At 65.7% G+C, this 57,047-nt stretch carries 51 protein-coding genes and 1 tRNA gene (2 of these 52 running past the window's edge); 22 read left to right on the top strand and 30 right to left on the bottom strand.

What is annotated here, in order from left to right; translation table 11 throughout:
* On the top strand, positions 1–852 hold the 3' portion of the coding sequence (locus tag U9J33_RS16225) for a PLP-dependent aminotransferase family protein (RefSeq protein ID WP_324696718.1). The gene continues 543 nt to the left of window position 1, outside the view; the window shows 852 of its 1,395 coding nt (coding positions 544–1,395); its start codon lies beyond the left edge, outside the window; it ends in the stop codon at positions 850–852.
* Between the two features lie 49 nt (positions 853–901).
* On the opposite strand, the gene U9J33_RS16220 is transcribed toward U9J33_RS16225, so the two are convergent.
* The 3 genes from U9J33_RS16220 to U9J33_RS16210 form a co-directional block, all read right to left on the bottom strand.
* Positions 902–1,906 carry a class 1 fructose-bisphosphatase gene (locus U9J33_RS16220; protein WP_132469723.1) on the bottom strand — a complete coding sequence of 335 codons (1,005 nt, stop codon included), beginning with the start codon at positions 1,904–1,906 and terminating at the stop codon, positions 902–904.
* Positions 1,907–1,978: 72 nt separating this feature from the next.
* On the bottom strand, positions 1,979–2,845 hold the full coding sequence (locus U9J33_RS16215; RefSeq protein WP_324696716.1) for a shikimate 5-dehydrogenase: 867 nt from the start codon (positions 2,843–2,845) through the stop codon (positions 1,979–1,981).
* Positions 2,846–2,847: 2 nt separating this feature from the next.
* Entirely contained in the window at positions 2,848–3,858 is a 1,011-nt protein-coding gene (locus U9J33_RS16210; protein WP_324696714.1) for a LacI family DNA-binding transcriptional regulator, read from the bottom strand.
* Positions 3,859–4,036: 178 nt separating this feature from the next.
* Here U9J33_RS16210 and ptsP point away from each other — a divergent pair, with 178 nt between their 5' ends.
* From ptsP to U9J33_RS16180, 6 genes are all read left to right on the top strand, one after another.
* Positions 4,037–6,559 carry a phosphoenolpyruvate--protein phosphotransferase gene (gene ptsP / locus U9J33_RS16205; RefSeq protein ID WP_324696712.1) on the top strand — a complete coding sequence of 841 codons (2,523 nt, stop codon included), beginning with the start codon at positions 4,037–4,039 and terminating at the stop codon, positions 6,557–6,559.
* Entirely contained in the window at positions 6,559–7,539 is a 981-nt protein-coding gene (gene pfkB, locus U9J33_RS16200) for a 1-phosphofructokinase (protein WP_054438381.1), read from the top strand. The genes ptsP and pfkB overlap by 1 nt, the downstream gene beginning before the upstream one ends.
* Positions 7,539–9,233 carry a fructose-specific PTS transporter subunit EIIC gene (locus tag U9J33_RS16195; protein ID WP_324699074.1) on the top strand — a complete coding sequence of 565 codons (1,695 nt, stop codon included), beginning with the start codon at positions 7,539–7,541 and terminating at the stop codon, positions 9,231–9,233. Before pfkB ends, U9J33_RS16195 begins: the two co-directional genes overlap by 1 nt.
* A gap of 53 nt (positions 9,234–9,286) precedes the next feature.
* Entirely contained in the window at positions 9,287–10,657 is a 1,371-nt protein-coding gene (locus U9J33_RS16190) for a carbohydrate porin (protein ID WP_324696708.1), read from the top strand.
* Positions 10,658–10,704: 47 nt separating this feature from the next.
* A complete protein-coding gene (locus U9J33_RS16185) occupies positions 10,705–11,379 on the top strand; it encodes a hypothetical protein (RefSeq protein ID WP_324696706.1) in 675 nt (224 codons plus the stop codon).
* A 366-nt stretch (positions 11,380–11,745) separates the two neighbouring features.
* On the top strand, positions 11,746–12,087 hold the full coding sequence (locus U9J33_RS16180) for a hypothetical protein (protein WP_324696704.1): 342 nt from the start codon (positions 11,746–11,748) through the stop codon (positions 12,085–12,087).
* A 41-nt stretch (positions 12,088–12,128) separates the two neighbouring features.
* Here U9J33_RS16180 and U9J33_RS16175 read toward each other — a convergent pair whose 3' ends face one another.
* Positions 12,129–13,214: an acyltransferase gene (locus U9J33_RS16175; protein ID WP_324696703.1), complete on the bottom strand. Its 1,086-nt coding sequence runs from the start codon at positions 13,212–13,214 to the stop codon at positions 12,129–12,131.
* Complete coding sequence (locus U9J33_RS16170; protein WP_185996744.1) at positions 13,189–14,706, bottom strand: hypothetical protein; 1,518 nt, start codon at positions 14,704–14,706, stop codon at positions 13,189–13,191. The genes U9J33_RS16175 and U9J33_RS16170 overlap by 26 nt, the downstream gene beginning before the upstream one ends.
* 506 nt (positions 14,707–15,212) lie before the next feature.
* Here U9J33_RS16170 and U9J33_RS16165 point away from each other — a divergent pair.
* Positions 15,213–17,726, top strand: coding sequence for a calcium-binding protein (locus U9J33_RS16165; protein ID WP_324696700.1), 2,514 nt, complete (start codon positions 15,213–15,215; stop codon positions 17,724–17,726).
* 408 nt (positions 17,727–18,134) lie between these two features.
* Here U9J33_RS16165 and U9J33_RS16160 read toward each other — a convergent pair whose 3' ends face one another.
* The 12 genes from U9J33_RS16160 to U9J33_RS16105 all read right to left on the bottom strand — a co-directional run bounded on the left by U9J33_RS16160 (position 18,135) and on the right by U9J33_RS16105 (position 33,832).
* On the bottom strand, positions 18,135–18,680 hold the full coding sequence (locus U9J33_RS16160) for a calcium-binding protein (protein WP_132469728.1): 546 nt from the start codon (positions 18,678–18,680) through the stop codon (positions 18,135–18,137).
* Positions 18,681–19,230: 550 nt separating this feature from the next.
* Positions 19,231–21,936: a S8 family serine peptidase gene (locus U9J33_RS16155; protein ID WP_054438399.1), complete on the bottom strand. Its 2,706-nt coding sequence runs from the start codon at positions 21,934–21,936 to the stop codon at positions 19,231–19,233.
* A gap of 503 nt (positions 21,937–22,439) precedes the next feature.
* The gene (locus U9J33_RS16150) at positions 22,440–24,215 is read right to left on the bottom strand and encodes a hypothetical protein (protein WP_324696698.1); all 1,776 of its coding nucleotides are present in this window, start codon (positions 24,213–24,215) and stop codon (positions 22,440–22,442) included.
* Between the two features lie 19 nt (positions 24,216–24,234).
* Positions 24,235–25,488 (bottom strand): polysaccharide pyruvyl transferase family protein, encoded by a 1,254-nt coding sequence (locus U9J33_RS16145; RefSeq protein ID WP_324699073.1) that lies wholly within the window; start codon positions 25,486–25,488, stop codon positions 24,235–24,237.
* A gap of 17 nt (positions 25,489–25,505) precedes the next feature.
* The gene (locus tag U9J33_RS16140; protein ID WP_324696696.1) at positions 25,506–26,918 is read right to left on the bottom strand and encodes an FAD-dependent oxidoreductase; all 1,413 of its coding nucleotides are present in this window, start codon (positions 26,916–26,918) and stop codon (positions 25,506–25,508) included.
* A gap of 360 nt (positions 26,919–27,278) precedes the next feature.
* Positions 27,279–28,127 (bottom strand): TorF family putative porin, encoded by an 849-nt coding sequence (locus tag U9J33_RS16135; RefSeq protein WP_324696694.1) that lies wholly within the window; start codon positions 28,125–28,127, stop codon positions 27,279–27,281.
* 314 nt (positions 28,128–28,441) lie between these two features.
* Positions 28,442–29,998 carry a SulP family inorganic anion transporter gene (locus U9J33_RS16130; RefSeq protein WP_132469730.1) on the bottom strand — a complete coding sequence of 519 codons (1,557 nt, stop codon included), beginning with the start codon at positions 29,996–29,998 and terminating at the stop codon, positions 28,442–28,444.
* Positions 29,995–30,684: a carbonic anhydrase gene (locus U9J33_RS16125; protein WP_054438406.1), complete on the bottom strand. Its 690-nt coding sequence runs from the start codon at positions 30,682–30,684 to the stop codon at positions 29,995–29,997. Before U9J33_RS16125 ends, U9J33_RS16130 begins: the two co-directional genes overlap by 4 nt.
* A 278-nt stretch (positions 30,685–30,962) precedes the next feature.
* A complete protein-coding gene (locus U9J33_RS16120; RefSeq protein WP_054438408.1) occupies positions 30,963–32,285 on the bottom strand; it encodes an ATP-binding protein in 1,323 nt (440 codons plus the stop codon).
* Positions 32,285–33,025: a response regulator transcription factor gene (locus tag U9J33_RS16115; RefSeq protein ID WP_054438532.1), complete on the bottom strand. Its 741-nt coding sequence runs from the start codon at positions 33,023–33,025 to the stop codon at positions 32,285–32,287. Before U9J33_RS16115 ends, U9J33_RS16120 begins: the two co-directional genes overlap by 1 nt.
* A gap of 240 nt (positions 33,026–33,265) precedes the next feature.
* Complete coding sequence (locus U9J33_RS16110) at positions 33,266–33,529, bottom strand: hypothetical protein (protein ID WP_324696690.1); 264 nt, start codon at positions 33,527–33,529, stop codon at positions 33,266–33,268.
* A gap of 211 nt (positions 33,530–33,740) precedes the next feature.
* Positions 33,741–33,832, bottom strand: a tRNA-Ser gene (locus U9J33_RS16105).
* Between the two features lie 257 nt (positions 33,833–34,089).
* Here U9J33_RS16105 and U9J33_RS16100 point away from each other — a divergent pair.
* The 3 genes from U9J33_RS16100 (at position 34,090) to U9J33_RS16090 (ending at position 36,877) form a co-directional block, all read left to right on the top strand.
* The gene (locus U9J33_RS16100) at positions 34,090–34,917 is read left to right on the top strand and encodes a DUF1134 domain-containing protein (protein ID WP_324696688.1); all 828 of its coding nucleotides are present in this window, start codon (positions 34,090–34,092) and stop codon (positions 34,915–34,917) included.
* 239 nt (positions 34,918–35,156) lie between these two features.
* Entirely contained in the window at positions 35,157–36,335 is a 1,179-nt protein-coding gene (locus U9J33_RS16095; RefSeq protein WP_132469738.1) for an aromatic amino acid transaminase, read from the top strand.
* A 2-nt stretch (positions 36,336–36,337) separates the two neighbouring features.
* A complete protein-coding gene (locus tag U9J33_RS16090; RefSeq protein WP_324696685.1) occupies positions 36,338–36,877 on the top strand; it encodes a GNAT family N-acetyltransferase in 540 nt (179 codons plus the stop codon).
* 193 nt (positions 36,878–37,070) lie between these two features.
* Here U9J33_RS16090 and U9J33_RS16085 read toward each other — a convergent pair whose 3' ends face one another.
* From U9J33_RS16085 to U9J33_RS16060, 6 genes are read right to left on the bottom strand one after another with little or no spacing between them, the layout of a single operon-like run.
* A complete protein-coding gene (locus tag U9J33_RS16085; RefSeq protein WP_054438501.1) occupies positions 37,071–37,688 on the bottom strand; it encodes a riboflavin synthase in 618 nt (205 codons plus the stop codon).
* Between the two features lie 2 nt (positions 37,689–37,690).
* Positions 37,691–38,677: a bifunctional diaminohydroxyphosphoribosylaminopyrimidine deaminase/5-amino-6-(5-phosphoribosylamino)uracil reductase RibD gene (gene ribD / locus U9J33_RS16080; protein ID WP_324696682.1), complete on the bottom strand. Its 987-nt coding sequence runs from the start codon at positions 38,675–38,677 to the stop codon at positions 37,691–37,693.
* Entirely contained in the window at positions 38,674–39,177 is a 504-nt protein-coding gene (locus U9J33_RS16075; protein ID WP_054438506.1) for a hypothetical protein, read from the bottom strand. Before U9J33_RS16075 ends, ribD begins: the two co-directional genes overlap by 4 nt.
* A 33-nt stretch (positions 39,178–39,210) precedes the next feature.
* Entirely contained in the window at positions 39,211–39,936 is a 726-nt protein-coding gene (locus U9J33_RS16070; protein ID WP_324696679.1) for a SprT family zinc-dependent metalloprotease, read from the bottom strand.
* A 4-nt stretch (positions 39,937–39,940) separates the two neighbouring features.
* Positions 39,941–40,447, bottom strand: coding sequence for a YcgN family cysteine cluster protein (locus U9J33_RS16065; RefSeq protein ID WP_324696677.1), 507 nt, complete (start codon positions 40,445–40,447; stop codon positions 39,941–39,943).
* Positions 40,435–41,034 (bottom strand): SCO family protein, encoded by a 600-nt coding sequence (locus U9J33_RS16060; RefSeq protein ID WP_324696675.1) that lies wholly within the window; start codon positions 41,032–41,034, stop codon positions 40,435–40,437. The genes U9J33_RS16065 and U9J33_RS16060 overlap by 13 nt, the downstream gene beginning before the upstream one ends.
* Positions 41,035–41,149: 115 nt before the next feature.
* Here U9J33_RS16060 and U9J33_RS16055 point away from each other — a divergent pair, with 115 nt between their 5' ends.
* The 5 genes from U9J33_RS16055 to ssb all read left to right on the top strand — a co-directional run bounded on the left by U9J33_RS16055 (position 41,150) and on the right by ssb (position 45,440).
* Positions 41,150–41,794, top strand: a complete 645-nt coding sequence (locus U9J33_RS16055; protein WP_082370398.1) for an ankyrin repeat domain-containing protein — start codon at positions 41,150–41,152, stop codon at positions 41,792–41,794.
* Positions 41,795–41,802: 8 nt separating this feature from the next.
* Positions 41,803–42,456: a COQ9 family protein gene (locus U9J33_RS16050; RefSeq protein WP_054438541.1), complete on the top strand. Its 654-nt coding sequence runs from the start codon at positions 41,803–41,805 to the stop codon at positions 42,454–42,456.
* Between the two features lie 209 nt (positions 42,457–42,665).
* Positions 42,666–42,905, top strand: coding sequence for a FeoA family protein (locus U9J33_RS16045; protein ID WP_185996756.1), 240 nt, complete (start codon positions 42,666–42,668; stop codon positions 42,903–42,905).
* Positions 42,902–44,746 (top strand): ferrous iron transporter B, encoded by a 1,845-nt coding sequence (gene feoB, locus U9J33_RS16040; protein WP_054438513.1) that lies wholly within the window; start codon positions 42,902–42,904, stop codon positions 44,744–44,746. The genes U9J33_RS16045 and feoB overlap by 4 nt, the downstream gene beginning before the upstream one ends.
* 82 nt (positions 44,747–44,828) lie before the next feature.
* A complete protein-coding gene (gene ssb / locus U9J33_RS16035) occupies positions 44,829–45,440 on the top strand; it encodes a single-stranded DNA-binding protein (protein ID WP_054438515.1) in 612 nt (203 codons plus the stop codon).
* An 88-nt stretch (positions 45,441–45,528) separates the two neighbouring features.
* On the opposite strand, the gene U9J33_RS16030 is transcribed toward ssb, so the two are convergent.
* Positions 45,529–46,059 (bottom strand): YceD family protein, encoded by a 531-nt coding sequence (locus U9J33_RS16030; RefSeq protein WP_082370393.1) that lies wholly within the window; start codon positions 46,057–46,059, stop codon positions 45,529–45,531.
* Complete coding sequence (locus U9J33_RS16025; RefSeq protein WP_185996758.1) at positions 46,056–46,571, bottom strand: ubiquinol-cytochrome C chaperone family protein; 516 nt, start codon at positions 46,569–46,571, stop codon at positions 46,056–46,058. The genes U9J33_RS16030 and U9J33_RS16025 overlap by 4 nt, the downstream gene beginning before the upstream one ends.
* 187 nt (positions 46,572–46,758) lie before the next feature.
* On the opposite strand from U9J33_RS16025, the gene U9J33_RS16020 reads away from it, so the two are divergent.
* The 6 genes from U9J33_RS16020 to U9J33_RS15995 all read left to right on the top strand — a co-directional run bounded on the left by U9J33_RS16020 (position 46,759) and on the right by U9J33_RS15995 (position 50,732).
* A complete protein-coding gene (locus tag U9J33_RS16020; protein ID WP_243692742.1) occupies positions 46,759–47,235 on the top strand; it encodes an outer membrane protein assembly factor BamE in 477 nt (158 codons plus the stop codon).
* Positions 47,236–47,404: 169 nt separating this feature from the next.
* Positions 47,405–47,962, top strand: a complete 558-nt coding sequence (hslV, locus tag U9J33_RS16015; RefSeq protein WP_054438519.1) for an ATP-dependent protease subunit HslV — start codon at positions 47,405–47,407, stop codon at positions 47,960–47,962.
* 13 nt (positions 47,963–47,975) lie between these two features.
* Positions 47,976–49,274 (top strand): ATP-dependent protease ATPase subunit HslU, encoded by a 1,299-nt coding sequence (gene hslU / locus U9J33_RS16010; RefSeq protein WP_054438521.1) that lies wholly within the window; start codon positions 47,976–47,978, stop codon positions 49,272–49,274.
* Positions 49,275–49,404: 130 nt separating this feature from the next.
* Positions 49,405–49,803, top strand: coding sequence for a GFA family protein (locus U9J33_RS16005; protein WP_054438523.1), 399 nt, complete (start codon positions 49,405–49,407; stop codon positions 49,801–49,803).
* Positions 49,800–50,507, top strand: coding sequence for a phytanoyl-CoA dioxygenase family protein (locus tag U9J33_RS16000; RefSeq protein WP_324696666.1), 708 nt, complete (start codon positions 49,800–49,802; stop codon positions 50,505–50,507). Before U9J33_RS16005 ends, U9J33_RS16000 begins: the two co-directional genes overlap by 4 nt.
* Before the next feature lie 24 nt (positions 50,508–50,531).
* A complete protein-coding gene (locus tag U9J33_RS15995) occupies positions 50,532–50,732 on the top strand; it encodes a DUF1737 domain-containing protein (protein ID WP_021235064.1) in 201 nt (66 codons plus the stop codon).
* Between the two features lie 218 nt (positions 50,733–50,950).
* Here U9J33_RS15995 and U9J33_RS15990 read toward each other — a convergent pair whose 3' ends face one another.
* The 5 genes from U9J33_RS15990 to U9J33_RS15970 form a co-directional block, all read right to left on the bottom strand.
* Complete coding sequence (locus U9J33_RS15990; protein ID WP_132469742.1) at positions 50,951–52,771, bottom strand: ABCB family ABC transporter ATP-binding protein/permease; 1,821 nt, start codon at positions 52,769–52,771, stop codon at positions 50,951–50,953.
* Between the two features lie 110 nt (positions 52,772–52,881).
* On the bottom strand, positions 52,882–53,841 hold the full coding sequence (locus U9J33_RS15985; RefSeq protein WP_324696660.1) for an aspartyl protease family protein: 960 nt from the start codon (positions 53,839–53,841) through the stop codon (positions 52,882–52,884).
* A gap of 191 nt (positions 53,842–54,032) precedes the next feature.
* A complete protein-coding gene (locus U9J33_RS15980) occupies positions 54,033–55,199 on the bottom strand; it encodes a hypothetical protein (protein WP_324696658.1) in 1,167 nt (388 codons plus the stop codon).
* Positions 55,200–55,225: 26 nt separating this feature from the next.
* On the bottom strand, positions 55,226–56,740 hold the full coding sequence (locus U9J33_RS15975; RefSeq protein WP_324696656.1) for an oligosaccharide flippase family protein: 1,515 nt from the start codon (positions 56,738–56,740) through the stop codon (positions 55,226–55,228).
* Position 56,741: 1 nt separating this feature from the next.
* On the bottom strand, positions 56,742–57,047 hold the end of the coding sequence (locus U9J33_RS15970; RefSeq protein WP_324696654.1) for a glycosyltransferase family 2 protein. It continues 660 nt past the right edge of the window; only the last 306 of its 966 coding nucleotides appear in the window; the start codon falls outside the window, past its right edge — the gene reads right to left on this strand; the stop codon is at positions 56,742–56,744.

Here is a 57,047-nt window from a genome sequence, read left to right as displayed (position 1 = left end):
GATGTCGTGTGCACGGGGCCTTTCGTCTATCCGGGCTGGAGCGCGATTTGCCGCCGGCACGGCGTGGCGATCGTGCCGCTCGGCGCGGATCGGCACGGCATCGATCCCGATGCTTTCGCGCGGGCCTGCGAAACCGGGGCGGTTCAATCCACCCCGGTCAGGGCGATCTATCTCGTGCCCGACAACGACAATCCGACGACCGCGACGCTCAGCGAGGAACGGCGCCGCCGCATTGCCGAGATCGCGCGGCGGCACGATGTTCTCATCATCGAGGACGATCCCTATTCCCGTCTCGGCAGCGGCGAGATCCCGTCGCTGGCAGCGCTCGCGCCGGAGCGGACGTGGCATGTCGCAAGCCTTTCAAAGCTCGTCTCGCCATCGCTGCGCGTTGCGTACTTGCGCGCGCCGCAGCTTCGGGATGCGCTGCGGCTGGCGACGGATACCTATGAGACCACGATCATGGCGCCTCCGCTCAACCTGGCCGTCTGTACCCAGTGGCTGAACACCGGGAAATGGGCCTCGCTGGTGGCGGAGGTGCGGGACGAGTGCCTTGCGCGGCAGGCTATCGCGGCAGGCATCCTGCCGCATGGGAGCTATGAGGCGGCCCGCGCGGGCTATCACTTGTGGATTGCGCTGGAGCGGGAAGGGCAGTCCGCCGATCTCGTGCGGGCGCTGCGGCCGCTCGGCATCTCGGTCGTGTCGGGAGAGCAGTTCCGCATCGACCCCGAGGCCCGTCATGCGGTGCGTATCTCGATCGGCGGCAGCGCCGATCGGCAATGCATCGAACGGGCGCTGAAGATGGTGGATGCGATGATCCACCATCAGGATGGCCGTTTCAGCCCGATGGTCTAGCCTCAACGGCCCGGAACTTCACCCGAAGCTCCGGGTCGTCGAGCCTCGGTCAGGCCGTTTCCGTTTCCATGAGGGCGGCGACCTGTTCGGGATCGCCCAGGATCAGGCCGATGCGCTGGTGAAGTCCGACCGGGGTCACGTCGAGCACGCGGTTCCAGCCGTCGGTCGAGGCGCCGCCCGCCTGTTCGACCAGGAAGCTCATCGGATTGGCTTCGTAAAGCAGGCGCAGGCGCGCCTTGCCCGGCGTGCGGTGATCGGCGGGATAGAGGAACACGCCGCCGCGCTTCAGGATGCGATGCACGTCGGCAACCATCGAGGCCGTCCAGCGCATGTTGTAGTCCCGGCCGCAGGGGCCCTTGCCGTCAGTCAGGCGCTCGTCGATGTAGCGCACCACGGTTGGCGACCACTGCGGGCGGCGCGCCATGTTGATGGCGATTTCGCAATTGCCCGAAGGAATCTGCATGGGGCCGTCGGTCATGATCCAGGCGCCCAGTTCGCGATCCAGCGTAAACTCGTAGACACCGGAGCCCAGGGTCAGCACCAGCAGCGTCTGCGGGCCGTAGATCGCATAGCCGGCAGCGACCTGCGCGGTCCCGGGCTGGAGGAAATCTTCCTCTCGTACTTCGCGGCCCGCGCATTCGTCAGGCGCGCGCAGCACGGAGAAGATCGTGCCGACCGAGAGGTTTACGTCGACATTGCTGGAACCGTCGATCGGATCGTAGACCAGCAGGTATTCGCCCTTGGGATAGCGGTTGGGGATGGGATGGATCGTTTCCATCTCTTCCGAGGCCATTCCGGCGAGGTGGCCGCCCCACTCGTTGGCATCCAGCAGCAGTTCGTTGGCGAGCACGTCGAGCTTTTTCTGAACTTCGCCCTGCACGTTCTCGCTGTCGAGGCTGCCCAGAACGTCGCCCAGCGCGCCCTTGGCGATGGCGTGGTTCACCGTCTTGCAGGCGCGCGCCACGGTTTCGATCAGCAGGCGCAGTTCGGGCGGGCAGGTCGAGTTCGGCTCGCGCTGCTTTTCGAGCAGGAAGCGGGTGAGTGTCGGTTTCATATCAGCTTCCTTACCCCATGTTCCGGACAAATCCATGGCACTGCGAGCACATCCTGCCCCTTCGGGCCGGCATTACGCCGCGTCTTGCAGCCGCCGGGCTACTTGCGGGCCATGCGCGAAGGCGGTGGCCTTGGCAATGGCCTCATCGTCGGGGCGGATGCCGGTATAGAGCACGAATTGCTCGATGGCCTGGAGCACGATCACTTCCGCGCCGGAGATCGCCGTCTTTCCTGCGGCGAGGGCGGCCTTGATAAAGGGCGTTTCGGCGGGCTGCGCCACCACGTCGAAGGCGACGTCGCAGGCGGCGATCTGCGCGGGCGTGAAGGCGAGTTCGCCGGCCTGCGCGCCTTCCATGCCGAGCGGCGTGACGTTGACAAGCATCGCCGCCCCCTGTTCGGGAAGCTCGGGGAGCCAGCGGAAACCGTACTGTTCGGCAAGGGCGGGGCCGGCTTCGGCATTGCGGGCGATAATCGTGCCCTGGCGGAAGCCGAGATCGCGAAGCGCGGCCATGACCGCCTTGGCCATGCCGCCGCTGCCGCGCAGCAGGAACGGCGTGGCCGGATCGATGCCGCGCCGGGCAACGAGATCGCGCACGGCGGTATAGTCGGTATTGTAGCCGGTCAGCACGCCTTCGTCGTTGACGATGGTGTTCACGCTGTCGATGGCGCGGGCCGAATCCTCAAGCCCGTCGAGCAGGGGGATCACCGCTTCCTTGAACGGCATCGAGATCGCGCAGCCACGAATGCCCAGCGCCCGCAGGCCGCCGATGGCCGCTGGCAGGTCCGTGGTGGAGAAGGACTTGTAGACATAGTCCAGCCCCAGCAGCCCGTAGAGCGTGTTGTGCAGACGCGACCCGGCGTTGCCGGGGCGGGCGGAAAGCGACATGCACAGGCGCGTGTCCCGGCCGATCGATTGTTTTGCGCTGAAGTCGGTCATCATGGTCAGGCTCCGATGGGCTGGTTGGCGCGGGCGTGAGGGCCGCTCGATCCGCGCGTGATGAGGCGTCCCGCCAGCACGACCTTGCGGGCAGGCGCTTCGGGATGGTCCAGCCGGTCCAGCAGCATGGTCATCGCGGTGCGGCCGATCTCCTCGACCGGCTGTTCGATCACCGAGAGCCCGTCGCCGACGAATTCCATCCAGTCGTTGTTGTCGAACCCGGCAAGGGCAATGTCGCCGGGCACAGCGAGATCGAGGTCGCGCAGCGCACGCAGCACGGTGAGCAGCATGACGCCGTTGCTGGCGACGAGCGCGTCCGGGCGAACCGGGCCGCAGAGCAGTTCCCTGACCGTGCGTGCCGCGGCCTCGGCGGCGTGCGGCATCTCGACCGTGACGGCCTCCATGCCGAACTTGCGGGCCGCTTGCTCGAACCCGGCGCGGCGCTCGATCCCGGTGCTGCTGGCGGCGCCGAACAGCCCGGCCACGCGGCGGTGGCCCTGGGCGTGGAGGTGCGCCACCAATTCGGCGGCCATGGTTTCGTTGTCTAGCAATACCGTGTCGAGACCGGCGCTGGGCAGGCTGCGGTCGATCAGGACGACGGGGAAGCCCGGTTCCAGCCGCTCGGCCTTTTCGACCCATTGGCGGCAGGGCGCGAAGATCACCCCGGTTACGCGTTCCTCGTGCATCAGTTCGAGATAGCCGGCCTCCTTGGCCGGGTCTTCGTCGGTGTTGCACAGGATCACCCGCATCCCGCGTGCGGTGGCGAGGCTTTCGATGGCGCGCGAGACCGCGGTGAAGAAGGGGTTGCGGATATCGGCGACGATCAGGCCGATGGTGTTGGTGTGCTGGGAGCGCAGGCGCCGCGCCGCAAGGTTGGGGCGGTAGCCGGTGGACTTCACGGCCGCCAGCACCCGCTCGTGCATCGCGGGATCGACGCTGCGGCCTGACAGCACCCGCGAAACGGTGGCGGGGGACACTTCGGCAACCCGGGCTACGTCCTTGATTCCAACTGTCATCCGCAATGCGCCATTCGAGAAATCGTTCTCACTTGTTAGGGCGTTTTGCCCCTCTCCTGCGGGAGACTATGCATCACGTTCTCTCAAGATCGCAAGCATTCTCTTGACAAGCGCTTTGAGAAAACGTTTTCTAAGTACATCACAGACCCGTCGTCAAAACGGTCAGGAGAGGCCTGAAATGCTCGCAGATGCGCCCGCCTCGGGGGTAGAGGATCTCGTTCGAATCGATGCCAGCGCGGCAGACAAGGTCGATGCGATTCGCCAGGTCGGCCAGCTTCTGGTCGCCGCCGGCTGCGTTGCGCCCGGATACGAGGAAAGCATGGTCCGCCGGGAGGGCGTGGCGAACACGTTCCTGGGCGCGGGCGTGGCGATCCCGCATGGCCTGGGCGAGGACAAGGGCCTGGTCCGCCGCGACGGCGTGGCGATCCTCCAGTTGCGCGAAGGGGTCGAATGGAACCCCGGCCAGCGCGCCCATCTGGTGGTGGGCATCGCCGCCAATTCGGACAGCCACATCGCCATCCTGCGCCGCCTGACCCGCCTCATCCAGGACGAGCCGCGCCTTGCCGCGCTGGTCGCCACCGACGATCCGGCCGCCTTTTCCCGCGCGCTGTGGGAAGACGGCGCGGCTGCCGCCCCGTCCGAACCGGCGGCAGACTATGCTGAAACCACAGAATGGACGGTCGACTACCCAACCGGCCTCCATGCCCGCCCCGCCTCGGCCTGGGTCGAAGCGGCGCGTGCCTCTGGCGTGCGCCTGCGCGTGCGCCACGGCGGAGAGAGCGCCGATCCCCGCAGCCTCGTTTCCCTCCTCCAACTGGGGCTGCGTGCTGGTGATCGGGTGACTCTCTCCGCCGAAGGGGCAGGCGCGCGGGCGGCGCTGGACAGCTTTGCCGCCGTGGTCCGCCGCCTGACCGTGCGCGAGAAGGAAGACGCCGCGCGTGCCGCCGAAAAGGCCGCCGCGCCGATCCGCGGCTGGAAGCCCGTGGGCGAGGCGCGGATGATCGCGGGCGTCGCCGCCAGTCCGGGCCTCGCCATCGGCAAGGTCCATGTGCTTTCTGCGCAGGAACTCGACGTGCCCGACCGGCCGACCGATCTGGCCAGCGGTGGCACCCAGCTGAACGATGCGCTCACCCGCACCCGCGCGCAGATGAAGGCGCTGATCGACGATACCACCCGGCGTCTGGGTGCGGGCGATGCCGCGATCTTCAAGGCGCAGGCCGAACTGCTCGACGATACCGATCTCATCACGCTCACCTGCCAGCTCATGGTCGAGGGGCACGGGGTGGCATGGTCGTGGCATCAGGCGGTGGACCGTATCGCCGGGCAGCTTTCGGCGCTGGGCAATCCGGTGCTCGCCGCGCGCGCGGCGGATCTGCACGATATCGGCCGCCGCGTTCTGGCCGAGATCGATCCTGCGCTTGCGGCCGGATCACTGACCGATCTGCCCGAGGAGCCCTGCGTGCTGGTCGCGGCGGACTTGTCACCTTCGGATACCGCCACGCTCGATACCGCGCGGGTTGCGGGCATTGCCACGGCGCTGGGCGGGCCGACTTCGCACAGCGCGATCCTGGCCCGCACGCTCGGCTTGCCTTCGGTCGTGGCGGGCGGCGCGGACCTGATGGGGCTTGCCGCCGGGGCCACCGCGATCGTCGATGGCGACAGCGGCCGCGTCTGGCTGAACCCGTCGGAGGCCGATCTCGCCTCTGCCCGCGCGTGGATCGCGGCGCTCGCCGAAAAGCGCGCCGCCGAAGAAGCCGAGCGCGGCAAGCCTGCCGAAACCCGCGACGGCCACCGCGTGGAGATCGCCGCCAACGTCAATCGCCCCGATCAGGTCGCTTTCGCGCTGGCGCAGGGCGGCGAGGGCGTCGGCCTGATGCGCACCGAATTCCTGTTTCTCGAACGCGGCGACAGTCCGGGCGAGGACGAGCAGGCCGAAATCTACCGCGCCATGACCGAGGCGCTGGAAGGGCGCCCGCTGGTGGTGCGTGCGCTCGATATCGGCGGCGACAAGCAGGTGCCGCATCTTGACCTCCCGCGCGAGGAGAACCCTTTCCTTGGCGTACGCGGCGCGCGACTCTTGCTGCGCCGCCCGGACCTGCTGGAGCCGCAGCTTCGCGCGCTGTACCGCGCCGCCAAGTCCGGCGGCGATCTTTCGATCATGTTCCCGATGATTACCTCCGTCCACGAACTGATCGCGCTGCGTGCCCGCTGCGAGGAGATCCGCGTCGAGCTGGACGCGCCGACGATTCCCGTGGGCATCATGATCGAGGTTCCCGCCGCCGCCATCCAGGCGCGCTCGCTGGCGGCCCATGCCGATTTCTTCTCGATCGGCACGAACGACCTTACCCAATATGTCCTCGCCATCGACCGGCAGAACCCGGAACTGGCGGGCGATGCCGAAAGCCTGCACCCCGCCGTGCTGCGCATGATCGCGGCGACGGTGGAGGGCGCGAAGGCGCATGGCCGCTGGGTCGGCGTCTGCGGCGGCATTGCCGGCGATCCCTTCGGCGCGGCGCTGCTGGTGGGGCTGGGCGTCAGCGAACTGTCGATGACCCCGCGCGACATTCCGGCGGTGAAGGCCCGCATTCGCGGCGCCAGCCTCGAAAGCCTGCGCACGCTTGCCGCCAGGGCGCTCGACATGGAAAGCGCCGGCGAAATCCGCGCGCTGGACGGGCCGAAAATCGAAGAGGGGGAAGGCTGATGCGCACTCTTACGGTCACCTTCAACCCGGCCATCGACCAGACCGTCATGCTTGACCGGCTGGTCGTGGGCGAAGTCCACCGCGCCCGTTCGGTGCGTCAGAACGCGGGCGGCAAGGGCGTGAACGTCGCCAGTTGCCTGGCCGACTGGGGCATGCCGGTGTCCGCCTACGGCCTGCTCGGCAGCGACAATGCCGCCGCGTTCGATGCGCTGTTCGCCGCCAAGGCCATCGAGGACCGCTTCATCCGCATCGCCGGGGCCACGCGGGTCAACCTCAAGCTGGTGGACGCGACGGGCACGACCGATATCAATCTCGACGGGATCGCCGTGGATGCGGGGCGCGCCGAAATGGTGGCGGCAACCATCTGCGAAGCCGCGCGTGAGGGCGATCTGGTGGTCCTGGCCGGAAGCCTGCCGCCGGGCTGCCCGCCCGACAGCTACGTCACGCTCACCGCACGCCTGCGCGCGGCCGGGTGCCGGGTGGTGCTCGACACCAGCGGCCTGCCGCTCAAGTGCGCGCTTACCGCCGATGTTCTGCCCGATGTGGTGAAGCCCAACCGCGACGAACTGGCGCAATGGCTCGGCCGTCCCCTGTCCGATCTGGCCGCGCTTTCCGAAGCGGCGGCGCAGCTGCACGGGCGCGGCGTTTCGTTGGTCGTCGTGTCGATGGGCGAGGAAGGGGCGCTGTTCCTGTCCTCGGAAGGCGCCGTTACCGCGCGTCTCGCCATCGGACAGGTCGCCAGCACGGTGGGCGCGGGTGATGCGATGGTCGCGGGTATCGTGGCGGCTCTGGGCGAAGGCGCGGATCTTGAACGCACCGCCCGCCTCGCCACCGCGTTCGCGGTCGCCAAGCTCGGCATGGCGGGGCCGAACCTGCCCGCCCTGCCCACGGTGCATGCACTGGCCGATGAAGTGGCCGTCACGCCGTCGATGCTGCCGGGCTGTACCCGCCCGCAAACGATCAAGGCCGGAGAGGAATGATGGGCAAGCTCTACGCAGTTATCGATGCGGCCGATTCCGCCGTACAGGGCGTGCTCGCAGGGGAAGCGCTGCGCAAGGCGGCGCGGGCCAAGGGCCGCGATATCGAGATCGAGGTGCGCACCGGGCAAGGCGTGCTCAATCCGCTTCCGCCGGAATTGCAGGCGGGCGATACCCTGCTGCTGGTCGCCGCCCATGACGAGGCCGCAGCCGCACTCCCGCTCACGCCGCTTCGCCGTGTCACGCTGGAGGCGGTGCTGGCCGATCCCGAAGCTGCCCTGGCGCAGGAGCCGCAGGTTTCCGCCGATTTGCCGCGCGTAGTGGCGATCACCTCATGCCCCACCGGCATCGCCCATACCTTCATGGCCGCCGAAGGCCTTGAGGAAGGCGCCAAGCAGCTGGGCTATCCGATCCGCGTGGAAACGCAGGGCTCGGTCGGCGCCGGTTCGCCGCTGACGGCGGAAGAGATCGCGGCGGCCGACGTGGTCATCATCGCCGCCGACCGCGAGGTCGACCGTGCGCGCTTCGGCGGAAAGCGGGTCTTCGCATCGAGTACCAAGCCCGCCATCTCCGGCGGCAAGGCCCTGATCGAGCGTGCTCTCACCGAGGCGAAAGTGCAGGGCGGCGCGGCCTCTGCCGAGACTTCCGGCGGCGCTGCCGAACGTGCCGGTCCCTACAAGCACCTGATGACCGGCGTTTCCTTCATGCTGCCCTTCGTGGTCGCGGGCGGCCTGCTGATCGCCATGGCTTTTGCGCTGGGCGGTATCGATGCCAACAGCGCAGGCGCCGAGGGAACACTTGCGGGTGCCCTGTTCCGCATCGGCGCGCAGGGCGGTTTCGCGCTGATCGTGCCGGCGCTGGCGGGCTATATCGCCTATTCGGTGGCGGATCGGCCCGGCATCGCGCCGGGGATGATCGGCGGGATGCTGGCCGCCAATCTGGGCGCGGGTTTCCTGGGCGGCATCGTGGCGGGCTTCATCGCCGGTTACGGCGTCGAATGGCTCAACCGGCTTATCAAGCTGCCCAAGAACCTTGCGGGCCTGAAGCCGGTGCTGATCCTGCCGCTGCTGGGCACGCTGCTGACCGGGCTGCTGATGATCTATGCGGTCGGCACCCCGGTCGCCGCCGCGCTGGCGTTCCTGACTGAGTGGCTGCGCTCGATGCAGGGATCGAGCGCGATCCTGCTGGGCGTGATCCTGGGCGCGATGTCGGCCTTCGACATGGGCGGGCCGGTCAACAAGGCGGGCTATGCCTTCTCGGTCGGGCTGATTTCCAGCCAGGTCTATACGCCGATGGCCGCGACGATGGCGGCGGGCATGGTGCCGCCGCTTGCCGTGGGCCTTGCCACCCGCCTGTTCCGCGACCGGTTCTCGGTGGAAGAGCGCGAGGCAGGAGGCGCCGCCGCCGTGCTGGGCCTTGCCTTCATCACCGAGGGCGCGATCCCCTTTGCCGCGCGCGATCCGTTCCGGGTGATCCCGGCGCTGATGGCGGGATCGGCGATTGCCGGGGCCATTTCGATGGCGGCGGGCGCCGAGCTCAAGGTGCCGCATGGCGGCGTGTTCGTCCTGCCGATCCCCGGCGCGGTCACGCATCTGGCGGTCTACGGGCTGGCCATTCTGGCGGGCGTGCTGGTGAGCGGGGTCCTCGTTGGCCTGCTCAAGCCGCGCATGGCCCCGGCGGAAATCGCCGCCGCCTGAATTGATTCCGGGCCGGCGGAAGACCGGGCCGATCCTAGAGAGGATATGTTTCGATGCGGTTCGCACTGCTCAAGGGCGCCTGCTGTGCAGGTGCCGCCGCCCTTTCCTTGCCCTGTTTGACGGCATCCGCCGCCATGGCGCAGGAGGTCGCTTCCGACGAGGCCCCGGTCGCCGACAGGCAGGCCGATGTCCCGAAGCCCTGGCAGCCGCTGGCCGACGACGGCATTACCCTCGCGCTCAGCTACACGGGCGAGGCGGCAACGAACGTCACCGGCGGCCTGCGCCGCGATGCCGCTTATGCCGGGCAGATCTATGTCGGCGCGGACCTCGACATGGACCGCATCGCCGGCATCGGCGGCGGCACGATCCATGCCGCGATCACCAATCGCCACGGGGAAAGCCTCTCGGCGCTGGCGCTGGGCAACAACACCTCGGTTCAGGAAATCTGGGGCACCCAGAACACCCACCTCGCGATCCTGACCTGGGAGCAGAAGCTATTCAACGATCGCCTGATGATCGAGGCGGGGCGCAGCCAGGCCAACATCCATTTCCTGAATTCGCCGATCTACTGCAATTTTCAGGGCAATTCGGGCTGCGGCAACCCGACGTTCGTCTTCAAGAACAGCAACTTCACCTACTTCCCGGCATCCAGCTGGATGATCCGCGCCAAGGCCGAAGTGCTGCCGCATGTGACCGTCCACGTCGGCGCTTACGAGGTCAACCCGGACCGCAAGCGCGCCAGCGACCACGGCTTCAACTTCAGCACGAAGAATGCAACCGGCGTGATCGTGCCGTGGGAACTGGGCTATTCGAACGAAGGCAAGGGCGTGCGCCTGCCCGGCCACTATATCGTCGGCGGCTGGTTCGACCGGGGCGACTATGCCGATCCGCTGCGCGACGATCAGGGCGGCATCGCCATCCTCACCGGGCGTGATCCGCAGACCCGCAAGGGCCGCTCGGGCCTCTATTTCCGCTTCGACCAGCGCCTGACCCGGCCCGATCCCCGTTCGGAGCGCGGCCTCAGCGTGTTCGGCGTGGCGATGACCAACTTGTCCGGCCGGGTGGAGGAAAGCCGCTTCCTCGACTTCGGCGTGGTGCAGACCGGCACTCTTGCCGGACGCGATGCCGATACGATCGGCTTCATGATCAGCGACCAGCGCTTCAGTAACCTCGCGATGGAGCGCATGCGCGCGGCGCGGGTTTCGGCGGGCGGGGATGCCGCCGTCAGCCGCCACCAGTACATGATGGAACTGGCCTACGGCGCGCAGCTCGGCCCGGCGATCCGCATCTCGCCCAATGTGCAGTACATTCTCCACCCCGACCAGACCGGCGCCCCGTTCCGCACGCGCGACATCAAGGATGCGCTGATCTTCGGCTTCAAGTTCACGATAGACGCGCCAACGCTGCTGTCCGGAGGTCGATAAAGGCGGGAGCGCTTGACCGCCGCCGCCGAAGATGATGGAACGGACGCGTGAGCGACGATCTTCCCCGCCCCGAAACTCCATCTCCATCCAGGGCAGAGGCAAAAGCCGAAGTGCGCGCGGCCGAGGCCGCCGCCATCCGCCGGCGATGGATCACGCTGGGCGAAGTGCTGGCCGTGGTCGCAGTCGTCATTTCCGGGCTGACACTCTGGAATAACTGGACCGCGCGCAGCGACGGCGAGGCCGTGAAGCAGGCCGATGCGCAGCGCGCTTCCACCCGCGCCGCAACACTGGTGCTGGTGGCGACAAGTTCCGGCGAACAGGTGCTCACCCTGAAACCTGCTTCGCCCGAACAGTCCGTACAGAGCCAGACCATCCTGTTCCCGACAGCCTTGGGTGTGGCGCCTGCCGAAACCACCGGAGAACCGCGGATCGAGGCCAGGTGGTTCGAGCGGGAACTGGAAAAGGCACGGAACGAGGCCAAGCTCCCCGATAACAGCCGCGGCGACGAGCGGCTGCCGGTTGCGATCAGGACACGGTTCCTGGTCGATGGCGAACCGTACGAAGATGTCGCGCTATACGATATCGGTTACAGCGTTTCCGGTCGCTTCCTGTCCGGCCACAGCGTTGCCCTTCGCGGCGTATCGCTGATTTCCCATGTAAGGAGCGGCGCCGCTCAATCGAAACTCGACGCCCGTTGGGAACGTCTGCGCGCTCGCCCCTGAAGGTCGTCATCTGAACGGGTGGCAAATGCCCGGAAGGTGCACGGGCAATCCGGCCCTTCCGGTCACGCGGAACCGCTGCTCGCTGGCAAGGGGCGGCGAGGCGATTCCCAGCTTGTTGCAGAGTGAGTTTTACGCCGTCTTTTCGGCGTGAACATCTCGATGGCGAGGGGGCATTCCTGCGTGGGTCTGGCCGCTGCTTCTGTCACGCTCTGTCGGTCTCAGTGGCCGTTAGGTGCTCTTCAATGCGTGTGTCCGATCTTAATTCTGTGTCCGGCGAGACCGAAAACCGAGACTGCGATCCTATAAGAAGTTCACGCTGAGCCGGGATCGGCAAAGGTTTGTAGCAGCGGTCGCAGGAGTTGGGTCTTGTTTGGTTTCTTCGTTTCCGGTTTCTGGTTTGCAGGCAGCGTTTTCCTGGCATCCGCAGCCATTCAACTCCTGATCCGGCATCCGGGATTCCGTGGCCCTGCGGCCATCGCCTTTGCGGTCGTCGTGGCATGGGATATGCCGAGCATCAACGCCGCCCTCATCGATATTGCCAGTGCAAGCGGGTCGGCGCCTTCACTTGTCAATGATGTAGATGGGAAAATGATGGAGTTCCTGTACTTCCTGCCCATTCTACCTCTCGGATACGGCCTGTTTGCGGTCATGACCTGGCTGCGCGAGAACTCCCTGGGAACTCACGCGGCGACGAGAATCCAAGCTTGAATACTGTTCTTGTGGCTATGAATATTTTCGCCGGCATGTGATTATGCTCCGGTCACGGGTTGGGCGCGCGTCCTGCGGGCAATGTGTTCCTGAAGAATATTCCTTGCGGCCCCTTCATATCTGGTCGTGATCAGCCAGGCGAAGCCGACGATGACGGGGATCAGAAGATAGGCTTCCCATCCGGTACGCTCCAGGCCTGTGAACCTCTCGAAAGCGCCGGAATAGAGCGCGAGGATCGGCACATGAAGGCCGTAGACCGGATAGGAAACGACCCCCAGAAAGCGGCCGCCGGGGATCACTGTGCGATGGCCTGCGATAACCGCAAGAACGAGCGTGCATGGCAGGATGACAGCGGTGACGAATAGCGTCCATCTGACGTCATTTATCGGTAGGCAAAGCGACAGGATCAGAAGCAGGGCTGCGACGTACGAAGCCCAGGCTCCGGCTTTCGGCAGGGCTTGGCGGAATGCGTGTATCAGCAGGCCGATCAGGAAACCGAAGGATACGCGTGCGAGGCCGCCGGTAAATGTCGGCAGGTTCCAGCCCATGTCCATTGTTCCGTGAATTCCGGCAAGACGGGTCAGAGCGATCAGGCTGATCGCGGCGAGAACCAGGAGCGTCCCGCGTCTCCTGGCGACCAGAAACCCGGCCCATGCGAAGTTCACAAGGATTTCGAAGAACAGTGACCAGAGGGGGCCGTCCGCCGGGAAGAGTTCCCAACCGGTTGCCGATGCTTGCCACCATTTGGGCAGCAGCAGGAGGTTGAGCGCAGCGCTGGCGAGGATATCTTGCAGGCTGTCAGACCTCGCGGGTACGGCGATCCAGCGAGCAAGGAGGTAGGCTGCACCCATCAAGACGCCCAACACGATGATTGGCGCCACTCTGATGATGCGTTTCGTCGCAAAATCCCCGAATGTCATGCCGTTCAGAAGTCGCGCGCGGTAGGCTTCCGCGATGACAAAGCCACTCAGCATGAAGAAGAAATCGACAGCGAGATACCCGTTCGCGGCCAGCGGCGGGGCGCCCGTTCGGGTTCCGATGTGAAAGATCAGGACCGCCATCGCGGCGATGCCGCGCATTTCATCCAGAAACCCGTAGCGATCATGTGTGGAATTCGCGGACTGCATCGGCAGTAATCCCTGGGCGTGCATTTCGGGAACCGGCTTGCGCCGAAGTTCGGACGACATCGTTGGCTGCCGTCATGGGCTCGCGGATGAAATAGGGGGAAGATGCGGCTCTCACCGGGCGGTCCGGCTGGAAGGAAAGCGCTGTCGCAAGGCCGAAGCCGAAAGCCGCGACAAAGTCGAAATTGGCATCCGCGATCATCAGCGACACGGTGAACATCGGTATGTAGGCAAAGCGGAAACCCGAAGCGAGAATCCGCAGTTCCGGGCTGCTCGCCGAGCGAAGGCAGCTTTGAGCGATGAATGCGCAGAAAAAGACGCCTCCGAGGATACCCGTGGCGCTGAATATGGCGACGATGCTGCTCGACGCCCGTGTGCTTCCCAGACCAATGCCGAAGCCATGGCTTTCGAAAACGCTGGCGAGCGCAATCGAACGCCACATTCCGCGTTCCTCGTAGGAGTGCGATGAGCCTTTCTGCAGGACCATACGGTCGATCATGGCATAGATCGGATCAAGCAGGTCCGGCTTGAGAAGCAGGGTCATGGTCACGCCGGTCAGGATGGCGATCGGCACGGATAGTTCGCCGAGAAGGCCTTGCCGGTAGATCAGCCCCGTGTGCTGCGGCTTGTTCGCCCTGAGCAGCCATTCGGCACATGCCATCGCCACGAAGAGGCCCATGCCCACGTAAGCAGCAGAGGATTTCGACTGCCAGCAGAGCAGGAGCAACGCGATCAGAATGGGCGGACAAACCCTGGTTCGCAGCGCAATGTTGGTGATTGCGCGCCTGTAGAAGTAAAGGCTGCACAGGAAGCCGAGGCAATAAGTGCCGAACGCGGAAGCTTCCGGCATCAGGCCGACGACGCGTTTGGAGCCCATGACCTCCACTTCCGTGGCCAGTGCATAGGATGCAGTCCTGAACGGCTGCAGCAAGGGAGCCAGCGGCAGGAACTGGCTCGCATAGTCAAGCAGGCCGGTGACGATCAGCATGGCTGCGCCGAGGCAGAGCGCCTGAAGGGCATGCTGCCGCATGTCCGGCGATCGCAGGTGCCTGGCAAGCGCGAAGACCGTGAACACCGATATCGTCATGTAGACCCATTGGGAGAGATTCTGCGTCGATGGGGCCAAGGGTGCCGTGGTGCGGAGTACGCCGCGTACAGGAACGACGAGCAGGTCGCCGGCAAGCAGGCGGGGCATGAAAAAGGTCGTGACCGTGGCGATCGTCCAGAAGGCGAACAGGAACAGAAGCCGGTTCGGCATGATCGCCATCGACAGCAGGGCCGATGGGCCTTGCCTGTTGAGGAAGGCTTTTGCGATGACCACTATCGCAGCGATGGGCGTGGCGATGAACGTCAGCCCTCCGGTGAGTTGGGTGGGGATCACCGCGAAAGCGCCGAACGGCATGGTTGCGAAGAAAAGATAGAGCGCAACCGGCCGCCGGCTTGCGGCTGCCCAGATGACGAGCAGCCAGAACAAGGCGATGGGAATCGCATTCATTGCCGGTTCTTCCCGTGCTGCCGGGATGCGGTGCGGAGGTTAGAGGGTATCAGGCTGACCTCCGTGGGTTGGCGATCTGGACGTGGCTGGAGACTAGCCCGGAGTGGTCTGCAGGCGCAGTCGGGTCATCTCCGTTCCGGTGTCAGTTTTGATCGCTGACCAGTGTGGGCGCGGCTCATCTCTTCCATACCTGGCATTTGCTGTAGTCGCGGCTGATGGCTGGGACGGGGGTTATGGAGGGGCCGCGTGAATTTCGACGGCATACCGGTTGCATCGCGAATGCCTGGGGAGTTGTATCGGATACGGATGAGTTCGACTTGAAGGAGAGAAAATACTGGCGCACCGTTTGATTGAGGCGGGTTTTGCATGGTGATGGATAGGTGTTTACACATAATCTATCTGTGCAATTGCATTATTGGTTGTGTCTGTGATGGTAACCATCGCTGTAAGTCTGTCGTAGTGATATGATCCGTTACTTCCGGGGAAATTCTTCTTCGGGGAACGTTATGACTATCCGGTTAGATGCCCAGACCCACTTCAGCCAGGGGTGGAACACATCGCTTCTTGATGCCGCTGCAAACCTTGGCGTGGATGGCATCCGCGACAGCGTGCCATGGGGGGCGATCGAGAAAGCTGCGGGCAAGTATGACTTTTCGGTTCCGCAGGCTGCCTGGCTCGATCAGGCGCTGCAGAAGGGCCTTGCAGTTACGCTGACGTTTGCGAATGCCAATGCGCTCTACGACCGCGGATACACGGTTTACAGCGATGCGGGGCGCGAGGCTTTCGCCAATTTCGTCGTGGCGACATTGCAGCGCTATCCCAATGTGAGCGCCGTCGAGATCGGCAACGAATACAACTCCAATTCTTTCGTGACCGGCCCTGTGGCGACATCGTCGGCGGCCAACCGCGATGATTATTATGCCAAGCTGGTTGCCGCGGTGGACAGTGCGCTGAACAGGGCGGGACTGGACGTGGAACTTGTAGGAGGCGCCACGCACTCCATCCCGGTGGACTACTTCGCGGACCTCAAGGCACTCGGAACACTGGGCCTCCTCGATGCGGTTTCCATCCATCCCTATACCACGCCGCCCGAGCAGTTTGCCGACCAGATCGAGGTGCTGCGCGGCGTGATCGGCAAGGACATGGCGATCAAGGTTACCGAGTTCGGTGCGAATTTCGCCTCGCTCGACGATGCGCCGGCCTATCTTGCGAAAATGCTCAGCGTCATGGGGGATGCCGGTATCGAGAGCGCGAGTTGGTATGCACTGGCGCGCCAGTCCTACTTCCCGAACATGGAGCTCTGGAATACCCAGGGCGCCAGCGCGACGCCGGCGGGAGAGGCTTTTCGGGTATTCGACAGCCTGCTGGCTGATGCCGACGTGATCCGACGGGTCGCGACCGATGATTTCACTTACCTGTACACTTTCGGCGATCATGCGGCGGTGCTTTGGGGGCAGACGGGTTCCGTCAGCCTGGCGAAGGGCGTGTCCGCCTATGATCTCGACGGCAATCGGATCGCGAACTTCGACGGCAGGATTTCTGCGGATACTCCGATCATCCTGAAGTCCGAGGGGGTGATGACGGGAGCGTCGGTCCAGTTCCACGCGGGAAATCTCGTTGCGGACAGCTATGACCAGTTTGACGTGACCAATCAGGATGCGGCAGGTGCCGGGTTCGAGGGGCCATGGTCGTACTTTTCCCTGTCCGGCACCGGCCAGGTCGCCGCGTTGCAAACGATGGGGGGCGGATTGAAAGGGGGGGAACTGTGGACTCCGTATCTGGGTTCGCAATGGCTCCGCCCGCTGGAGATCAATGCGACAACGCTGACACCCGTTGATTTCGGCGGAGGCAAGAGCGCGGCGGCCCGTTACGGCATTATCGAGCGGTACACCGCCCAAACTGGCGGTCTGTTCACGATCAAGGGCACATATGATGTTGCCGATCAGAGCCTCGACGGGATTTTGCTGAAGGTCACCGTGAACGGGAAGGAGATTCTCCAAAAGGAGATCTATGACCCCGCGAAGGGCAATGCATACGATTTCAGCCTGGCTCACGTATCGCTCGCGGCAGGGGATCAGGTCGATTTCATCGTGCAATCGGGCGCCAGCTCAAGCGGCGATGTTACCACGCGCCATATCCAGATCTACTCCGAGAAGGCTGTTGCTGCCACGGTCCAGGCTGCAACCCTGGATTACTCGGGCGCGGGGGCCGGATTGCAGGTCAACCTGACGAAGGGGGCGGCGATCGTGGATGGCAAGCGCGCAGCCATCAGCGGGTCGGACGTGAAGGGATCGGCCCATGCCGATATCCTTGTCGGGGACGGGAAGGGCAATCGTATCGACGGCGGCGCGGGTGACGATCGTCTGGACGGACTTGCCGGAGATGACGTCCTGATCGGCGGAAAGGGCAATGACAGGATCGACGGCGGGATCGGGGCCGACCGCATGGAAGGTGGCGACGGCGACGATACCTATTTCGTCGACGACCGTGGAGACAGGGTGATCGAAAGCGGTGCGCAGGGCGGCGTCGATACCGTCAGGTCGCAGGTCGATTTCACGCTTGGCGACAGTATCGAGCGGCTCTACCTGACCGGCACGGCCAACCTCCATGGTATGGGCAATGCTCTGGCGAACATTCTCTACGGCAACGACGGGAACAACGTCCTGAATGGCGGCAAAGGCGCGGACAAGCTGACAGGTGGGGCCGGCGCGGACACCTTCGTATTCGATTATCTCGAAACAGGTGCGAATGCCGATACCATCCTCGATTTCCAGAGCGGTGTCGATCACATCGAGATCGACAAGGACATCTTCGCTGCGCTGGCCCCGCTTCGCCCGGGTTCGCCCGCGACCCTCGACTATGGCCGCAAGGCTGCTTCGGCCGATACGCATCTGTTCTACGATGCCTCTGCCGGGACGCTCTACTATGATGCCGATGGTAGCGGGTCTGCCGCGGCCGTTGCCCTTGTCACCCTCCGTGGAAAGCCGATGATCGATGCGACCGATATCATCCTTGCCTGACATGCAGGAAACTGGCGGTGAGCCGCTGGTTGGCCATAGGGAGGGCTTTGGCCCTTGCTCCGGTGAATTCATGCCGGGGCCGAGCAGGCGAAAGCCCTGGGGGGCATCCCGGAGAGAACCGCTGCCGGAGATCGCGCATCCTCATCGCCCCTCGCTTCTGCTTGGCCGCGTGTTTGCAGCCGAGTCCGACGACAGGAATCCGATGATGGGGATTGCGGTGGCCATGGCGGTCTCCGTCATGGGTTGGGCACTTCTTCTGGGTGCGATTTTCTGAGGCGGCCGAATGCCTCTGCCAGGCGGGGGCGCTCTCCCGGAAAGTCAAACGCCGCAACCGGAATTGCGTGAGGCCCGTAAAAAAGCGGACCGGGATGCGAAGGCATTCCGGTCCGCTTTTTGTGCGTTCAGGGCTCAGGCGAAGATAATGTCGGCGCTGGTCAGGTGGGCGTCGTAGAAACGAACGGTGGTGGTGCCGTAAGTCAGAATGGTGTTGTCGCCGAGATAGCTGAGCGAATAGGTGTTGCCTTCGAGCAGACGAACCTTGTCCAGCCCCAGTTCGAAGTCGAACACCTTGTCCGAGCCGTCATCCTTGTCGAACTCGAAGATGTCGGCACCGGTTTCCGTCGGGTCGTTGGGGTTGTCGCCATAGAGGACATCGTCGCCGGCGCCGCCGAAGATGATGTCGTCACCCGAGCCGCCGTAGATGCGGTCGGCCCCGCCGCCTCCGTTCAGATAGTCATTGCCTTCGCCGCCGCGGAGCTTGTCTGCAGAACCGCCACCGTAAATGGTGTCGTTCCCTTCGTCTCCGTAGAGGTTGTCGCTGTTGGCTCCGCCGATGATGTAGTCATCACCGCCGGCACCATGCACGGTGTCGTTGCCTTGGCCGGAAAGAATACGGTCTCCCAGCGCACTGCCGGAAATATTGTCACCAATGGATGATCCGTTGATATCTGCCACGGGAATGCTCCTTGCAATAATCGTTGCGATTTGAACTCGAAATCATTCGACGACGATTGTGCCGGCTTCCCGATTATTTGTGCAGCAAATCACGTCCACTCAAGAGAGTTTGGTGAAGTGTACCGGTTGCCCCCTCCCCCTTTCGATTTGCAGGTTCGGCGCAGTGCGCTTCAGTGCCCTCTCAATCGTGGCTTGTTCATAAGGCTTAGGGTTAATGTCGTGCAACCGTTTTGATGTGGATCTTCCATTCATTCATTTTAATATACGCCATTATGGATGGTGTTTTACGTGTTATTACTAGAGTCTATGGCGATATTGCGCGGAATTTCTTTGTTGTTCAGCGCCCGCATGTGAAGTCTCCGCTTCCGGAATGTCCATTATGGACGCAGAATTCGATGGCGGGGAGGGGGGCTTGCACTTCTGGCGGATTAACGATGGCGGGCGTCGCGAGGGCGCACAAGGAAAGGGCCCCGATTCCTCGGAGCCCTTTTGATACAGTCGCTTGGGGCGATGTGCGGGCGTCAGCGGCCCTGTCAATGAACGGGCGGCCTCACGCCCAGAGCAGTCCGGCATCGGTGTCGGCCACATGGAGGCCTTCCATTCCGACGCCCTTGATTCGGGCGAGCAGGTGGTCGCCACTTTCGTCATGCATCTGGAGATAGGTGCCCGAACCGCTGGTGACGATGTCGAACGTGGCAGTGCTGCCGTTCGCGATGCCGGTGATCAGGATCTTGTCACCATCGGCCGCGCTGAAATCGTAGATGGTGTCCATGCCTGCCACGTCGGAAGCGTCGAACACGAAGGTATCGGCGCCGGCCTCGCCATAGAGCCGGTCCGCGCCGGTTCCGCCGAAGATCCAGTCATTGCCGGTGCCGCCCATGATCGTGTCGATGCCGGCATCGCCATAAAGATGATCGTTCCCGTCATCGCCATAGAGCGTGTCGTCGCCGTTGCCGCCGTGGATGCCGTCGTCGCCGGCCATGCCGCGCAGCTTGTCGATCCCGTCGAGGCCGTCGATCCGCTCGCCTGCCGTGGTTCCCACGATGCGGTCATCCGCGCCGGTGCCGGTCAGGGTGGCTGCATAAGTGCGGCCTTCATCGCCATAAGGGCTGGTGGCCGCATGATCCGTGGAGCCCGAACCGGGCGTCTCGGTGACCGGAGCATGCACGGTTCCGTCGCCGGTGCCGGCCTCGCCCGAGGTGTTGCCGGGGACTGTCGGCGTTTCCACCGGGGCCTGCGTGACCGGCTGGTCGACCACTGCCGAAGTGCCTGCGGCGAGCAGCTTCACCAGCTGGGCGTAGCTATAGGTGCCGTCCGAGAAGGTGAAGGTTTCGACGTTGCTGATGGTCGAGACCTCGCCATACTTCGCGGAGATGAGCACGTCGCCGGTGGCCGAGACCGAGCCGGAAATCTTCGAGAAGGCGCAGTTCATGACCAGCGCGTCCTGGCCTTGCCCGCCGTCGATCCTGTCATTGCCGAAGCTGAAGTAGATCGTGTCGTTTCCGCGCCCGGCGCTCAGCATGTTGGCGACGTTGCTGCCGATCAGCGTGTCGTTGCCATCACCCGAGTAGACGTTTTCGATGGTATTGGCCGCCAGGTTCAGGGTGACGCCGGCGATCGTGCTTACCTTTGTGGCGGTAAGATCGATCGTGGTGTTGCTGGTGACGGCCGCCGTGTTGATCGTGTCGGTTCCGCCGTTCGCATCCTTGAGCACGCTGCGCTTGGCGAGATCGGCGCCGGCGTAGAGCGTGCCGAATTCGTCGGTGTAGATGTACGTGTCGTTCTTCGAGGTGTCCGCTTCGCCAAGCAGGGTCAGCGTAGCGCCCTTGAACTTGCCCGTCATCGGCACACCGGCCTTGTCGGCAGCGGCGGGATCGCGGTTGTAGATGTCGAGCTTCCAGGTACCGGCGGATTGTTCGCCCATCGAGGCGACCGAACTGAAAGTGAAGTTGCGGATGCTGCCGACGCGGCTCTCGGTTGGAAGGTCGTAGACCAGGCGGACCCGGGTACCTTCCGGCGATGTCAGGTAGACGTCGAGATCGCCTGTGTTGAGCCAGTTGAGGTCGATGGAAATCTGGACATGTTCGAGATCGATCGCATCGGTCACGGGGATGTCGAGCGAAAGGTGATCGTTCGATCCGGCAACCAGGGTCTGCGCTGTCGTGACGGTCTTGGTGGCTGTGGCCATGTTCGCGAAAGTCTGCTGTTCGTCCCAGGTTTCGGCCAGTCGCACGGCATCGTGGACGTTGAGGAAGCCGTAGCCGAATGCGTCGCTGTAATGGAGCCCGCCGCCATTGGCGTTATCGGCGCCATTCGTCCGCCAGCCGTCGCCGAAGCTTGCGCCGTCGGTCAGGCCCGTGCGGTGGGCGGAATAGGCGAGGATTTCCTGAACGTCGCGGTAGCCGAGGTCGGGGTTGGCCTGGAGCATCAGGCCGATCGTTGCCGACACGGCCGGAGCGGCGAATGATGTTCCCGAAACGCTTTCATAACGGTCGCTCAGCGTGGTGGTGAGCACGTCGCGGCCGGCGGCCGAGATCAGCACGTTCGCGCCGATGCTGGTGAAGGCGGAAGGATTGCCGTCGGCGTCGACCGAGCCGACCGCGATCGTGTAGGGCGAGTTCTGGAAGTTATGGTAGTTCGAGGTGCCGGAGGTTCCAGCGTTACCGGCCGCGAACACCAGCGAAGTGCCCAGTCCGCCGCGTCCGGTTGAAACGGCGGAAACGAGCGCTGCCTTGTATTCCGGGTTGGCATTGAAATTGTCGGCGAAGTTTTCGACGAAGCTCCAGCTGTTGTTGGCAACGTCCAGGCTGGCCGACTTCTGCAGGGCAGACACGATCTGCCCTGCGGCATTGCTGGAGGAATAGTCGACGCCGAGGCCGACGAGCGTGGCGCCGGAGGCGATGCCTACGGTTCCGATGGCATTGCCGGCTTCGGCGGCGATCACCCCGGCAACGGAAGTGCCGTGGGATTGGGGCAGGGCGGTGGCGCTGATCGTTACGGCGTCAGTCGCCGTTGCGAAGTTGTAGTCGAGCGTGGTGTCATAGGCCTTCTTGAGATCGGCATGACGAAAGTCGATCTGGGAGTCGATAACGCCGATGCGCACGCCTTTGCCGGTGTAGTCCTGCCATACGGAATAAGCGTCGATGCTCAGCTTTGAGCGGGTCGATCCGTCCAGATACCACTGCTGCTTTTCAAGAGCGTCGCCGTAATAAGTGGTTGTTGCCGCAGTCGATGCGATGATATTCTTCTTTGCCATGTGATAATACTCGCATTTTTGGCTCTATCCGGGTCGATTGTTGTTTCGGTAGAGCTGTTGGTTTCGTTTCTGCGAGATATTCAATATGGCTGTAGTGGCTAATCGGGGCCTTCTGTGCACGGTAAACGCAAATTCACGGCTGGATGTTTCGATTGTGATTCAAGTAATACTTGGTTGGTAAGGGTGATTGCGTACAATTCACAATCGTTTGGCAGTTGCAGCCGCTTTTGCCTTGCAGTCACAAACGTTTGTGCGTGCCTCTTGTAGAGGTGGCGTTAACCATGCGCCGAAATGGCCGGCTTTGCAGGCCCGTTGTGGTTCCGGTTTCGCAGGCAAAAACCAGGTGGTTGCCCGGATGCCATGGCCGATAGGGGTTTCGCCCTAAGCGTGATCGTTTTTTCCGGGATCGACGCTTTTTCCCTTCCCAAGGGAGCGGAAATGTCGATTCGGTTGCCGGGTGGACTTGCCATGGGCGGGGTGAGGGACGCAGCTTGGCTCCGCTATTATTTGATAGCGCCGACAGGAGCGCAGGCCCCCGTGTCGTACAGGCGTATGCGATACCGGACCGGACCCGTGTGGCCAGCGCCCTCCGGTGCGACGACAAAGTCCAGCGTCTGCCCGGGGGCAAGCGGTATCGTCCGCTCTATCCGGATCGGGGCCGCCCCCCGGGTTGCAAACACGGACTGTCCGCCCGATCGCATGGATACGGCCAGGCCGCTTTCACTGCGGCCTGTCAGCGCGAATTCGGCCTCTATCCTGAGCACCATCCGAGACCGCGCGGTGTAGCGGAGAAGAACGGCATCTCCGTTTGCTCCTGTGGCCGGGACAATCGTGTCAGCCGCCACTCGAGGTACGGCCGCGCCGCGCGGCGCGAGATAGGGGGTCCATGGTACGCCGGCCGTCTGTTGACCGGGAAACGTCATGAAAGGCGCTTCGCGAGAGCCCGTCTTCCAGAACGGGACAAGCCCGACCGTCTGGCTGGGGATGGCACCATCGGGTGCCGGGAAAGTAAAGCCGAGGAAACTGTCCGCGATCAATGGCGTGCAGCCGAGTTTCACGTGTTCGTCGATCTTCAGTGGAACCTTGCCCGTGAGGATGAGCACCCGGTCTTCGGCCAGCATCAGAGAGGCGCCACTAAGCCGGGTTCCCGCGGCGTCGAACGCGGAAACGGAGGCGGAATCGATCGAGATCGGCCTTGCCGCGCCCCAGAGGACCCAGGTTCTGGCGCCGAACGCGTGAATGAAGGTGAAGCGATCGGGGCTTCGATCCTCCCCCCGATGATCGCCGAGTTGCTTCGTCACGAAACGGAAGGCGCGGCCTGCCTCCGTCAGTCTTGCGTCGCGTCGCAGCAAGGGGACGAACCCGTCGCCCCGATCGTTGAGCGGGTACCAATCGAACTCCGCGATGCCCAGAGACGAAAGGGTCGCGTAAGCGCGGACCAGATCGTCACCGGCATGCTCTGGGTCCAGGCTGCCATATTCGGTCATGTAGAGCGGTATTGGCGCCAGAGAAGGATGGCGGCGGAGGACTGCGACTTGAGCGGGAAGTTGATCGATCGGCGTGGTGTAAGGATGGAGCGCGAGACCGTCGAGCAGGCCGGCGCCGCCCTGATCGAGAAGGGGCCAGAGAAAGCCGCCGGGCAGCGAATGGGTGGAGCCGCCAATGACCTTGATATCCGGCCGTACCGCTCTCGCGGCCTTGGCTGCGCTTCGTACCATGGCCAGGTGGTAGGCGAGGCGCTGCGCGGGCGGCGCGTCCTTCATCGGGCCGGAAACGAAATTGTTGCCGTTGATCTCATTGCCGATTTCCAGCGTGTCGATCGCAGGATACCGGCGCACCACTTCGGCAACGAACTTCCCGAATGCCGCGAGCGCTTCGGGCGAATGCGGTGTCTGTCCGGCATCGTAGAGCGGATTTCCCCAGTTGAGCGTCAGGGTCATCCGGGCATGGTGCTGCTCCAGGCTGGCCGGATACAGGGACATCGGCTGGTCGAAGGTGTAGCGGCCTCTGGTTTTCTCGACGTCTGCCCAGCGGATGCTGTCGCGCCAGTTCGCAAGCGGCAGAGCCAGGGCGGCATTGAACAGGCGAGGGAGGTTGCCCTGCGAGAAATTGGAGGCGGCGCCCAGCCGCATCGGTGGGAGCGGGGCGCGGATTTCAGAAGCAAGCCGCGCGCCGGGTTGCGCTTCTGGTCCTGCTTCGAGGCGGCTGGGGCGCTGCGGGTTTCCGGCGGGCGCCTGAGCGGCAGCAAGCGCGGCGATCAGTGCGAGTATCCGTTTCACTGAAGATTATTCTGAAATTTCAAGGCGTAATGGCTCGTGCGATTTCGGTGTGCAGGCTTTCTACCCCATAACGCGCCTGCGCGATTACGCGGGCGTGGGTGTTGGGGGCTATTCCGTTCGCCATGGCTTGAGCCAGCAGGAAGGCGGCTGTTTCGGCCGGGGTGGAGGCTGGATCGACAAGCCATTCGCCGTGATCGATGGAATGTACAAAGGAGGCGAGCTTGGGGTCCCAGTCCAGCGCGACGAAGGGAATCCTGCACGCGTAGGATGCGATAATTGCGTGCATTCTGAAGGCGATAAGTCCGCCGAGACCGGAAATGAGCCGCGCCAGTTCGCCCGGCGTATCGGCTTCGGGAAACGAGATCTGGCCTGGCAGGGCGATGGTTTCGAAGGCGCTGCGAAGCCTGGCGGCGCAGGCGCGGTCTTCCGGGCTGCCATTCGTGAATACGGCGACCCGAAACCCGCGTGCAACCAGGGTTTCTGCGAGATTCAGGTACCAATCCTCGAGCTGTCGGGCCTGCGGGGCATGTTCCGCATGGTATTGCACGGCGACGGGGGCAGTCACATTCAACCCGACCAGAACGGCACCTGGACGGGGTTGAGAAGCACCGAGGCCGTAGCGTTCGCCGGCGAGGAGGCCAGGGTCGCGCACCAGTCTGGCAGGGAGGCCTGCATGTTCGCCGAAAAGGTCGTGCCACAGCGATATCGATCTTTCGTCGCGCAGGAACACCTGCCGGACCGCGCCTCTGGCAAGCGCCTGTTGCAGCAGCGCCGCCCCTTGCCTGCTCCAGCCTGAGGAGACCCCACAGCCATAGATGAAAACCGGCAGTCCGCGATCCGCCGCTTCATGGATTGCCAGGGCCAGTTTGGTCGGGAAATTGAGATCGAGATCGGCGATGAGGTTTCCGCCTCCGATCACCACGCAATCGGCATCCCGCAATGCGGCGCGGTAATGGGGCAGCCAGCGGCGGCGGCTCTGGACAGCGAGCGGCAGGCGGACCGCGAGCCGGCGGAGCGCGGGCGGCAACGACTGGAGCATCCGCATCAGCGCCGACCGGCCCGCCGTGCCGCGACCGTATGCCGAACGCGCTGCGAGATCGATCGAGCATGTGCTTTCATCGGCCCCGCATTCCACCAGCGCCTGTTCGAGGCACTCCGAAAGCAGGCCGTCCCCGAGGTTTGGGCTGTATTTCACGTTGAAGATCCGCACGCGGGGGCGAGGCCGCGGGGAAGGGCGTGCGGCGGTGTGGTTCAGGGCGCTGGTCGATGGCATCGGTGCGGTTATTCCGGTCATGCGGCCATTTCGGGCGAGGCTGCCGGAGCGGCCCCGCAATCGAGATTGCGGATGACTTGCGCGATCACGCCGGACGATGTCGGCAGATATTCGAAGCGTCCTTGCCGGCCGGCGGAGATGATCCCGACCCCGGCGATGCGATCCAGCGCGGCATCAAGGCGTGCGCGCGCGCCCACCGTGTAGAGCGGATAGCTGTCCTCCACGAGTTCATGGCCTTCCAGCCGAAGGTCGCTGGCGAGGCCGAGCCTTGTTGCATGATCGCGGAAATCTTCGAAGGCGGCGCCGGGGCTGTGGCGGGCGCCGGGGGGCAGGGTGGTTTCCACCGAGAAGAATTCCCGGCCGCACGCGGGGTCCGGATAGATGCGCGAATAGATCGTGGCGCGTTTCCATTCGCCTTCGGCATGGAAGTTGAACAGCACATTCCCCGCATCCGGATGGAGGTGCGCTGCGGAAACGTAAAGCGTGGTCATGTCGAGCGAGACGGTGCCGGAAGGCGCCGAGAACAGTACCTGGTGGAGCGCATCCACCGGGATCGTGCTGACCACCGCCGAAGCGAGCCGGGTGGTGCGGGGGGCTCCATCCCGGCCAGCACCATGGTTCGGGCCGTGATGGCCGCTCTGGCCCGAGCCCTGCGTGCCGACGCGGAAGAAGCTGCCTTCCCGCTCCACGGCGGAAAGCTGTTCGCCAAATGCGAATTCGACCCCCGCCGCCGTCAGGCGTTCCACGATCGGGCGGAACATCGCCTGATATCCTTCGCGCGGGCGCACGCGCATCGGCCAGCGTTTGCGGTGCTGGCTGCCCTGCCGGATCATGATTGCGCGGGCGGCGCTGCGTGCCAGCGCGTTCATGCGGGTGAAACGCTCGATGATGGCCATTCGCCGGAAAAAGAATTCCTCGTCGATCTGTTCGGGCGGGACGTGATGGAAGCGGCCGATGTAGGAGCGCAGGCCGGTATCTTCGAAGAATGTGCCGCCCAGCCGCTTGCGGCAGATCGCTTCAAGGGTTCCATCGCGGCTGACGGCGATGCGCGAGCCGAGGAGATCCAGCACCGACCGGGCGAGCCGCAAGGGGGATTGCTTGAGCAGATCGCGCGGTTCGATGGGGTAGAGCAGGATCGAACCGTCAGGCGCGACGCGCCGTTGCAGGCTCAGGACCTGGGGGCAGAGATCGCGGATTCCCGGCGCCAGATCGAAGACCCTGGCGTTTTCTTCGTAGAAGATGCTGCCGACATCGAAAGTATAGGGGCCGATCTGGCGGCTGCGGTGCGTGCCCCCGGCGGCGTTGCCGCGTTCTATGACGATGACTTTGTGACCCGATCTCACGAGGCTGTCCGCCGCTGCAAGGCCGGCGATCCCGGCGCCGAGGACGATCGTCGGCCCGCCGGTAAGGTGCAGGGGAAGTTCGCTCACGCCGGGGGCGGGCCGGCCGCGTGGCACCCGGCGAGAAACGTCTTTTGGGGCCTGGAGAATTCGGGGAGATGTTGCAAGCGATGCTCCAAGCAAGACCGAGGAGAGGGAGCCTCCCGTTTCCGGCGTTCGTTTTATGGTTCCGGCATGGCCTCGGCAACGCGATCAGGGTCCATTACGGCGGGCGTTTCCATCCATTTCGGATGGCCCGGCATCCACCGTTCAGCGCGCCAGCGCCCGAACGCAAAAGCGCCGCGGCCGCGCCTCCCGCGTGAGCGGTGGAGGCGAAGCCGCGGCGTTCTGGATAGGCGAAATCCGGTCCCGGAAGGCTGGTGGGCCTTCCGGGCCTTTCATCCGGTCAGATCAGAAGCTGGCGCCGACCGAGAACAGGACGGTCGATCCGGCGATCTGCGAGCCGTTCTTCGTGGAAGAGAAGTTCGGCTGGAGGTAGGCGCTTTCCGACTTGGAAATATCGGTGTCCACATAGGCGACGCCAAGCGTGACCGGGCCGAGCGCGAGGTCGGCGCCGAGCATCCAGTCGAGGTATTCGCCGGTCGGCGCGACGCTGGTGCCGTTCGGGCCGAGGCCGGAGTTGCCCTTCGAGTAGCCGAGGTGCGCCTTGAGCGTCAGCGGGGTGCTGGGGATGGCGGTGTTGCCGTCGGCCCACATGTAGAAGTTGTCCGACTTGGCGCCGGGGCGGCCGATGCCGTCGGCATAGTCGTCACCGCTGGCATAGACCTTGCCAAGCGCCTGCTGCTTGGGCGCGTAGGCGACGCCGACCAGCATGTTGGCAGGGCCGATCGCGCCCGAGAGCTTCACGTAGGGTTCGGCGAAGTCGGTGTCCGAAGCGCCGCCCGGATACATGTACCAGGTGAGGCCGACGTCCAGCTTCACGCCGCTGGTGATCTCGGTGGCGTAGCCGGCCACGAGGTCGAGTTCCATGTTCGATCCGCCGAAGGTGCCCCAGCCGGAGAGGTTCGAGGCCCAGGTGCCGACGTAGGCGCCGCTGGCGTGGGACACGGTGATGCCGCCCTGAACGGCCATTTCCTTGTCGGTCTGCGAGACCCCGCGGAAGCGATAGTCGGAAACGAGGCCGACGGTGCCGGATACGGTGATCTCGCTCGGGACCTCTTCCTGGGCCATGGCAGGAGCGGAGAAAGCAATACCGGACGCGGCGAGGCCAAGCAGGCCTGCGGCAAGACGGATTTTCATATGGAACGCCCTCATGATGACTGTTGTCGCGTTCCATCCTGCGGCCTGCAGCCGGGCCCTACATGCGTGGCGAACCCGTTTCGTGCAGACTTGCACGGTGTTACGGGCCGTAATTGTCCTTTGGTTTTCCCATCCGTGACAAAGTGTGTCTGATCGCCACGCGGCGCCGGGGCGATGGGGCGCCCCCGGCCGGAGGCGGCCGGCGAAAGGCATGCGGGCAAAAAGAAACCGGGCGATCCCGCATGGAGATCGCCCGGCAGAGGAAAGGGGCGCGGACGAGAAGGTGCCCGCGCCTTACGAGATCGAAGTGATCGTCAGGCCGCGATCGGAAGCGGGCGCAGGATCGGCTCGGGGCCGGTCACGCGGTCCGCATGGCCGCTCTGGCGGCGCCGGTTAAGCCATTCGCTGATCGTCTCGGACGTGGTGTGATCCATGACCTTGAGCTGGCCGAGGTCCAGGTGGACCGGGCGGCCGTGCGGCAGCTTTTCCAGCACGTTGTTGAGGCGGGTGAGGCCGAGGAAGGTGGCGCCGCCGCCAAGGGCGAGGCGGGTCGATTCGCCCGCTTCGTGTTCCTCGACATGCTCCTCCACCTTGAGCTTCAGGTTCCTGAAGTGCGGGGCCAGTTCCACCACTGTCAGCGCCAGGCCGACGAGCACGCCGGTCAGCAGGTCGGTGGTGACCACGAGCGCGAAGGTCACTGCCCAGATCAGCGCCGGGAAGGCCCCGTAGTTGTGGAACAGGTGGCGCACGTGGCTGAGGCTGACCAGCCTGAAGCCGGTGACGACGAGGACGCCGCCCAGTGCCGCCATCGGCACTTCGCGCAGCAGCCAGGGCAGCAGGGCGATGAAGGCGAGAATCCATGCGCCGTGCAGGATCGCCGACAGGCGGGTCTTGGCGCCGGCCTGCACGTTGGCCGAGCTGCGCACGATCACGCCGGTCATCGGCAGGGCGCCGAACACGCCGCAAAGCAGGTTGCCGATGCCCTGCGCACGCAGTTCCTTGTCGTACTTGGTGCGCACGCCGTCATGCATGCGATCGACCGCGGCGGCCGAAAGCAGCGTCTCGGCGCTGGCGATGAAGGCGATGGCGAGTGCGGCCACGATCAGCGCCGGGTTGGCGAGCGGGGCGAACCAGCCGGTGCTGGTGGGCAGTGCGAAGGCGGCGCCGATCGATTCCGGAACGGCGATGCGGGCAACGTCGAGGCCCATGGTCCAGGCCACGGCGGTAGCCGCGACCACGCCGAGCAGGGCGCCGGGGACGAGGCCCATGGACTTCGGACGGACCTTTTCCCAGCCGAGCATGATCGCCATCGTCAGGACGCCGAGCATGACGGCCATTTCGGTGGAGGCCATGTTGCCCGGATCGAGGCCGAGAATGCGCGCGGGCATCATCGCCATGTTCTGGAGACCGCTCGACATCGGCTTCTCGTCGAAGAGGATGTGGAACTGGCCGATCACGATGAGCGCGCCGATGCCGGCAAGCATGCCGTGGACGACGGCGGGGCTGATCGCGCGGAACAGGCCGCCGAGGCGGAGCGTACCGGCGAGAACCTGGATCAGGCCGGCCAGCAGGAGGACGGGGCCGAGCGCTTCGAGGCCGTGCTCGCGCACGAATTCGAAGACGATGACGGCAAGGCCGGCCGCCGGGCCGCTCACCTGGAGAGGCGAGCCTGCCAGCAGGCCGACCACGAGGCCGCCGATGATGCCGGTGACGAGCCCCTTTTCAGGGGGCACGCCCGACGCGATGGCAATGCCCATGCAGAGCGGCATTGCCACGAGGAACACCACGATCGAGGCCGTGAAGTCCCTGCCGAAGTGGGCGAAAGGCCCACTCCGGGTTGCCTCCGGAGAGGTGGGGGCGGCGGTCGTCATTCCGCTGCCTCGGCGAATTCGGAGGCGATGCGGGCGCGGGCGGAAAGCGCGACCGGAAGCGGCGCTTCCTCACGCAGCGGCACGAACTGGCCGGTTTCGCCGTCGAGGCCGAGGACCTGGCCGGCGTGAATGTCGACGAACCAGCCGTGCAGCGTCATTTCGCCGCGGGCGATGGCGGCGGCAACCGCGGGGTGGGTGCGCAGGTGGCTGATCTGGGCGATGATGTTTTCGAGCGTGATGGCGCGGACGCGGTCCTCGCCCGAGAGGTCGCCATGGCAGGTGCTGACGATATGCTCGGCGGCGGCGCCGTGCTTGAGCCAGGCGGCGACGTTCGGCATCGTTTCCAGACCGGTCGGGTCGGCAAGCGCCTTCATGGCGCCGCAGCCCGAGTGGCCGCTGACGATGATGTCGCGCACGCCGAGGGCGGCCACGGCATATTCCACGGTCGAGGTCACGCCGCCGTTCTGGGTTGCGTAAGGCGGCACCATGTTGCCGGCGTTGCGGCAGACGAACAGGTCGCCCGGCTGGGCCTGCATGATCTGCTCCGGCACGATACGCGAATCGGCGCAGGAGATCATCAGGGCCTTGGGCTCCTGACCTTCGCGGGTGAGCTTGCCGAACAGTTCGCTGCTGGCGGGGAAGATGGTCTTCTCGAAGTGGAAGACGCGTCCGATCAGTTCATTCACTCTCGTAACCTTTCCTTGATTCGGTTGCCCCGCGCGCACGGAGGGGTTTGGGGGACGCGGGCGCGGAGCTTGATGGGAAAGGTACGTGTCGCTGTTTTCGCAGGTCGTGCGCGTTTGTCAGGAAATGTTGCTGCAGCGCAGCGTGGATGAACGGCAATTCAGGAAAGCCCCCGGTAAAGCGGGAGTTTCCGGGGATGGCAGTCGTGTTTCAGGGAATTGCCGAATATTAACAGCGTGTTGTCCGCCCGGCTGGACAGCAGGACCGGCGGCAATCGCGATCAGCGCGTTCCGAGCGGCAGCCTGATCGTTGCCCGCAGGCCGCCTTCGGGCCGGTTGCGCAGGTCCAGCGTGCCGCCTTCCAGCCGCACCGCCTTGCGCACGATCGGCAGGCCCAGGCCCATGCCGGCCGTGTCGCGGGCGCGGGCGGTGTCGAGGCGGACGAAGGGCTGGAGCGCGTCGGGAATGCGCTCCTCGGGAATGCCGGGGCCGTCGTCGTCGACGGTTATCTCGGCGCCGTCGCCGTCGCGCCGCAGGCTGACGCGGACATTGCCGCCGTAGTGCAGCGCGTTCTCGATCAGGTTGGACAAGGCGCGGCGGATCGAGACCGGGCGGGCCATGATCTCGAGGCTGGTCGGGCCGCTGTAGGAGGCATTGGCCCCGCGATCGGCGGCGGTATCCACCAGCGTCTCGGCCATGATGGCCAGGTCGATGCGCTCCGCCGGGATCTGGGTGCCGCCCGTTTCCACATAGGCCTGGATCGAATCGAGCAGCATCCGCATCTCGTCGATGTCGTGATTGATGCCGTCGCGCACCACCGCATCTACCTCGCCATCGTCCAGCCGCAGCCTCATGCGGGCGAGCGGCGTCTTCAGGTCGTGGCCGATGGCGAGCATGGTATGCGTGCGATCGAGCAGGGACTGGTGAATGCGTTCCTGCATCTCGTTCATCGCCCGGATGAGCTGGCGCATTTCATCGGGGCCGCGTTCGGGGACGGGCCGGGGCGGACCGGCGCCGAGATGGCGGGTGGCGCGGATCAGCGAACGCAGCGGATTGAGCGCGGCGCGCAGCAGGATCCAGGCGAAGGTGATGAGCAGCAGGGTCGGCAGGACCAGGCTGGCGAGCCGCCCGGCGCTCAGCTTCCAGGCGGAGCGGGCATGGGTCCGGAAATCGAGGACGCTGTGGTCCGGCAGGCGCAGCGAGCCGCCGATATTGCCGTCCCGCGGGATCGATTCGAGGTGCAGTTCAAGGTCGCTATGCGCGAGTTCCGGGGCGATCTCGATGATCTGGGCGCGCAAGTTGGCAAGGCCCAGCGACCCGCGATAGCGCTTGCCTTCCGTCAGGCGCAGCGAGAACTGCGGCGAGCTCAGCGCGGCGGTGACCTTCTGGCGGTCGCCAGGGAGGCTGTGGTCGATCGCGCGGCTCGCCAGCACGAGATTCTCGGCGATGCGCTGGGCGTCGTCGCGGCGCAGTTCGAACGTGTTGGCACGCTCGAACAGCACCGTGTTGCAGACGACATCGATGACGAAGACCAGCAGCAGGACTGCGATCAGCCGCTCAGGCAGGCCGAAGCGCCGGAACAGACGGAACCGGCGCAAGGTCATCAGGCGCGCGTTACCTCGGCCTTGAACATGTAGCCGACGCCGCGAACCGTCACGATCGGCGATTCGCCGCCTTCCGCCTGCAGCTTGCGGCGCAGGCGGCTGACGAGCACGTCCACGCTGCGGTCCGAACTGTCGCCCAGGCGCGAGCGCGAAAGCTCGATCAGCCGCTCGCGGCCGAGCACGCGCTGCGGATAGGCGAGGAACGTGGCGAGCAGGTCGAACTCGGCGCCGGTGAGGTCCACCATGGCCCCGGTCGGCGAGCGCAGTTCGCGGCGCGCCATCGACAGGTTCCAGCCTTCGAAGTGAATCGATTCGGGCGTGCGGCCATCGGCGACGGCATCGTTCCCCGTGAATTCGGCAGTGGCCGCGCCATTGCCGCCCCGGCGCAGCACGGCGCTGACGCGGGCCGCCAGTTCACGGGTGCTGAAGGGCTTGGCCAGATAGTCGTCCGCGCCCAGTTCGAGGCCGAGCACACGGTCTTCCTCGCTGCCGCGCGCGCTGATGAAGATCACCGGGATGTCGCATTCGCGGCGCAGGCGGCGGAACAGGTCGAAGCCGCTGGTGCCGGGAAGCATGATGTCGAGCACGACGAGGCTCACGGGGCCTTCGCGCAGGGTCACCCACATTTCGGCGCCGGTCGCGGCGGTGAGCACGTTGAAACCGCTCTGCCTGAGGGCGCGCGCGGTGAGGGTGCGCAGGGGGCCGTCGTCCTCCACCAACAGGATCGTCGGGGTGGGCATGGGGCCGTCGTCGAGGTGGCGATAGATGGGGGCTGTGGTGTTGCTCATCGTCTCTTCATGCACAGATGTATGATTTCGGGCGCGGCTTGGCAAAATCTTTGGATAAAACCCTGGGGCAAAACCTTCAGGCAATCCCGATCGGGCCGTTAGCGGATGGCGCCCGCCAGTTTCTCGTCCGCCAGTCTCTCGTCCGTCGATGCGCCGGCCCGGTGCCGGGTTGCACCGGGCCGGCGGGGACGATCACTGAGCCTTCGGTGCGGAGACTTCGGCGCTGGCGAGGGCCGGTGCCGCGGTTGCGGCCTGGGCCTGGACGTTGCGGTGGCGGCAATCGCGGCCCTTCGAGGGTTCGGGATGGCAGACGCCGCGCGACTGGGCCTGCGTCTTGGCCTTGGGGGCGGCAACCGCGGTATGGCCCTTGAGGTGGGCGGACGTGGTGTTGGCGATCGCGGCGCCGGGGATGGCGACGACGACGAAGGCAGCGGCGGCAATCAGGGTAGACTTCATTATTTCAGCTCCAGACTTTGCGTGGAGCCGAATCTGGGCATGCTTCGTGTCTTGCCTCGTGCAAGAATGTAACGAAGTGTTGCTCGGTGGAGAGTCTTGGAAACGAACGGGAAAAACATCGGAAACCATGCGGACGCAGCACGGTGGACCCCGGTGGGGGGTGTTTTCGTCGTTCGTTGTCTTGATGGGAAAAGCTGAAACCGTTGCCGCATGGCGGAGACGGAGGGATTCGAACCCTCGGTACCCCCTTAAGGGTACGACGGTTTAGCAAACCGCTGGTTTCAGCCACTCACCCACGTCTCCGGATGCGGCCTAGGCGGGCCCTATAGCGAGGGGTATCGGGGGCGGCAAGGGGGGCTAATGCAGGTTTTTCGCTTTTTCGAAACGCTTGTGGGCAGATGCGAGGTTTCCTGCGGGTTCGGCCCGCCGCAAAACGGAGTCGCCCTGTCGACCGTTCATTGCGGGGTCAGGCGCACTGGATTCTCTAGTGACATGCCGTAGTGCGCCCAGCGGGGGCGCCTGCCTTTTTGATTTCGGGATCGCCATTGGAGGGCCAGAAAATGCCAGTCACCATGCAAATCGCCGCCAGGGGGGCGCCGGTTCGCTTGTCGAGCAAGCTGGGCGGAGCGGCCGCGGCCCTGCTCGTGCCCCTGCTCGTGCTCGTCGCGCCGATGACCTCGGCCGTGGCACAAGTGACCACCGTCGATCCGGATGCGGCGATCGACGCGGACATCAGCAGCGGCAACAATGCCGGAACCAGCTATCAGCCGCCGGTATCCAGCCCTGCCCAGACCGCGCAGGCCCAGCCGGCCTATCCCGGCAACGGCACGCCGGTCGATTCGTCCAGCAACGGTTCGACCTGGAACGGCAGCCCCGCGCCCATGCAGGCGCCGCCGGCCCAGAGCACCACCTATCACGAGGACGATCTGATCGGCGCGGCCGAGGGCGTGTTCGGCAAGGGCGCCAAGGGCCTGGCCGGCGTGATCGAGGACCTGCTCAAGAAGCAGGGCGAGCCCAATGGCTATATCGTCGGCCGTGAAGGCGGCGGCGCCATCGCCGTGGGCCTGCGCTACGGCTCCGGTACGCTCTACCACAAGATCGAGGGCGAACAGCCGGTCTACTGGACCGGGCCTTCGATCGGCTTCGATGCCGGGGCAAATGCGGGCAACGCCTTCGTGCTGGTCTACAACCTCAACGACACCGAAGACCTCTATCACCGGTTCGGCGCGGGCGAGGGGCAGGCCTATCTCGTGGGCGGCTTCACCGTCAGCTACCTGCGTCGCGGCGACGTGGTGCTGATCCCGGTGCGGGCCGGTGCGGGCCTGCGTCTGGGCGCGAACATCGGCTACATGAAGTTCACGCACAAGCAGAGCTGGATGCCGTTCTAGCCTGCGTCGTTGCTCGTCCGGTCCCCCGATCCACCGGGGCCGGACGAGCACGCGAACCCGTTTCAAGAGCCTGTCGGGAATGCGATTTTCCCTGCTGCGCGCCTTTCCGGGAAGTTGCACAAAATTTCGCGGTACAGGCTTTCCGGGACTGTGCGGCGCGATAAATTCCGGCATCCCGGCAATTCCCTGTCGATCTGCCATTGCGCGCTTTCCCTGCCCGGTCTAAGGCCCCGCGCGCCATGCTTACGAACCTTCAGCAACAGCCCGCCGACGCGCTTCTTGCGCTGATCAAGCTCCACAACGACGATCCGCGCGCGGACAAGATCGACCTTGGTGTCGGCGTCTACCGCACCGGTGAGGGCGACACGCCTGTGTTCCGCTCGATCAAGGCCGCGGAGGCCAAACTCGTCGCGGAGCAGGATTCGAAAGCCTACCTCGGCCCCGAGGGCGACATGGGCTTCGTCGAAGCGCTGATGCCCTACGTCTTCGGCAAGGCCGACCCTTCGATGGGCGGCCGCATCGAAGGCATGCAGACCCCCGGCGGCACCGGCTCGCTGCGCCTCGCGCTCGCCATGGTGAAGCGCGCCGGCTACAACCGCATCATCGTCGGCGTTCCCAGCTGGCCCAACCACGCCCAGATCTGCGCCGACCTCGGCCTTGAAGTCGTTGAATTCAACCACGCGCTCGCTTCGGGCACCACCGACATGGACGCGCTGCGCGGCGCCATCGCCAATGCCCAGGCGGGCGACGCCATCCTGCTTCACGGCTGCTGCCACAACCCCACCGGCATCGACTACAGCAACGAGCAGTGGGACGAGATTGCCGGCCTGATCGCCGCTTCGAAGATCCTCCCCATCCTCGACCTCGCCTATCAGGGCCTGGGCAAGGGCATGGAAGAAGACGCCTACGGCCTGCGCCGCGTGCTCGCTGCCGTGCCGGAAGCGCTGATCTGCTATTCGTGCGACAAGAACTTCGGCCTCTACCGTGACCGCGTGGGCGCGCTCTACGCGATGGTGGGCGATCCGGCCGACCTTACCAAGGTCATGTCGAACGGCCACAACCTTGCCCGCGCCAACTGGTCGCAGCCGCCAGACCACGGCGGCGCCGCTGTCCGCCTCGTCCTCGAAGACGAGACGCTGACCGCAGACTGGCTCGCCGAGCTGGACGAGATGCGCGACCGCATGCGCGAAGTCCGCGCCAAGCTGGCCGAGGCCGGCACCGCCGGTTCGGCCGACCTGACGCCGATGGGCGGCCAGAACGGCCTGTTCTCGATCGTGCCGCTGAACAAGGACCAGGTCCTTGCCATGCGCACCAAGCACGGCGTCTACATGGCCGGTTCCGGCCGCATCAACGTGGCGGGCCTGACGATGGGCAACATCGACAAGTTCATCGCCGCCGTTGCGGACGTGACCGCCTGATCATGAACAGACAGCCGGTCCTCGAAGGGGACCGGCTGGTCCTGCGTCCCCTTCGCGCGGACGACTGGGACGCGCTCTACGCGGCCGGATCGGACCGCGAGATCTGGGCGGTTCACCCCGCCCACGATCGCTGGCAGGAACCGGTGTTCCGCCAGTTCTTCGCCGACGCACTGGATGGCGGCGGCGCTTTCGCCATCATTGACAAAGAGAGCGGCGCCGTGATCGGCTCCAGCCGCTATGGCGTGCCCGAAGCGGGCGAAATCGAGATCGGCTGGTCCTTCCTTGCCCGCGCCCACTGGGGCAGCGGCCTCAACGCCGAAATGAAGCGCCTGATGCTGGAGCACGCGCTGGCGCATTTCGAGCGGGTGATCTTCAAGGTCGGCGCGGAAAATCTGATCTCACGCAAGGCCATGGAGCATATCGGCGGGCGGCTGACCGACCGCTCATTCGAGCGCGAGACCTGCGGTGTGGTGGGTGTCCATGTGATCTACGAGATCACGCGCGAGAGTTTCGCGGCGGGGCCTTTGAAGAACAAGGGATAAGTTCTGGGGGATGATCCCCCAGACCCTCGAAACGTCTTCGTTGTACCCAGCCTATATGTCCCGCGCGCCTTGCGGCGCAGTCAACAAGTCTCCCGACGCAGCCATGGGCGCGCTTCGCGGTTGGTCCGCGTGACCTGGACGGTACCGGGGGTGCAGGGGGGGCTATGCTCCCCTGCCTTTACTCTTCAATCCCTTACCCGCGAAGCGACTGCATCCGCTGCAGATACCGCGCCAGCACGTCGATTTCGAGGTTCACCCCGTTACCGGCCTTGAGCGCGCCGATGGTGGTGACTTCCGAGGTGTGCGGGATGATGTTCAGCATGAAGTGGCAGCTGCCGTCGCTCTGGTCGGCCACGTCGTTCACGGTCAGCGAGACGCCGTCCACCGTGATCGAGCCCTTGGGGGCGAGATAGGGCGCCAGTTCGGCGGGGGCCGCGATCACGAAGCGCTTGGAATCGCCTTCGGGGGTTACGCTGACCACGGTGCCAACGCCGTCGACATGGCCGGTGACGATGTGGCCGCCCAGTTCGTCGCCCAGCTTGAGCGCCGGTTCGAGATTGAGCTGCGTGCCTTGCGCCCAGCGGCCGTCCACCGTGCGCGATACCGATTCGGCCGAGATGTCTACCGCGAACCAGGCGTCTCCCGCCACGCCGCCCTTGTCCACCACTGTCAGGCACACGCCCGAACAGGCGATCGACGCGCCCATGGCGATGCCGGCGGGGTCGAAGGGGCAGGTGATGACCGCGCGCAGGTCGCCGGTCTGGCGGGCTTCGCGGATCTGGCCGACGGCGGTGACGATTCCGGTGAACATGGCTACCTTTCGAGCGGCTGCTCAGATGATTTTGCGGTCTCGTAGACTTCGAGCGTGTCGCTGCCAAGCTGTCGCCGCTCGGCGAGCCGCCATTGGCCATGCGCATCGGCAAGGCGCAGCAGGCCGAAGTCTGCAAGCGCGGGGCGGCCGCCGACGAGGATCGGCGCGCGGTAGATCAGCAGGCGGTCGACCAGCCCGGCGCGCAGGAACGAGGAGGCCGCGCCCGCGCCGCCTTCGACGAAGAGGTGCTGGGTGCCTTCCATGGCGAAGATCGCCTCGGGCGAGGGCAGTGCGTTCCAGCCTTCCGGCACCGCGCCGCGGGTGAGAACCCAGCGCCGGGGACTGCGTGTCTCGAGGCCGGGGAGGCGCACGTCGAGCCGGGGGCGATCTACCCGCAAGGTCGCTCCGCCCACGAGGATGGCATCGGCCCTGGCGCGCATGGCGTGGGTGTGGGCGCGGGCCTGGGGGCCGGTGATCCACTGGCTTTCGCCGCCGGCAAGGGCGATGCACCCGTCCAGCGACAGCGCCAGTTTGAGTGTGACTTCCGGGCGGCCGAGCCGCTTCGAGAGCAGATAGCCCGAAAGGCTCCGTTCGCAGGCGGGCGAGGGCAGGTGGCGTGCCGCGATCCCGGCGCGCAGGATGCGCGCAAGGCCGGAGCCGGAGGTGCGCGGATCGGGGTCCATGCACCCGATCACCACCCGCGCGACGCCGGAGGCGCTGACGAGATCGGCGCAGGCGGGGCCGCGCGCGGATTCGTGCGCGCAAGGTTCCAGCGTGACGTAGAGCGTCGCCCCGCGGGCGGCGTGGCCTGCGGCGGCGAGCGCCACCGCCTCGGCATGGGGGCGGCCGCCGGGCTGGGTCCAGCCCCGCGCGATGACCTTGCCCTCCTTGACGAGGATCGCGCCGACGCCCGGATTGGGGCGGCTCGCGGGCCGTGCACGCGCGGAGAGAGAGGCGGCGGCGGCGAGCCAGCGCGCGTCCTGGATCACTGTTCGGCGGGCTCCCGCGCGGGCTGCTGGTCGATCTGCGGAAGCGAGCGCCCTTCGGGCAGGCGCGGCGCGCCGATCTCTTCAAGCTCGGCCTTCTTGCGCGCGGCTTCCTCGACCTCGGCGTCGTGCGCGATCTTGTCCACGTCCATCCCGGACATGCGGCCGATGGTCTTGTACATCTCGCGCACGTCCTTGTCGCGCCGGGCAAGCTCGGCGGCCCAGGCTTCCTTGCGCTTCTGGTTCTCGACGTTGGAGGCCATGATCTGGGCATCGGTGCGATGCGCCGGCAGGACCGAGATATAGGTCACTTTCGGCGGCGGATGCGGCCCGCGTGCTTCCTGCGTGGACATGAGATAGAAGACCGAGAACGTGCAAGCGGCGGAAACCGCGGCGATGCGCCAGCGGTTTTGTCCTGCTTCCTTCCACACGGCGCGGAAATCCGCGACCATGCCGGTAGGGCTGACGTGCTTCCAGTATCCGGAACGATTGAACAGAGCCATGCCCGGCTATGTAGTGCCTAACGGGGCGGAACGCTACCCGAACGGCACATAGAGCGACCTGCCGTTTTCCCGGAGCCAGCGATTGGCCGAAGGCACGCTGCCCTCGAAGATTCGTCCCAGAAAATCATGAAATGCGGGCGAGTGATCGAAGTGGACGAGGTGCGCGACCTCGTGCGCGACCACGGAGCGGCGGACGGCATCGGGTGCCATGATGAGCCGCCAGTTGATGCGAATCGACCCGTCCGTCGCGCAGCTTCCCCAGCGCCGCCGCGCGCTCGACAGCGAGAGCGGCGGGGTCGGCTGGTCGGCGCGGTGGCAATATTCGGCAAGATCGACCGAGAGCACGTCCCGCGCCTCGCTTTCCAGCCAGCGCTTCAGGCGCGCGGCCAGCGAAGTGTCCGGGCCGCCGACGAGCAGTTCGCCATCGTCGGGCACCGGGCGGCGGGGCAGGGCGGGGTCATGGCGGATCGTGAAGCGGTGCCCCCGGAAATCGAGCGCGGCGCCGTTGCCGAGGGGGCTGGCCTGAGGCAGCGCCTCGATCTGGATCGCCAGCCAGGACTGCTTGGAGCGCGCGAATTCCAGCGCATCTTCCGAGCGGGTCCAGCGGGGGATCGAGATGCGGATCTCGCTGCCGTCAGGCGCCAGGCGCATGGTCATCCGCCTCGCCTGGGCGAGCCTGCGGATCACCACCGGAACCTGCCGCCCGGCGATCTCGATCACCGGTTCCTCGCGAGGGTCTCGGCGCAGCCAGTCCAGCACGGGTTCAGTCGGTTTCCCAGGGCGCGGGGCCTTCGGGTTCGAGATACTCGTCCCCGTCCTCCTCGTCGCCATAGGGCCAGACGATGTGGTTTTCGAGCGGCCCGGCCACGGTTTCGCTGATGACCTTGCCCGCCACCGAGATGCCGGCTGCGTGAACCGCGTCGCGATCGCCGCAGACGAGGTAGTGCCATTCGGGCAGCGGTTCCCCGTCGGCGCGCAGGCGGTAGGCGCAGCTTGGCGGCAGCCATGAAAGGTTGCCCGCCGTCTGCGGGGTCAGCTTCATGCAGTCCGGCACGAACTTGTGGCGCCGGGAATAGTCGCTGCACTGCGCCGTCTTGAGGTTCAGCAGCTTGCAGGCGACGTTGGTGTGGTAGATTTCGCCGGTATCGGCGTCCTCCACCTTGTGCAGGCAGCACTGGCCGCAACCGTCGCAGAGCGCTTCCCACTCCTCTCGGTTGAGCGTCTCGATCGGACGTTCCCAGAAGGGCCGGGTGACGCTCACTTCACCCACTTGGCCAGTTCGGCGGACACGGCTTCCGGCCCCTTGTCCACCGGCAGCATGGCGATCGGCTTGCCGTCCGGGTCCATGAGATAGGCGATGCGGCTGTGGTCCATCAGGTAGCCGCCGGGCGTGGCTTCGCCCTTCTTGTAGTAGACCGCGAAGGCATCGGCCGCCTGCTTGACTTGCGCGGGCGTGCCGGTGAGGCCGTAGAGGCGCGGGCCGAAGGCGGCGGTCCACTGGCCGACGATCTCGCGGGTGTCGCGTTCGGGGTCGATGGTGATGAAGATCGGCTGCACCCCGGCGGCCTGCGCGGCATGGGCCTTTTCGAAGAGGGTGAAGCCGCGCATCATCGCCTGCACGTCCATCGGGCAGGCATCCGGGCAGAACGTGTAGCCGAAGTAGACGATGCGCCACTTGCCCTTGAAGGTATCCCAGGTCACGGCCTTGCCGTCCTTGTCGCTCAGCGTGAAGGGGCCGCCGATCTGCGCGCCTTCGAGCGGCGGCGCCTCGGTTGCGGCCTGCTGGCACGCGGCAAGGGACATGCCCATGGAAAGGGCAAGTGCGATCGGTGCAATCCGGCGGAACAGGTATGTCATGGCGCGCCGCTTCATGCTCTGCTAGAGCCCGCCATGCAAGGGTGCGATGCCGGAAGGGAAGGCCGGTTTTCACGGTCGCCCTGTTTATCTGGAGGTAATGAAGGTGCCTAAGACCATGTCCGGGAACGTGTCGCAGCTTTCGCGCAGGATCCTGAAGACGGGGCCGGTCAGGATCGTCGTCGCGGCGATGGCGGCAGGCCTGATGTTCGCTTCCCCCGCCCATGCCGACTTTTCCGACGGGTACAAGTTCCTCGAATCGGTAAAGAAGAAAGAGGGCGAAAAGGTGGAGCAGGCGCTCATGGCGAACGGCCAGATCGTCAACGCCAAGGACGTGACCACCGGCGAAACCGCGCTGCTGATCGTGACGGGCCGCCGCGACATCACCTGGCTCAGCTATCTCATCGACAAGGGCGCCAACGTCAACGCCTCGGACGATCGCGGCCGCACGCCGCTGGCCGTTGCGGTCAGCCTCGGCTGGCGTGAGGGCGTGGCGCTCCTGCTCGACAAGAAGGCCGTGGCCGACACGTCGAACGATGCCGGCGAAACCCCGCTGATCTTCGCGGTTCACCGCAAGGACACCGACATGGTCAAGTCGCTGCTCGAAGCGGGCGCCGATCCCAGCCGTGCGGACAATTCGGGCCGCAGCGCGCGCGACTATGCCGGGCAGGAGGCCCGCGGCAGCTCGCTGGTCTCGCTGCTCGAGGAATATGCCAAGAAGAACACCGGAAAGGCCAAGGCGGTCTACGGTCCGAGCTTCTGAGCACCATGATGGAACAGGCTGATACCCTCGAAGCGCTGCGCCGCCAGCTTGCCCCCGCCATCGCCGATGCCGCCGCGTTCGACGGCTGGACGATGGATGCGGTGCGGCAGGCCGCCCATGTCGCGGATGTCGATCCGGCCCTGGCCGAATTCGCCTTCCGCGACGGGCAGATGGCGATGATCTCCGCGTGGATCGGCCATGTCGACGAGCAGATGGCGCGCAGCGTGCCCGCCGCCTCGCTGGCCGGCGTATCCATCCGCGAACGCATCCGCCGCCTCGTCATGGCGCGTCTCGATGCCGTGGCCGGGCGCGAGGAGGCGCTCAACCGGGCGCTCACCATCATGTCCATGCCGCAGAACCTCAAGGCCACGCTGCGCCTCGGCTGGCACAGCGCCGATGCCATGTGGCGGCTCGCCGGAGACACGGCGACGGACTACAACCACTATACCAAGCGCACGATCCTTGGCGGCATCTACGCCGCCACGCTGCGCGTCTTCGCCACCGACAAGAGCGAGAACAAGGCCGAGACCCGCGCCTTCCTCGACCGCCGGATCGAAGGAATCATCCGCTTCGAGAAGACCAAGGCCCAGTTCCTGCGGGCGCCGGAAGAACGGATCAGCCTGGTGCGGCTGCTGGGCCGGCTGCGTTACCCGGCGCGCTGATCTTTCACGAAAAAGCGCCGGGGAACTGCGCGAAGGCGATCCCCGGCTCCTTTTTCGAGGAAATACCGGACTTTCCAGGGGGCCTTGCGCGCCTTGCCCGATACCCGCCGGCGCGGCCGCGCGGCCTCGGCCGGTCTTCCGGGCCTGCCTGCATTGTTAGTTATTGCGAACAAGTTGCAATCGCTCTGCCGATCTGGCAGCGGAGCCGCATGACTCTCGATCTGCTCCCCATCGACCAGCGCGCTCGAATCGTCGCGGTGGACTGGAATGCCCTCGTTCCCGAAGAAGCCCGCCGCCTTCGCGCGCTGGGACTGGAGGAGGGGGCGACCGTCTCGGTATCGCACCGCGGCGTCGCCGGAGGGCGCGACCCGATCGCCATCGCCATCGGCCGCATGACCATCGCCGTGCGCCGGGCTCACGCCCATGCCATGGAGGTCGCGCCGGTATGAGCGGCCAGCGCAAGATCGCCCTCGTCGGCAACCCCAATGCGGGCAAGAGCGCGCTGTTCAACGCGCTGACCGGCGCGCGCCAGAAGATCGCGAACTATCCGGGGGTTACCGTGGAGCGCAAGTCGGGCCGCCTCGTGCTGCCGACCGGCGAGCCGGTGGAAATGACCGACCTTCCGGGTGCCTACAGCTTGGATGCGACCAGCCCCGACGAGGAAGTGACCTCCAAGGTCATTGCCGGTCACTTCACCGGGGAAGCCGCGCCCGATGTTCTGGTGGTCGTTCTCGACGCCTCGAACCTTGAGCAGCACCTTGTTTTTGCGCAGGAAATTCTTGCGCTGGGCAAGCCGACCGTGGTCGCGCTCAACATGGTGGACCTTGCCGAGCGTGACGGTCTGGTGATCGATCCCGCGGTGCTTCAGGAAGAACTGGGCGTGCGGGTGATCTCCACCGTCGCCGTGCGCCGCCGCGGCCTCGTCGAACTTGCCGAAGCGATCGCCTCGGCGGAAACCCGCCATCCGGGGCCGGGCCTGACCGCGCTTGGCGCCACCGAGCGCCGCGTTGCCGCCCATGCCATGGCCGACGCCGCGATCCTGTCCGAATCGAAGCGCCACCGCCTCCACGCGAAGCTCGACAAGGTGCTGCTGCACCCCTGGTTCGGCTTCCTCATCATGATGGCGGTGTTCTTCGTGATGTTCCAGGCGGTGTTTGCCTGGGCGACGCCGTTCGCTGATGCGCTGGATGCCGGCGCGGGCTGGCTGCACGATACCGTGAAGGGCGCGATGCCCCCCGGCTTGCTGCGCGACCTCCTGACCGACGGTGTGATCGCCGGCGTCGGTGCGGTGATCGTGTTCCTGCCGCAGATCGTCATCCTCTTCGCCTTCATTCTGGCGCTGGAAGCCTCGGGCTACATGGCCCGCGCGGCCTTCCTGATGGACCGGCTGATGGCGTTCGTGGGGCTTTCTGGCCGCAGCTTCATTCCGCTGCTCTCCAGCTTCGCCTGCGCCATTCCCGGCATCATGGCCACCCGTTCGATCACCGATCCCAAGGACCGGCTGACCACGATCCTGATCGCTCCGCTGATGACCTGTTCGGCGCGCCTGCCGGTCTATGCGGTTATCATCAGCGCCTTCATTCCCAACAATGACATCGGTGGAGGCGTACACCTGCAAGGCCTCGTGCTTTTCGCGCTTTATGTCGCGGGCATCGTCGGGGCCATGGTGGTGGCGCTGATCCTTCGCAGCACGGTTACCAAGGGTGCCGCTTCGGGCTTCATCATGGAGATGCCGAAGTATCAGTTGCCCCGTCTCAAGGACATGGCGATTGGCCTGTGGCAACGTGCGTGGATCTTCCTGCGCCGCGCCGGCACGATCATCTTCACTGTCACCGTGGTGCTCTGGGTGCTGCTCAACTTCCCGCAGGCCAAGCCCGGCGAGAGCCAGGTCGACGCCTCGATCGCGGGCAAGATCGCCAATGGCCTTGCCGTGGTGGTGGAACCGATCGGCTTCAACCGCGACATGGCACTGGCACTGATCCCGGCCATGGCCGCGCGCGAAGTGGCGGTCTCCTCGCTGGCGACGACTTATGCCGTCGATGCCGGGGACGACGAGGATGCGCAGGCGGTTGAACTGGGCGACCGGCTCAAGGGCCGCTGGACCCTGCCGATGGCGCTGGCGTTCCTGGCCTGGTTCGTCTTCGCGCCGCAGTGCATGTCGACCATCGCCGTCACCCGCCGCGAGACCAACGGCTGGAGGTGGCCGATCTTCATGCTCGCCTACCTGTTCGGCCTTGCCTACGTGGCGGCGGGCGTGACCTACTGGGTCGCGGTGGGGGCTGGGTTGTAGAAAACCCGCCTCGGCAGACTCGCGCCCGGGCTCGCCATTCGCTACCCCGTTCGCCGAATTTATACAGGAAAGCGATTCCCTCATGGCAGGCAGCGTCAACAAGGTCATTCTGATCGGCAACCTCGGAGCCGATCCCGAAGTGAAGTCGTTCCAGAACGGCGGGCGCATTGCCAATCTGCGCATCGCGACCTCGGAAAACTGGAAGGATCGCGCCACCGGAGAACGCAAGGAGCGTACCGAGTGGCACTCCGTGGTGATCCAGAGCGAAGGCCTGGTCGGCGTGGTCGAACGGTTCCTGCGTAAGGGCTCGAAGATCTACATCGAAGGCCAGCTGCGCACCCGCAAGTGGCAGGACCAGAACGGCAACGATCGCTACACCACCGAAGTCTCGGTCGGCGGCATCGGCGGCGTGCTCACCATGCTTGACGGCGCCCAGGGTGGCGGCGCTGGCGGCGGCGGCGCGCGCGGCGGTTCCGGCGGCGGCTGGGGCGAAGGCGGCAGCAGCGGCGGTTCGTCGGGCGGCTTCGGCGGCGGCAGCCGTTCGGGCGGCGGTTCGGGCAGCGGTTCGGGCGGAGACTGGGGCCGCAGCGGCGGCGCCGCGGGCGGCGCGTCTTCGGGCGGTGACGACTGGGGCCGCACGGGCAGCACCGGCGGCGGCTTCGGCGACGATCTCGACGACGATATCCCGTTCTGATCGTTCGCGAACCACATCATGGAAAAGGGGGCTTTCGGCCCCCTTTTTCGTATCCGTCAGGTCCGTCAGGGCTATCCCCCGAAGTCGCTCATTCCTTGAGGCCAAGTCCCTTGAGCGCGGCGAAGGGGCCGCTGTCCTCGGGCGTGCCGATCCCGGCGGCCTTGCGGGCGGCATCGGCGTCCGGCCCGGTCAGGAACGGGTCGATCGCAAGCGCAAGGCTCTGCGCCACGGCTTCGCCAAGGTCGAAGTGCGTGCCGGAATACTCGATCTCGTCGCAATCCTCGGCGGCCAGTTCCAGTTCCTCGTCAGGCGCATGGTCCGTCGCTTCGGGGACGAAGCGGAAGAACACCGGCTCGTCCACCGAGACGGCGATATCCTCTGCCGAGACAGCGCAGGCCTGGACGAATTCCGCCTTGATCCTGCCGCGGACATCGACCTTGCGGTCCCTGCGCGAGAGTTCGAGGTCGGCCGACAGCGAATCGATCCGCACGAGCATGAAGCGTTTGGCCAGGGCGGCGCGCTCGGCCTCATCGGCGGCGAGATGCGCGGCCTTGCCTTCGACCTGCCGGATGTCGAGGCTGCGGGAAAATTCGGGCTTGATGTTGGGGGTATCGGTCATCGCGCAATGCTCGCGTTCAGGATCTCTTGATCGGAAAGGGTATCGAGCCGGGCGGCCAGTGCCTGGACGTGCCCGGCCAGCTTGAGGGTGTCTGCGGCGCCGTTCAGCGTCACGTTGCGTTCCAGTACGCCCGCCAGTTCTTCCGCGCCCAGCGGCAGCGCCTCGCGCAGCGCGCCGATGCGGCCGCCCAGCACGCTCATGAGCTTGCCCATGCGCTTGCCCACCACGAGGTCGCCCACGCCCGACTGGCGAAGCTGCCCGTCCATGTCCTCGACGAACAGCTCGGTCAGGCGCACGGAAGGTTCGATCAGCGTCCCGTCACGCTCCATCCGCAGCATCACGAGCGCCAGCACCAGCGTTACCGCGTCGAAACGGCCCGGCACGCTGTCGGCCACGCCGAATTCGGCATACCAGGGCTTCTCGCGGGCGATCTCGACCACGCGGTGCCACAGCGGACGGACCTCGGCACGGGTATCGGATCGCTTGCCGACGAGACGGGAAAGTATGGACACGGGACAGTCTGACCTTTCGTTCATCGGCAATTCAATCGACCTGCCCCAACGCCCATTGCGTGACGGGCTGGCGGGCTCTAAGGCTCGGTGCCGTTATCTGGCCGATATATGGGCCCTGTGCCGGCTGGCAATGCCCGGCGCAGGTCCAGGCCCCGAATGGAGTGGGAAAATGCGCAGTTACGGTCACATGGCTAAAGCGGCAGGCATCGCGCTGGCGCTGGCTGCGCTGACGGGAGGTTGTTCCTCCATCCGCGATCACCGCGGCTACCTCGTCGACCAGACGCTTCTCGATTCGGTTCAGCCCGGCATCGACAATCGCCTCTCGGTGGAGAAGACCCTCGGCCGCCCGACTTTCATCAGTCAGTTCGGCGAGAAGGACTACTACTACATCTCGCAGACGGTGAAGACCCCGCCGTTCCGCCGCCCGCAAACCTCTGAACAGACGGTGCTGCGCGTGCGATTCGACCCGGCCGGCAACGTGGTGGGCGTGGACAAGCGCGGCATCGAGGAAGTCGCCCGGATCAACCCCGATGGCGACAAGACGCCGACGCTGGGCCGTCATCGCGGCCTGCTCGAAGACCTGTTCGGCAATATCGGCGCCGTCGGCGCAGCCGGCATGGGCGGCAGCACCGGACCGACCGGCCCCGGCCCGAACGGCAGCTGATCCCGGCAGCGAAAGTTGCCGCTGCAAAAAGCCGCGCGACATGCCTGAATGTCGCGCGGCTTTTTTGTGTCCGCCGCGGCCCGCTTTCCTCGGGTCTTCGGGTGCTTTTGCCGGTCCGGCGGACTGCTCACGGCTTGAACCGTGCGAACGCGGCCATATATCCCGCGGCATGGACAATAGCGGGGCGAGCCACGGCCTGATCCAGTGGCACGGAACGACCATCATCGGCGTGAAGAAGGGTGACAAGACCGTCATTGCCGGTGACGGGCAGGTTTCCATGGGCAACACCGTCATGAAGCCCAATGCGCGCAAGGTGCGCCGCATCGGCGACGGGAAGGTGATCGCGGGCTTCGCCGGCGCCACTGCCGATGCCTTCACCCTTTTCGAACGGCTGGAGCGCAAGCTGGAGCAATATCGCGGCCAGCTCATGCGGGCCGCGGTGGAACTGGCGAAGGACTGGCGCACCGACAAGTATCTGCGCAACCTCGAAGCGCTGATGATCGTGGCCGACGCCGATACCCTGCTGGTGCTGACCGGCAACGGCGACGTGCTGGAGCCGGAAGGCGGCATCACCGCGATCGGTTCCGGCGGGAACTATGCGCTCGCCGCCGCCCGCGCGCTCGACGACTATGAAGAGGACGCCGAGCGCATCGCCCGGCGCGCCATGGCCGTCGCCGCCGACATCTGCGTCTTCACCAACGACCGTGTCACGGTCGAGACCATCTGAGATCATCGAAAACATGAAAGACAACCTGACCCCGAAGGCGATCGTCCGCGCCCTTGATGAACACATCGTCGGCCAGACCGAAGCCAAGAAGGCCGTCGCGGTGGCCCTGCGCAATCGCTGGAGAAGGCAGAAGCTCTCGCTCGAACTGCGCGACGAGGTGACGCCGAAGAACATCCTGATGATCGGCCCCACGGGCTGCGGCAAGACCGAGATCAGCCGCCGCCTCGCCAAGCTGGCCGATGCGCCTTTCGTGAAGGTGGAAGCCACCAAGTTCACCGAAGTCGGCTATGTCGGCCGCGATGTCGAGCAGATCGCCCGCGATCTGGTGGAAGAGGCGATCCGCCTCGAAAAGGAACGCCGCCGCGAATCGGTGCGTGAAGCCGCTTCCAAGGCGGCGATGGAGCGCCTGCTCAATGCCCTTGTCGGCGAAGGCGCCTCCGAGGCGACCCGCGCCTCCTTCCACCAGCGCATCACCGAAAACGCCATGAACGAGACCGAGGTCGAGATCGAGGTCGAGGACGGACCCTCGGCGCCGATGGAGATCCCGGGCATGGGCGGCTCGGTCGGCATGATCAACCTGTCGGACATCATGGGCAAGTTCGGCGGTCCGAAGCTGACGCGCCGCAAGATGAAGGTGCCTGACGCCTGGGACAAGCTGGTCGACGAGGAGTCGGAAAAGCGGATGGACCAGGACGATGTGGCCCGCACCGCGCTGGCCAATGCCGAGACCAACGGCATCGTCTTCCTCGACGAGATCGACAAGATCGCCGTGTCCGACGTGCGCGGCGGCTCGGTCAGCCGCGAAGGCGTGCAGCGCGATCTGCTGCCGCTGATCGAGGGCACCACCGTTGCCACCAAGTACGGGCCGATGAAGACCGACCATGTCCTCTTCATCGCCTCGGGCGCGTTCCACCTCGCCAAGCCTTCCGACATGCTGCCCGAGCTTCAGGGCCGCCTGCCGATCCGGGTAGAGCTGAAGGCGCTGACCGAGGCCGATTTCGTGCGCATCCTCTCGGAAACCCGCGCGAACCTGGTGGCCCAGTACCGGGCGCTGCTCGCTACCGAGGAGGTTTCGGTGGAAGTCACGAGCGACGCGGTCAGCGAAATCGCCCGCATCGCCGCGCTGGTGAACGAGAGCGTCGAGAATATCGGCGCCCGGCGCCTGCAGACGGTGATGGAAAAGCTGCTCGAGGAACTCAGCTTCGAGGCCGAGGACCGCAAGGGCGAGACCGTGACCATCGACGAGACTTACGTTCGCGACAGGCTGGAAGGCCTCGCCGGCAACGCCGACCTGTCGAAGTACATCCTGTAAATCCCGATAGCCCCGGACTGCCGCCCCGGATCGCTGCCGCGCAAGCGGCGCGGTCCGGGGCGGTGTTCATTTGTTCCTTGAATGTTCTTGCTGGCCGGCTAGTCTCCCTCGCATCAGAAGGAGATTCGCAATGACGCTCGAAGGTGGATGCCAGTGCAGCGACGTTCGCTACACTGTAGAGGGTGAGCCGGAACACGTCGCGCTTTGCCACTGCGCCGATTGCCGCAAGTCGTCCGGCGCGCCGACGGTGGCCTGGGCCGCTTTCAAATCGCCGGAATTCACGGTGACCGCTGGCCAGGCCAGCGTCTACAACTCCAGCGGCAGCGCCATGCGCCACTTCTGCCCGCGCTGCGGCACCGGGCTGTGGTACACGAACGAGGAATACCTGCCCGGCCTCGTGGATATCCAGGTCGCCACGCTCGACGATCCCGATGCCCTCCCGCCCGGAGCCCATATCCAGGTTGCCGAGCGGATCGGCTGGATGAAGCAGATCGGCGATCTTCCCGAATTCGAACGCTATCCGGGGTGAACGGCTCCGCGCCTCCTGCGGAAGCCGGAGACGAGCGGCTGCAACTCCGTCTGGACCGTGATGGCGCCTGTTTTCATGGCGGGCTGGCTTTGCCGATTCTCGATGCGCTTGCCGGGGTTCTGGCGAAATGGCCGGACGGCCGGGCCGGAACCCGGATCGCGGGAGGTGCCGGACTGGCGCGGCTGCTCGGGCCGGAAGCGCCGGTCGGTGCGCGACTGGCGGAACTGGCCGGTCTGCCGGTGCGCCCGGTCAAGGCGGTGCTGTTCGACAAGAACGACCGGGCCGACTGGTCGCTGGGCTGGCATCAGGACCGGACGATCGCGGTCCGCGCCGAAGCGGATTTGCCGGGCTTCGGGCCTTGGACCGTCAAGCAGGGCATTTGCCATGTGGAACCGCCCTTCGCGTTGAGCGAAGGGATGCTGACGGTGCGCATTCATCTCGATCCGGTCGATGCCGGAAACGCCCCGCTGCTGATCGTTCCGGGCTCGCACCGGCTGGGACGCATCGCGGTGGCCGATGTGGACGCGATCGTGGCGCGGGCGCCGGTGTTCTCGTGTCTGGCGGACACCGGGGATGTCTGGATCTATCGAACCCCGATCCTCCATGCCTCCCACGCGGCCCGGCCCGGCCGTCGCCGCCGGGTGCTCCAGGTCGATTACGCTGCCGGGGACTTGCCAGCCCCGCTGGAGTGGCTAGGCATCTGACATTCGAAATTGAGAGAGATGCCGATGTACCAGACGCCCGAAGACCGCCCGATCTACCGCCTGCTCACCGGAGCGGACGACCGCGCCTTTTGCGAGCGTGTGTCGGAAGCACTGGCGCAGGGCTGGCGGCTCTACGGCTCGCCCTCGCTATCGTGGGATACGGCCGAGAATTGCATGAAGGCGGCTCAGGCGGTGGTGTGGCACGAGGCCGACGTTGTCAAATAAAGTGCCGGCGCGCCGCATCCTGAAAGCGCAGCCGCGCGTCAGGCGAAGACGACACCGGGGATAAGCGCCGCCGCGACCAGGGGAGCCAGCGCTGCCATGTGCAGCAGGATTGCGGACAACGGGGGGCATTTCACGTGCGGGAGGCTCCGGGTCGGAAGGGGCATGGCGGAGAAACCCCCGACCCCTTCCGATGGTTCCCGCAAGCAGGCGGTCCCGCCTTATTCTGCCGCTTCGATCATCGCTTCGGCTTCGGCGGCCTGGCGCGCCCACATTTCCGCATAGAGCCCGTCCTGCCGCAGGAGCTGGGAATGGGTGCCGCTCTCGGCCAGGCGCCCGTCATTGAGCACGAGAATCCGGTCCGCATCGGCGATGGTCGAAAGCCGGTGCGCGATCGACAGGCTGGTGCGGTTCTCGGATACGCGGTGCAGCGTGGCGAGGATGTCCTGCTCCGTGCGGGTGTCCAGCGCGGACGTGGCTTCGTCGAGCAGCAGGATCGGCGGGTTCTTGACCAGCGTGCGGGCGATCGCCACGCGCTGTTTCTCGCCGCCGGAAAGCTTGAGGCCGCGTTCGCCCACTTCGGTGGCGAAACCCTGCGGCAGGCGGTCGATCAGGCCCATCAGCGCGGCGCCCCGCGCGGCGTTTTCCACCTCGTCCTGCCCGGCGCCGTCGCGGCCATAGGCGATGTTGTAGCCGATGGTGTCGTTGAACAGCACCGAGTCCTGCGGAACGATGCCGATGGCGGCGCGCAGGCTGGCCTGGGTGATCCCGGCGATGTCCTGCCCGTCGATCAGGATGCGGCCCTGCTGGGGATCGTAGAAGCGGAACAGCAGCCGCGCGAGCGTGGACTTGCCCGCGCCCGAAGGGCCGACGACGGCGAAGTTCTGTCCGGCCGGAACCTCGAACGAGAGGCCCTTGAGGATGCGGCGGTCTGGCTCGTAGCCGAACTCCACATTGTCGAACACCACCGAGGGCCGGCGGATCACCAGCGCCGGGGCGCCGGGCTTGTCAGAGACTTCCTGCGGTTCGTCGAGCAGCCGGAACATTTCCGCCATGTCGATCAGGCCCTGCCGGATCGTGCGATAGACCATGCCGAGCATGTCGAGCGGGCGGAAAAGCTGCGTGAGGTAGGTCTGCACGAAAACGAGCTGACCGGCCGTGTACTGGCCCTTGTACCAGCCCCAGACGGTATAGCCCAGCGCGCCCGCCATCAGCAGGTTGACCACCACGCCCTGCGCGATGTTGAGCAGCCCGAGCGAGTTCTCGCTCTTGACCGCCGCGACCGCATAGGCCCGCGTAGCCTGGGCGTAACGCTCCCGTTCGCGGTCCTCGGCGGAGAAGTACTTCACCGTTTCATAGTTGAGCAGCGAGTCCACCGCGCGGGCCAGCGCTTGCCCGTCCAGCCGGTTCATCTGTTCGCGCAGCTTGGTGCGCCACTCGGTGATCGTGCGGGTCACCCAGATATAGGCGGCGATCGCCACGGCAGTGGCGATGACGAGGCCGGGGCCGAAATTGATGTAGAAGATCACCGCCACCACCAGCAGTTGCAGGATGGTGGGCGCGATGTTGAAGAGCATGAAATAGAGCATCGTGTCGATGCTCTTGGTCCCGCGCTCGATCGTCTTGGTCACTTCCCCGGTGCGGCGGGCAAGGTGGAACCGCAGCGAGAGCCGGTGGAGCTGGCCGAACACGTTTTCCGCCAGTTCGCGGGTCGCATCCTGTCCCACGCGCTCGAACACGATGTTGCGGAAGTTGTCGAACGCGGTCTGGATCAGGCGGCCCGCTGCGTAACCCAGCACCATCAGCATCGCGAGCTGCACCAGCTTCGGGCCGGTGGCGCCCATCAGGTCGACCGCCCACTTCATCAGGTAAGGCAGGGCAAGCTGGGTTGCGGTGGAAAGCAGGATGAACACGCAGGCCCAGACGATCCGCCAGCGCAGCGCCGGATTCCCGGCAGGCCAGAGATACGGCATGAAGCGCAGCAGGGTGCGCCAGCCATCGTGGCGGGCGCGGGAATCGGTTACGGCGGTGTCTGGCGGCATCGCTGCTATTTAGGGTGTTCGCGTCGATAGACAATCGCGTCCGGGAATTCGCGGAAAGAGGGCGGTTCCCGCTATCGCCCGCGCGGTGGACGGTGCGCGGCGGGGCCTCTTCACGATCCCTTCGGCATGTCGAACAGGATGCGGCGCGTCGAGAAGTCTATCGCGATCCGCTTGAACACCCTGAGTTCGCGCATGCCGAGGAAGATCGCGGGGCGTTTGCGCAGGCTCAGTTCCTTGAAGGCGGGGGCATCGGCGAAGGCGATCACCACGTTGGAAATGTTGACGTCGCTGATCCTTAGCACTTTCGCCACGCCGAGACCGGCGGGCAGTTCGTGGCCGGTGACGCTGAGCAGGGTGGTCTGGCCGGCGGACCTTTCGCGGATCGCGCGTTGCAGGGCGAGGTTGCCGATGGTCGAACTGGCGCCGGTGTCGATGACGACGTCGGCGCGGATACCGTCGATCAGCGCATCGGTGAGGATGAGGCGCCCCTCGCGCTTGCGGGCGCGCACCACGATCTCGTAACCGCTGCTGCCGCCCAGGCTCTGGGCGTCGCCGATGGCGATGGTATTGTGCACGAAGTCCAGCACGACCCGCTGCCCCTGCAGGCTGTCCGTGCCGACGATCCCGTCCGCCCCGATGTGCTGTCGTTCCAGCAGGGGCACGGTAAGGTCCGTGTAGTTCTTCTGCCCGATATCGAGCGACTGGAGCTGTGCGGTGGCCACGCTGCTGGTGCCGCCCATGCTGATGACGCGCACTTCCGGCCCCTGCACGAGCCCGAGCCTGCCCGCCAGCGTGCTGGAGACCACCGTGTTCTGCGATCCCGTGTCGATCAGGAAGCGGTAGGGGCCCTTGCCTTCCAGCCCGACGTCCACGGTCATCCGGTCGTCGATGTCGGCCTGGCCCTGCACGGTTTCGGTATCCTGCAAGGCATCCTTGATGGAGCCTCTCAGGGCCAGGGCCGGAGGGTCGGCGCCGGTGGGTGCCGGCGTCCCGGATACGGCAGGAGGGCTCACGCCCAGAATCACCGATTCCGCGATAAGAAGTGCCTTCGCAAGCATGCTTGCGGCCATGTCATCCTCCCCGCGGGGTTGATCCCCGTCGGATTGTTGTCAGGCATGGACACTACCATGAAACGCGAGTGGAACAAAGGAAACTCGCGGGTTCGGGGGTGGCTGCGTCCCGAATCGGGAGGTGCCTTCGCGCAGCATTTTCCGCAGCAATATCGCCGGCGATCCGCGCGGCGGCATGAGCCACGCGCCAGTCAGCGCGCGGCGGCTTCTGCCACGATCAGGCCGCTGCGTTCGAAGGCCGCGCGCAAGTCCGGGTCCTCGACGAAGCGCGCCGGGTCTGGAGAGGCGCGTTCCCAACGGTCGTACTTCCAGCTGTTGGATATGCCCTTCATGTGGCGATAGCCGAATTCCGGGGAGAGGGTGCGGTTGTGGGGCGATCCGAAGACGTTGTGGACCGACCATGTGTACTTTGCATCGTGGCGCGCATCGGGAACGATGCACCACTTCGGGGGGCAGATCTCCTGCTCTTCCCGGTCGCGCAGGAGAAAGTCGCCGTGGCGGCAATCCTCGGGCGTGGCGGCGCGGTGGTTGGCGCTGCTGATCCATGCACCGCCGAACTTGATGAAGCCCGCCTTCGAGGCTTCGGTTTCGGCGAAGATCGATCGTTCCCGGCTGGAAAGGACGAGTTCGTCTATATCGACGTTGAGCACGCTGCGTGCGCGGCGCAGGAAGCGGAAGCGCGCGTGCTGGAGCGATCCGGTCTGGCAATAGTCCGAATCCCAGGGCGTCTCCCGGCCGTCCACCGCCCCGGCAAGACCGCCCTGCGGCCCGTAGATGAAGGGCCAGTCGACCACCGCGACAGCCATGTCCGGGAAGGCCTGCTCCAGCGCGGCGCGCAGTTCGCCAAGGGTATAGGCGGTCGAGCCGTTGTCGTAGAGCAGCACGCCGTCGGCGCCGTGGATCGCGACATAGAAGGCGATCCAGTCCTTGATCCAGCGGATGTCGTTGTTGCGGGACAATGTGTGGATCACCCGCCGTCCGGCGAAAAGGTGCGAGAGGTCGGGCTGGACGGTGATGTCGAACCGGCCGAGAGCTCCGTCCAGCAACAGGGTATCGCCATCATGGCGCAGGCGGATTTCGCAGCCCTTGCTGCGATCCACGAGGCGGGCCTTGGGCCAGAGCGGCCGGAACTTGCTGCGCAGGCCCTCGGCCGCCTTCAGCATCGGCAGGAAGTTCAGGAATGGCGGCCCCTGAAGCACCACCTCCGGCCCGGAGCGATAGACGTCGTAAAAGATCGTGCGCCAGTCGAACTGCGCGGCATAGGCGGCGTTGCGCAGGTTCTCCGGCCGGGGAGACTGGCGCACGATCCCCCGGTCCTCGGCGACGTGGCAGGCGGAAAGGGAGATCGTTTCGTCCATCGGTGCAGGTCTCTGTGCGGCTGCGCTCAACGAGCGGCCTGGAGGCGGTTGGCGACGGTCCGCGCGAAAGGCAGCGATGAGGCGAGGCCGAGGAGGTCGTCGAGCGCGGGGTGGCGCAGCAGGAACAGCGTCGCCAGCCAAGCCGCCACGCCGGCGATCGTGGTGGCGAGCAGCATGGCGAAGCCGAGCTGCGCGGGCGGCGTCCAGAACAGGTAGCACAGCGTCAGCGGGGCGATTGCGGCCAGCGTCGCGGCGGCGCTGCGGGCATAGATGTGCAGCAGGGCGCGCACGTCGAAGCGAACCAGTCCGTGAATGAAGCGCGCATAGAGGCCGAGCCAGAGCGCACCGTAGACAAGGCGCGAGGCCGCGGCGCCCTCCAGCCCCCAGAGGCAGCCGAACGCCAGAAGCGCGATGGAAAGCACGGTATCGGCGATGTTGAAGGCGAGCAGGCGGTTGAGCCGTCCCAGCAGGATCGGCAGGTCGCTCACCAGCGGCAGGGCGATCAGCATGATTTCGGTGAGCGAGATCATCGTCAGCAGCGGCGCCGTGCGCATCCACGCTTCGCCGTAAAGAATGCGGACCAGCGGGTCTGCTGCCAGTGCGAGCCCCGCCATGCCGGGCCAGATGACGGCCGAATAGCCTGCACAGACCCTGAGATATGCGGGGCCAAGCGGCTCCCCCCGGTCGCGGATACGGGCGAAGGCGGGGAAGAACACGCTGCCGATGGCGCCCGAGATCAGCGTGCGGAACTGGTCGGACAGGCTGGCCGCGCGGCTGTAGAACCCGACGGCGGCGATGTTCAGCAGCTTTCCGAGGATCAGGTCCGGGCTGCGCGTGCCCAGTGCACCGGTCAGGTAGAGCACGCTGGAACGGGCGCCGAAGCTCAGCACCGGCCGCGCACCGTCCACGCGCAGCGGCCAGGGCAGGGCGGGGCGCAGGAACTGCGCGATGATCCCGCGCGAGGCGGCGGATGCCACTGTGGCCCATGCCAGCGCAAAGGAGGATTCGCCCGCAGCCGCCAGCGCTACCGCGACCGCGCCTTGCGTGAAGGCGCCGCCGACATTGATGGCGAAGTGTCCCCGGAACTGCATGGCCCGCGCCATCAGCGCCATAGGCACGACCGTCAGCGGCAGGAAGAAGTAGCTGCCCCCGATGATGAGGAGGATGGGCGTCAGGGCAGGCTGGGCATAGATGTGCGCCATCGGCCAGGCGAGCGCCCAGATCACCGCAACGACCACCAGCGAGAACAGCAGCGCCACCGAACTGCACCGGGCCACTTCCCGCCCGTGGAGCACGGCGAGTCCCGAAATGTAGCGAGAGAGTCCGAAGTCCTGGAGGATCGCCACGAGCAGGGCTGCGGCGAGCGCGATGGAGAACAGGCCGACTTCGGCCGGTGTCAGGAAGAACCGCGAGATCACCACGGAAGTCGCGAACTGCATGGCGAAGGAAAGATACTGTCCCGCCATGGCCCAGGCCGCAGCCCCGCGCACGCTCATCGCGGCGGGTTCGCGGCCGTCGGTGGGGGCAGTGTCTTCGCTCATGTCAATGTGCCGCCAGCGTCGCAGCGAGCCGGAGCGCGCGCCGCGGTTCGCCGAGCCGCAGCAGCCGCACGACCGTCCGCCACATCCCCTCACGCGCGCCGCCTTCTCTCAGATGACGCAGGATCAGATCGAACCCCTCGTCTCGAAGCCCCGTGGGTGAATAGAGCAGGTCAGGCGCCACGCGGGCACGAACCGCGCGCGAGATCCCCTCGCGCCCGAACAGCTCGTCGAGCTCGTCGATCGGGGGCAGCCGTTCGAGGTCCGCCGTGGGGTCGGGCCGCCCGGCCTCTCGTTCCTTCCAGGCGAG

The sequence above is a fragment of the Novosphingobium sp. RL4 genome, from assembly GCF_035658495.1.
Classification (GTDB): Bacteria; Pseudomonadota; Alphaproteobacteria; order Sphingomonadales; family Sphingomonadaceae; genus Novosphingobium.
The sequence above is the reverse complement of the archived record's forward strand: the minus strand, read 5'-3'. Positions and strand labels throughout refer to the sequence as shown.

Bases quoted from the DNA above. Each gene is read 5' to 3' on its own strand.
- U9J33_RS16220 (WP_132469723.1), bottom strand. From the start codon at position 1,906: ATGAAACCGACACTCACCCGCTTCCTGCTCGAAAAGCAGCGCGAGCCG.
- U9J33_RS16215 (WP_324696716.1), bottom strand. From the start codon at position 2,845: ATGATGACCGACTTCAGCGCAAAACAATCGATCGGCCGGGACACGCGC.
- U9J33_RS16210 (WP_324696714.1), bottom strand. From the start codon at position 3,858: ATGACAGTTGGAATCAAGGACGTAGCCCGGGTTGCCGAAGTGTCCCCC.
- ptsP (WP_324696712.1), top strand. From the start codon at position 4,037: ATGCTCGCAGATGCGCCCGCCTCGGGGGTAGAGGATCTCGTTCGAATC.
- pfkB (WP_054438381.1), top strand. From the start codon at position 6,559: ATGCGCACTCTTACGGTCACCTTCAACCCGGCCATCGACCAGACCGTC.
- U9J33_RS16195 (WP_324699074.1), top strand. From the start codon at position 7,539: ATGGGCAAGCTCTACGCAGTTATCGATGCGGCCGATTCCGCCGTACAG.
- U9J33_RS16190 (WP_324696708.1), top strand. From the start codon at position 9,287: ATGCGGTTCGCACTGCTCAAGGGCGCCTGCTGTGCAGGTGCCGCCGCC.
- U9J33_RS16175 (WP_324696703.1), bottom strand. From the start codon at position 13,214: ATGCAGTCCGCGAATTCCACACATGATCGCTACGGGTTTCTGGATGAA.
- U9J33_RS16170 (WP_185996744.1), bottom strand. From the start codon at position 14,706: ATGAATGCGATTCCCATCGCCTTGTTCTGGCTGCTCGTCATCTGGGCA.
- U9J33_RS16165 (WP_324696700.1), top strand. From the start codon at position 15,213: ATGACTATCCGGTTAGATGCCCAGACCCACTTCAGCCAGGGGTGGAAC.
- U9J33_RS16155 (WP_054438399.1), bottom strand. From the start codon at position 21,936: ATGGCAAAGAAGAATATCATCGCATCGACTGCGGCAACAACCACTTAT.
- U9J33_RS16145 (WP_324699073.1), bottom strand. From the start codon at position 25,488: ATGCCATCGACCAGCGCCCTGAACCACACCGCCGCACGCCCTTCCCCG.
- U9J33_RS16135 (WP_324696694.1), bottom strand. From the start codon at position 28,127: ATGAAAATCCGTCTTGCCGCAGGCCTGCTTGGCCTCGCCGCGTCCGGT.
- U9J33_RS16130 (WP_132469730.1), bottom strand. From the start codon at position 29,998: ATGACGACCGCCGCCCCCACCTCTCCGGAGGCAACCCGGAGTGGGCCT.
- U9J33_RS16120 (WP_054438408.1), bottom strand. From the start codon at position 32,285: ATGACCTTGCGCCGGTTCCGTCTGTTCCGGCGCTTCGGCCTGCCTGAG.
- U9J33_RS16115 (WP_054438532.1), bottom strand. From the start codon at position 33,025: ATGCCCACCCCGACGATCCTGTTGGTGGAGGACGACGGCCCCCTGCGC.
- U9J33_RS16110 (WP_324696690.1), bottom strand. From the start codon at position 33,529: ATGAAGTCTACCCTGATTGCCGCCGCTGCCTTCGTCGTCGTCGCCATC.
- U9J33_RS16100 (WP_324696688.1), top strand. From the start codon at position 34,090: ATGCCAGTCACCATGCAAATCGCCGCCAGGGGGGCGCCGGTTCGCTTG.
- U9J33_RS16095 (WP_132469738.1), top strand. From the start codon at position 35,157: ATGCTTACGAACCTTCAGCAACAGCCCGCCGACGCGCTTCTTGCGCTG.
- U9J33_RS16090 (WP_324696685.1), top strand. From the start codon at position 36,338: ATGAACAGACAGCCGGTCCTCGAAGGGGACCGGCTGGTCCTGCGTCCC.
- U9J33_RS16085 (WP_054438501.1), bottom strand. From the start codon at position 37,688: ATGTTCACCGGAATCGTCACCGCCGTCGGCCAGATCCGCGAAGCCCGC.
- U9J33_RS16075 (WP_054438506.1), bottom strand. From the start codon at position 39,177: ATGGCTCTGTTCAATCGTTCCGGATACTGGAAGCACGTCAGCCCTACC.
- U9J33_RS16060 (WP_324696675.1), bottom strand. From the start codon at position 41,034: ATGACATACCTGTTCCGCCGGATTGCACCGATCGCACTTGCCCTTTCC.
- U9J33_RS16055 (WP_082370398.1), top strand. From the start codon at position 41,150: ATGTCCGGGAACGTGTCGCAGCTTTCGCGCAGGATCCTGAAGACGGGG.
- U9J33_RS16050 (WP_054438541.1), top strand. From the start codon at position 41,803: ATGGAACAGGCTGATACCCTCGAAGCGCTGCGCCGCCAGCTTGCCCCC.
- U9J33_RS16045 (WP_185996756.1), top strand. From the start codon at position 42,666: ATGACTCTCGATCTGCTCCCCATCGACCAGCGCGCTCGAATCGTCGCG.
- feoB (WP_054438513.1), top strand. From the start codon at position 42,902: ATGAGCGGCCAGCGCAAGATCGCCCTCGTCGGCAACCCCAATGCGGGC.
- ssb (WP_054438515.1), top strand. From the start codon at position 44,829: ATGGCAGGCAGCGTCAACAAGGTCATTCTGATCGGCAACCTCGGAGCC.
- U9J33_RS16030 (WP_082370393.1), bottom strand. From the start codon at position 46,059: ATGACCGATACCCCCAACATCAAGCCCGAATTTTCCCGCAGCCTCGAC.
- U9J33_RS16020 (WP_243692742.1), top strand. From the start codon at position 46,759: ATGGCTAAAGCGGCAGGCATCGCGCTGGCGCTGGCTGCGCTGACGGGA.
- hslV (WP_054438519.1), top strand. From the start codon at position 47,405: ATGGACAATAGCGGGGCGAGCCACGGCCTGATCCAGTGGCACGGAACG.
- hslU (WP_054438521.1), top strand. From the start codon at position 47,976: ATGAAAGACAACCTGACCCCGAAGGCGATCGTCCGCGCCCTTGATGAA.
- U9J33_RS16005 (WP_054438523.1), top strand. From the start codon at position 49,405: ATGACGCTCGAAGGTGGATGCCAGTGCAGCGACGTTCGCTACACTGTA.
- U9J33_RS15995 (WP_021235064.1), top strand. From the start codon at position 50,532: ATGTACCAGACGCCCGAAGACCGCCCGATCTACCGCCTGCTCACCGGA.
- U9J33_RS15990 (WP_132469742.1), bottom strand. From the start codon at position 52,771: ATGCCGCCAGACACCGCCGTAACCGATTCCCGCGCCCGCCACGATGGC.
- U9J33_RS15985 (WP_324696660.1), bottom strand. From the start codon at position 53,841: ATGGCCGCAAGCATGCTTGCGAAGGCACTTCTTATCGCGGAATCGGTG.
- U9J33_RS15980 (WP_324696658.1), bottom strand. From the start codon at position 55,199: ATGGACGAAACGATCTCCCTTTCCGCCTGCCACGTCGCCGAGGACCGG.
- U9J33_RS15975 (WP_324696656.1), bottom strand. From the start codon at position 56,740: ATGAGCGAAGACACTGCCCCCACCGACGGCCGCGAACCCGCCGCGATG.